The organism is Mycolicibacterium parafortuitum, assembly GCF_002086815.1.
GTDB lineage: Bacteria > Actinomycetota > Actinomycetes > Mycobacteriales > Mycobacteriaceae > Mycobacterium > Mycobacterium parafortuitum.
On record NZ_MVID01000033.1, the window covers coordinates 1 to 55,019 of the forward strand.

General features: G+C 68.4%; 58 protein-coding genes, 5 tRNA genes, 1 pseudogene and 1 riboswitch (1 of these 65 running past the window's edge). Of the genes and pseudogenes, 24 read left to right on the plus strand and 40 right to left on the minus strand.

What is annotated here, in order from left to right; all coding sequences use genetic code 11:
- Nucleotides 1–183: 183 nt before the first annotated feature.
- From BST38_RS29915 to BST38_RS25430, 3 genes and pseudogenes are all read left to right on the plus strand, one after another.
- Nucleotides 184–399 carry a zinc finger domain-containing protein gene (locus tag BST38_RS29915; protein ID WP_420872536.1) on the plus strand — a complete coding sequence of 72 codons (216 nt, stop codon included), beginning with the start codon at nt 184–186 and terminating at the stop codon, nt 397–399.
- A pseudogene (locus BST38_RS29920) lies at nt 396–530 on the plus strand (zinc finger domain-containing protein); the annotation flags it as partial. The gene BST38_RS29915 and the pseudogene BST38_RS29920, both read left to right, overlap by 4 nt.
- 15 nt (nt 531–545) lie before the next feature.
- Nucleotides 546–1,292, plus strand: coding sequence for a hypothetical protein (locus tag BST38_RS25430; protein ID WP_083146279.1), 747 nt, complete (start codon nt 546–548; stop codon nt 1,290–1,292).
- Nucleotides 1,293–1,378: 86 nt separating this feature from the next.
- On the opposite strand, the gene BST38_RS29280 is transcribed toward BST38_RS25430, so the two are convergent.
- Complete coding sequence (locus BST38_RS29280) at nt 1,379–1,846, minus strand: hypothetical protein (protein WP_133057265.1); 468 nt, start codon at nt 1,844–1,846, stop codon at nt 1,379–1,381.
- 357 nt (nt 1,847–2,203) lie between these two features.
- Here BST38_RS29280 and BST38_RS25435 point away from each other — a divergent pair, with 357 nt between their 5' ends.
- Both BST38_RS25435 and BST38_RS25440 read left to right on the plus strand, forming a co-directional pair.
- Nucleotides 2,204–2,602, plus strand: coding sequence for a type II toxin-antitoxin system RelB family anti-toxin (locus BST38_RS25435; RefSeq protein WP_165761658.1), 399 nt, complete (start codon nt 2,204–2,206; stop codon nt 2,600–2,602).
- A 234-nt stretch (nt 2,603–2,836) separates the two neighbouring features.
- Nucleotides 2,837–3,106 (plus strand): hypothetical protein, encoded by a 270-nt coding sequence (locus BST38_RS25440; RefSeq protein ID WP_083146281.1) that lies wholly within the window; start codon nt 2,837–2,839, stop codon nt 3,104–3,106.
- Nucleotides 3,107–3,297: 191 nt separating this feature from the next.
- Here the strand turns inward: BST38_RS25440 and BST38_RS25445 are convergent, their stop codons facing one another.
- From BST38_RS25445 to ppgK, 11 genes are all read right to left on the minus strand, one after another.
- Nucleotides 3,298–3,606 (minus strand): hypothetical protein, encoded by a 309-nt coding sequence (locus tag BST38_RS25445; RefSeq protein ID WP_083146282.1) that lies wholly within the window; start codon nt 3,604–3,606, stop codon nt 3,298–3,300.
- Nucleotides 3,603–7,295 (minus strand): phage tail tape measure protein, encoded by a 3,693-nt coding sequence (locus tag BST38_RS25450; protein ID WP_113971644.1) that lies wholly within the window; start codon nt 7,293–7,295, stop codon nt 3,603–3,605. The genes BST38_RS25445 and BST38_RS25450 overlap by 4 nt, the downstream gene beginning before the upstream one ends.
- Nucleotides 7,296–7,355: 60 nt before the next feature.
- Entirely contained in the window at nt 7,356–8,834 is a 1,479-nt protein-coding gene (locus tag BST38_RS25455) for a phage major capsid protein (RefSeq protein ID WP_083146284.1), read from the minus strand.
- A 321-nt stretch (nt 8,835–9,155) separates the two neighbouring features.
- Nucleotides 9,156–9,389 carry a hypothetical protein gene (locus BST38_RS25460; RefSeq protein ID WP_133057266.1) on the minus strand — a complete coding sequence of 78 codons (234 nt, stop codon included), beginning with the start codon at nt 9,387–9,389 and terminating at the stop codon, nt 9,156–9,158.
- A 551-nt stretch (nt 9,390–9,940) separates the two neighbouring features.
- Entirely contained in the window at nt 9,941–10,339 is a 399-nt protein-coding gene (locus BST38_RS25470) for a hypothetical protein (RefSeq protein WP_083146287.1), read from the minus strand.
- A gap of 91 nt (nt 10,340–10,430) precedes the next feature.
- Entirely contained in the window at nt 10,431–12,545 is a 2,115-nt protein-coding gene (locus tag BST38_RS25475) for a DUF3854 domain-containing protein (protein WP_083146288.1), read from the minus strand.
- Nucleotides 12,546–12,810: 265 nt separating this feature from the next.
- Nucleotides 12,811–13,119: a hypothetical protein gene (locus BST38_RS25480; protein WP_237160914.1), complete on the minus strand. Its 309-nt coding sequence runs from the start codon at nt 13,117–13,119 to the stop codon at nt 12,811–12,813.
- A gap of 98 nt (nt 13,120–13,217) precedes the next feature.
- Nucleotides 13,218–13,748 (minus strand): hypothetical protein, encoded by a 531-nt coding sequence (locus tag BST38_RS25485; protein ID WP_083146289.1) that lies wholly within the window; start codon nt 13,746–13,748, stop codon nt 13,218–13,220.
- Nucleotides 13,745–14,653, minus strand: a complete 909-nt coding sequence (locus BST38_RS25490) for a tyrosine-type recombinase/integrase (protein WP_083146290.1) — start codon at nt 14,651–14,653, stop codon at nt 13,745–13,747. The genes BST38_RS25485 and BST38_RS25490 overlap by 4 nt, the downstream gene beginning before the upstream one ends.
- 91 nt (nt 14,654–14,744) lie before the next feature.
- Nucleotides 14,745–16,154 carry an RNA polymerase sigma factor gene (locus BST38_RS25495; RefSeq protein WP_237160915.1) on the minus strand — a complete coding sequence of 470 codons (1,410 nt, stop codon included), beginning with the start codon at nt 16,152–16,154 and terminating at the stop codon, nt 14,745–14,747.
- Nucleotides 16,155–16,375: 221 nt separating this feature from the next.
- Complete coding sequence (gene ppgK, locus BST38_RS25500; RefSeq protein WP_083146292.1) at nt 16,376–17,191, minus strand: polyphosphate--glucose phosphotransferase; 816 nt, start codon at nt 17,189–17,191, stop codon at nt 16,376–16,378.
- Nucleotides 17,192–17,299: 108 nt separating this feature from the next.
- Between ppgK and BST38_RS25505 the strand changes: the two genes are divergently transcribed.
- Nucleotides 17,300–18,178: an inositol monophosphatase family protein gene (locus BST38_RS25505; protein ID WP_083146293.1), complete on the plus strand. Its 879-nt coding sequence runs from the start codon at nt 17,300–17,302 to the stop codon at nt 18,176–18,178.
- Nucleotides 18,179–18,194: 16 nt separating this feature from the next.
- Here BST38_RS25505 and cei read toward each other — a convergent pair whose 3' ends face one another.
- On the minus strand, nt 18,195–18,851 hold the full coding sequence (gene cei / locus BST38_RS25510; protein ID WP_083146341.1) for an envelope integrity protein Cei: 657 nt from the start codon (nt 18,849–18,851) through the stop codon (nt 18,195–18,197).
- Nucleotides 18,852–19,026: 175 nt separating this feature from the next.
- On the opposite strand from cei, the gene BST38_RS25515 reads away from it, so the two are divergent.
- Nucleotides 19,027–19,329, plus strand: coding sequence for a DUF4193 domain-containing protein (locus BST38_RS25515; protein WP_083146294.1), 303 nt, complete (start codon nt 19,027–19,029; stop codon nt 19,327–19,329).
- Nucleotides 19,330–19,357: 28 nt separating this feature from the next.
- Here the strand turns inward: BST38_RS25515 and BST38_RS25520 are convergent, their stop codons facing one another.
- Nucleotides 19,358–19,840 (minus strand): DUF3093 domain-containing protein, encoded by a 483-nt coding sequence (locus BST38_RS25520; RefSeq protein WP_083146295.1) that lies wholly within the window; start codon nt 19,838–19,840, stop codon nt 19,358–19,360.
- A gap of 25 nt (nt 19,841–19,865) precedes the next feature.
- Here BST38_RS25520 and dut point away from each other — a divergent pair, with 25 nt between their 5' ends.
- On the plus strand, nt 19,866–20,330 hold the full coding sequence (gene dut, locus BST38_RS25525; RefSeq protein ID WP_083146296.1) for a dUTP diphosphatase: 465 nt from the start codon (nt 19,866–19,868) through the stop codon (nt 20,328–20,330).
- 29 nt (nt 20,331–20,359) lie between these two features.
- Nucleotides 20,360–21,121, plus strand: coding sequence for a DUF3710 domain-containing protein (locus BST38_RS25530; protein ID WP_083146297.1), 762 nt, complete (start codon nt 20,360–20,362; stop codon nt 21,119–21,121).
- A 63-nt stretch (nt 21,122–21,184) separates the two neighbouring features.
- Here BST38_RS25530 and BST38_RS25535 read toward each other — a convergent pair whose 3' ends face one another.
- A complete protein-coding gene (locus BST38_RS25535) occupies nt 21,185–21,904 on the minus strand; it encodes an alpha/beta fold hydrolase (RefSeq protein WP_083146298.1) in 720 nt (239 codons plus the stop codon).
- Nucleotides 21,905–22,047: 143 nt separating this feature from the next.
- Here BST38_RS25535 and BST38_RS25540 point away from each other — a divergent pair, with 143 nt between their 5' ends.
- A complete protein-coding gene (locus tag BST38_RS25540) occupies nt 22,048–22,419 on the plus strand; it encodes an OB-fold nucleic acid binding domain-containing protein (protein WP_083146299.1) in 372 nt (123 codons plus the stop codon).
- Entirely contained in the window at nt 22,416–23,156 is a 741-nt protein-coding gene (locus BST38_RS25545) for a DUF3159 domain-containing protein (protein ID WP_237160916.1), read from the plus strand. Before BST38_RS25540 ends, BST38_RS25545 begins: the two co-directional genes overlap by 4 nt.
- Here the strand turns inward: BST38_RS25545 and BST38_RS25550 are convergent.
- The gene (locus BST38_RS25550) at nt 23,153–23,821 is read right to left on the minus strand and encodes a potassium channel family protein (protein WP_083146300.1); all 669 of its coding nucleotides are present in this window, start codon (nt 23,819–23,821) and stop codon (nt 23,153–23,155) included. The genes BST38_RS25545 and BST38_RS25550 overlap by 4 nt on opposite strands.
- Before the next feature lie 19 nt (nt 23,822–23,840).
- Nucleotides 23,841–24,515, minus strand: coding sequence for a potassium channel family protein (locus BST38_RS25555; protein ID WP_083146301.1), 675 nt, complete (start codon nt 24,513–24,515; stop codon nt 23,841–23,843).
- Between the two features lie 98 nt (nt 24,516–24,613).
- Between BST38_RS25555 and BST38_RS25560 the strand changes: the two genes are divergently transcribed.
- The 6 genes from BST38_RS25560 to BST38_RS25585 all read left to right on the plus strand — a co-directional run bounded on the left by BST38_RS25560 (nt 24,614) and on the right by BST38_RS25585 (nt 33,281).
- Nucleotides 24,614–26,608 carry an APC family permease gene (locus tag BST38_RS25560; protein ID WP_083146302.1) on the plus strand — a complete coding sequence of 665 codons (1,995 nt, stop codon included), beginning with the start codon at nt 24,614–24,616 and terminating at the stop codon, nt 26,606–26,608.
- Nucleotides 26,605–27,825 carry a class I SAM-dependent RNA methyltransferase gene (locus BST38_RS25565; protein WP_083146303.1) on the plus strand — a complete coding sequence of 407 codons (1,221 nt, stop codon included), beginning with the start codon at nt 26,605–26,607 and terminating at the stop codon, nt 27,823–27,825. The genes BST38_RS25560 and BST38_RS25565 overlap by 4 nt, the downstream gene beginning before the upstream one ends.
- A 66-nt stretch (nt 27,826–27,891) precedes the next feature.
- A complete protein-coding gene (nhaA, locus tag BST38_RS25570; RefSeq protein WP_083146304.1) occupies nt 27,892–29,238 on the plus strand; it encodes a Na+/H+ antiporter NhaA in 1,347 nt (448 codons plus the stop codon).
- Nucleotides 29,239–29,257: 19 nt separating this feature from the next.
- Nucleotides 29,258–31,171: a 1-deoxy-D-xylulose-5-phosphate synthase gene (gene dxs / locus BST38_RS25575; protein WP_083146305.1), complete on the plus strand. Its 1,914-nt coding sequence runs from the start codon at nt 29,258–29,260 to the stop codon at nt 31,169–31,171.
- Between the two features lie 40 nt (nt 31,172–31,211).
- The gene (locus tag BST38_RS25580; protein WP_083146343.1) at nt 31,212–32,360 is read left to right on the plus strand and encodes an alpha/beta hydrolase family protein; all 1,149 of its coding nucleotides are present in this window, start codon (nt 31,212–31,214) and stop codon (nt 32,358–32,360) included.
- An 18-nt stretch (nt 32,361–32,378) separates the two neighbouring features.
- Nucleotides 32,379–33,281 carry an alpha/beta fold hydrolase gene (locus tag BST38_RS25585; RefSeq protein WP_083146306.1) on the plus strand — a complete coding sequence of 301 codons (903 nt, stop codon included), beginning with the start codon at nt 32,379–32,381 and terminating at the stop codon, nt 33,279–33,281.
- Here BST38_RS25585 and BST38_RS25590 read toward each other — a convergent pair.
- Together BST38_RS25590 and BST38_RS25595 are read right to left on the minus strand one after the other, a co-directional pair.
- Nucleotides 33,265–34,560: an HRDC domain-containing protein gene (locus tag BST38_RS25590; RefSeq protein ID WP_083146307.1), complete on the minus strand. Its 1,296-nt coding sequence runs from the start codon at nt 34,558–34,560 to the stop codon at nt 33,265–33,267. The two genes, BST38_RS25585 and BST38_RS25590, sit on opposite strands and share 17 nt — an antisense overlap.
- A gap of 5 nt (nt 34,561–34,565) precedes the next feature.
- On the minus strand, nt 34,566–35,102 hold the full coding sequence (locus tag BST38_RS25595) for a DUF3000 domain-containing protein (protein ID WP_237160922.1): 537 nt from the start codon (nt 35,100–35,102) through the stop codon (nt 34,566–34,568).
- A 119-nt stretch (nt 35,103–35,221) separates the two neighbouring features.
- Between BST38_RS25595 and hemE the strand changes: the two genes are divergently transcribed.
- From hemE to hemQ, 3 genes are read left to right on the plus strand one after another with little or no spacing between them, the layout of a single operon-like run.
- Entirely contained in the window at nt 35,222–36,286 is a 1,065-nt protein-coding gene (gene hemE / locus BST38_RS25600; protein WP_083146309.1) for a uroporphyrinogen decarboxylase, read from the plus strand.
- Complete coding sequence (locus BST38_RS25605; RefSeq protein ID WP_083146310.1) at nt 36,283–37,638, plus strand: protoporphyrinogen oxidase; 1,356 nt, start codon at nt 36,283–36,285, stop codon at nt 37,636–37,638. Before hemE ends, BST38_RS25605 begins: the two co-directional genes overlap by 4 nt.
- A gap of 4 nt (nt 37,639–37,642) precedes the next feature.
- Nucleotides 37,643–38,347, plus strand: a complete 705-nt coding sequence (gene hemQ, locus BST38_RS25610; protein ID WP_083146311.1) for a hydrogen peroxide-dependent heme synthase — start codon at nt 37,643–37,645, stop codon at nt 38,345–38,347.
- A gap of 7 nt (nt 38,348–38,354) precedes the next feature.
- Here the strand turns inward: hemQ and msrB are convergent, their stop codons facing one another.
- The 4 genes from msrB to BST38_RS25630 are packed head-to-tail and all read right to left on the minus strand — an operon-like array spanning nt 38,355 to nt 42,445.
- Nucleotides 38,355–38,762 carry a peptide-methionine (R)-S-oxide reductase MsrB gene (gene msrB, locus BST38_RS25615; protein ID WP_083146312.1) on the minus strand — a complete coding sequence of 136 codons (408 nt, stop codon included), beginning with the start codon at nt 38,760–38,762 and terminating at the stop codon, nt 38,355–38,357.
- A gap of 10 nt (nt 38,763–38,772) precedes the next feature.
- Nucleotides 38,773–40,038: an arabinofuranan 3-O-arabinosyltransferase gene (gene aftC / locus BST38_RS25620; protein WP_181792043.1), complete on the minus strand. Its 1,266-nt coding sequence runs from the start codon at nt 40,036–40,038 to the stop codon at nt 38,773–38,775.
- Between the two features lie 35 nt (nt 40,039–40,073).
- Nucleotides 40,074–41,633: an alpha/beta fold hydrolase gene (locus BST38_RS25625; protein ID WP_083146345.1), complete on the minus strand. Its 1,560-nt coding sequence runs from the start codon at nt 41,631–41,633 to the stop codon at nt 40,074–40,076.
- A 23-nt stretch (nt 41,634–41,656) separates the two neighbouring features.
- Complete coding sequence (locus BST38_RS25630; protein ID WP_083146313.1) at nt 41,657–42,445, minus strand: pyrimidine reductase family protein; 789 nt, start codon at nt 42,443–42,445, stop codon at nt 41,657–41,659.
- A gap of 34 nt (nt 42,446–42,479) precedes the next feature.
- On the opposite strand from BST38_RS25630, the gene zapE reads away from it, so the two are divergent.
- On the plus strand, nt 42,480–43,529 hold the full coding sequence (zapE, locus tag BST38_RS25635) for a cell division protein ZapE (RefSeq protein WP_083146314.1): 1,050 nt from the start codon (nt 42,480–42,482) through the stop codon (nt 43,527–43,529).
- On the opposite strand, the gene BST38_RS25640 is transcribed toward zapE, so the two are convergent.
- The 7 genes from BST38_RS25640 to BST38_RS25670 are packed head-to-tail and all read right to left on the minus strand — an operon-like array spanning nt 43,505 to nt 47,379.
- Nucleotides 43,505–44,041: a GNAT family N-acetyltransferase gene (locus BST38_RS25640; RefSeq protein ID WP_083146315.1), complete on the minus strand. Its 537-nt coding sequence runs from the start codon at nt 44,039–44,041 to the stop codon at nt 43,505–43,507. The two genes, zapE and BST38_RS25640, sit on opposite strands and share 25 nt — an antisense overlap.
- Nucleotides 44,026–44,520: a hypothetical protein gene (locus BST38_RS25645; protein WP_181792044.1), complete on the minus strand. Its 495-nt coding sequence runs from the start codon at nt 44,518–44,520 to the stop codon at nt 44,026–44,028. Before BST38_RS25645 ends, BST38_RS25640 begins: the two co-directional genes overlap by 16 nt.
- A 48-nt stretch (nt 44,521–44,568) precedes the next feature.
- The gene (locus BST38_RS25650; RefSeq protein ID WP_083146317.1) at nt 44,569–44,994 is read right to left on the minus strand and encodes a PPOX class F420-dependent oxidoreductase; all 426 of its coding nucleotides are present in this window, start codon (nt 44,992–44,994) and stop codon (nt 44,569–44,571) included.
- 28 nt (nt 44,995–45,022) lie between these two features.
- Complete coding sequence (locus BST38_RS25655; protein ID WP_083146318.1) at nt 45,023–45,619, minus strand: methylated-DNA--[protein]-cysteine S-methyltransferase; 597 nt, start codon at nt 45,617–45,619, stop codon at nt 45,023–45,025.
- Nucleotides 45,616–46,092 carry an RNA polymerase sigma factor gene (locus BST38_RS25660; protein ID WP_083146346.1) on the minus strand — a complete coding sequence of 159 codons (477 nt, stop codon included), beginning with the start codon at nt 46,090–46,092 and terminating at the stop codon, nt 45,616–45,618. The genes BST38_RS25655 and BST38_RS25660 overlap by 4 nt, the downstream gene beginning before the upstream one ends.
- Before the next feature lie 41 nt (nt 46,093–46,133).
- Complete coding sequence (locus BST38_RS25665) at nt 46,134–46,856, minus strand: Clp protease N-terminal domain-containing protein (protein ID WP_083146319.1); 723 nt, start codon at nt 46,854–46,856, stop codon at nt 46,134–46,136.
- 31 nt (nt 46,857–46,887) lie between these two features.
- Nucleotides 46,888–47,379 (minus strand): SRPBCC family protein, encoded by a 492-nt coding sequence (locus tag BST38_RS25670; protein WP_083146320.1) that lies wholly within the window; start codon nt 47,377–47,379, stop codon nt 46,888–46,890.
- Nucleotides 47,380–47,453: 74 nt separating this feature from the next.
- Between BST38_RS25670 and BST38_RS25675 the strand changes: the two genes are divergently transcribed.
- On the plus strand, nt 47,454–47,813 hold the full coding sequence (locus BST38_RS25675; RefSeq protein ID WP_083146347.1) for a helix-turn-helix domain-containing protein: 360 nt from the start codon (nt 47,454–47,456) through the stop codon (nt 47,811–47,813).
- A gap of 28 nt (nt 47,814–47,841) precedes the next feature.
- Here BST38_RS25675 and BST38_RS25680 read toward each other — a convergent pair whose 3' ends face one another.
- From BST38_RS25680 to BST38_RS25700, 5 genes are all read right to left on the minus strand, one after another.
- Nucleotides 47,842–48,261: a hypothetical protein gene (locus BST38_RS25680; protein WP_083146321.1), complete on the minus strand. Its 420-nt coding sequence runs from the start codon at nt 48,259–48,261 to the stop codon at nt 47,842–47,844.
- A gap of 274 nt (nt 48,262–48,535) precedes the next feature.
- Nucleotides 48,536–48,835, minus strand: a complete 300-nt coding sequence (locus BST38_RS25685; RefSeq protein ID WP_083146348.1) for a hypothetical protein — start codon at nt 48,833–48,835, stop codon at nt 48,536–48,538.
- A gap of 99 nt (nt 48,836–48,934) precedes the next feature.
- A tRNA-Val gene (locus tag BST38_RS25690) sits at nt 48,935–49,009 on the minus strand.
- 14 nt (nt 49,010–49,023) lie between these two features.
- Nucleotides 49,024–49,094, minus strand: a tRNA-Cys gene (locus BST38_RS25695).
- Nucleotides 49,095–49,120: 26 nt separating this feature from the next.
- A tRNA-Gly gene (locus BST38_RS25700) sits at nt 49,121–49,193 on the minus strand.
- A 357-nt stretch (nt 49,194–49,550) separates the two neighbouring features.
- On the opposite strand from BST38_RS25700, the gene BST38_RS25710 reads away from it, so the two are divergent.
- Nucleotides 49,551–49,625, plus strand: a tRNA-Val gene (locus BST38_RS25710).
- Nucleotides 49,626–49,764: 139 nt separating this feature from the next.
- Here the strand turns inward: BST38_RS25710 and BST38_RS25715 are convergent.
- The gene (locus tag BST38_RS25715; protein WP_083146322.1) at nt 49,765–51,228 is read right to left on the minus strand and encodes a GGDEF domain-containing protein; all 1,464 of its coding nucleotides are present in this window, start codon (nt 51,226–51,228) and stop codon (nt 49,765–49,767) included.
- Between the two features lie 83 nt (nt 51,229–51,311).
- Between BST38_RS25715 and BST38_RS29490 the strand changes: the two genes are divergently transcribed.
- Nucleotides 51,312–51,400, plus strand: a tRNA-Ser gene (locus tag BST38_RS29490).
- Nucleotides 51,401–51,418: 18 nt separating this feature from the next.
- On the opposite strand, the gene BST38_RS25720 is transcribed toward BST38_RS29490, so the two are convergent.
- The 4 genes from BST38_RS25720 to BST38_RS25735 are packed head-to-tail and all read right to left on the minus strand — an operon-like array spanning nt 51,419 to nt 54,943.
- Nucleotides 51,419–52,210 carry an ABC transporter ATP-binding protein gene (locus BST38_RS25720; RefSeq protein WP_083146323.1) on the minus strand — a complete coding sequence of 264 codons (792 nt, stop codon included), beginning with the start codon at nt 52,208–52,210 and terminating at the stop codon, nt 51,419–51,421.
- Complete coding sequence (locus BST38_RS25725; protein WP_237160918.1) at nt 52,207–53,262, minus strand: FecCD family ABC transporter permease; 1,056 nt, start codon at nt 53,260–53,262, stop codon at nt 52,207–52,209. Before BST38_RS25725 ends, BST38_RS25720 begins: the two co-directional genes overlap by 4 nt.
- Complete coding sequence (locus tag BST38_RS25730; protein ID WP_083146324.1) at nt 53,253–53,975, minus strand: (2Fe-2S)-binding protein; 723 nt, start codon at nt 53,973–53,975, stop codon at nt 53,253–53,255. Before BST38_RS25730 ends, BST38_RS25725 begins: the two co-directional genes overlap by 10 nt.
- Nucleotides 53,972–54,943: an ABC transporter substrate-binding protein gene (locus BST38_RS25735; RefSeq protein ID WP_237160919.1), complete on the minus strand. Its 972-nt coding sequence runs from the start codon at nt 54,941–54,943 to the stop codon at nt 53,972–53,974. Before BST38_RS25735 ends, BST38_RS25730 begins: the two co-directional genes overlap by 4 nt.
- 52 nt (nt 54,944–54,995) lie before the next feature.
- Nucleotides 54,996–55,019, minus strand: a riboswitch (cobalamin riboswitch); it runs 96 nt beyond the window's last position.

Below are 55,019 nucleotides of genomic sequence, written 5' to 3' on the forward strand. Positions count from 1 at the left end.
AGCCGTCCTACGCGCCATCACCCTCTGGCTGCCGCATTTGTCAGACACGCCCTAGTCGAGGTAGTCGCGCACTAGGGCTCGATATGCGGTGTGCGCGAGGGGTATCAACCACGCTCGCGCATGAGCGCTAAAGCCCCGAATATCTTGGACTGACGGATACTCCCTCTCCGAAGGGACAACGCCATGCCGAACACTCACCGCCGGGCGCGCCTCGGTGACACCACCACGGACCCGGCGTCGCCTGCGGCGCTTACCGTCACCTGCCCACTCTGTGACGCGCGACCGGGACAGCCGTGCCTGGACGCTATTCGCGGATGGGTTCGTGAGGCCGGCCCACACCTGACGCGGGTCGCTGCCGCCGTTGATCCCGCCGGCGTGCGTCGGGGTGACGCCCGATGAGCGCCCCGACAGGCCCGCACCCCGCCCTGGTCCACCGCTGCCCGTTCTGTGGCGCCGAGCCTGGCCAGCCGTGCCGCACGCACCGAGGCCGGGGCCGAGAACTCGACTGTCCGCATTCGCGACGCATCGTCGCAGCGACCCCCGAGTTGCAGGCCATCAAGAAACTGGCTGGGTCGCGTGCGGACGCTCTGTGCTGCGAGTGCGGCAACCTGCGCACGGTCAGCACCGACTACCGCCGGGTGAGCGACCCGAATTACAGCTACAACGCCGTTGGCGGCCGAGCCACGAACGGCTGGCGCCACACCCAGACCCTCAAGTGCGATGCCTGCGGCGAGCGGACGCGCCACGCGCTAATCAAGCCAAGCGGCGGCCCAAGCGACCCAGACTGGGACGAGCGCTGCCAACGCTATGTACTCGGCGGCGAGTGGGAGGGCAAGTATCCGCCCGACCGCGAACGACTTCGCGCCGAGTACTTCGCCCAATTCCCCCGCAACCCTGAGTTGCGTCACCGCTACTGGATCAACGAGGCCCAGACGGCGTGGGATGCCGGGCATCGTGCGGTGACCGCGGTATGCGGCGCCACCATGCCCTTGCAACGCGATCCGCGCAGCATTTGCGACCAGGAATCGTCGCCGACCGAGCTGGAACGTCCGGCGGAGATCGACTGGGAGACAGAGTTCGAGGACCCCGAAACGGATATGTGGTGGATCGACATGCAGTGCGTGGACTGCCTACGTGTCGCCAATGAGTGCCGGCAAGCCAACCGTCGGCGTCTGCTGGAGGCGTTATTGGCCTGGTTCGCCCAGCATCCCGAAACAATCTCTGATGCTGACGCCGATGCCCTGATGCTCGTGTTTGGCCCGCTGGCGGCGACACTGCGTGAGGAGAAGTAGAGCGGCGCCTTCTGTGGCCGGTGGAGTTTGGCATTCGTAGAGTACGCGGTTGGGCTTCGCAGTCAATTCCGCCGTAAGCGAGCGGCTCACTGACACGCACCGTACGCGGCGTACTGCAGGCGAACTTTCAGGTAAAGAAGGTTGGCTGTGAGGCCTTGTCGCGAGCGCGCAAATTTCCCGCATAGCCCTAGACTCGTTGATTGCCCAACAGCCGACCAGTGCGGGATGTCATGGAAGTCGGGCAGCACCTGTTCCTTGGGGAGGAACAGTCGACGAAACAGGGGGGCGCGAGCCAAGTGAGTAACTACCCGCCGGCAGTACTTGCTTCTCGGATCCACCAACCGGGGTGCCCATGGGTATGGACAAGCGAATGCACCGAAGGCCTTGCCGCCACCCGGTTCGTTGACGAAGAGGCGGTCGAGATCCTGATTGCGAAGGCCAATCGTGCGCATCGGCTCGGCCTTCCCCCTGTCGAGAACAGCAACCGTGACGACCGTCGACAGGTCACCCACCGCTGCCCGGTGGGTGACCAGGTACTCCGTAGGGAAGACCATGGGTTCAACAAAGAACGTCCGATGCCGTGGACCGGCGAGCTCTACGCGGCTTCGGAAGATGAGCGCACTCTGTTTCGCCTGTACTTCGCTGAGCGCCGCAGCACATGGACTGGGCCAACGACGGACATCATTGGGTGTGGTATCGGAATAAAGCCCGTCGCGGAAGACACGGCCTGGACAAGCGCCGACCAAACATCTGACATCAAGGACGCCATGGACTCGGCGGTCACATACTGTGTCAATACGCAGCGAGTTTGGCGCAGATGGAACACAGCCTGATACCGTTTGCGTTATAAGTCAGGCCAGACCAGGGGGCGTGGTGAAGGCTTTCATCACACAGAGTGCGCGGAGGCCATGATGGGGATCGACCTTTTTCCGGGGATCGACAAGCCGACGTCGAGGGATCGTCTCGGTATGGAGCTGGCGGACGAGCAGCTCGGCATGATTTTTGGATTGCGGCGAGTAAGAGTCGAGCGTGGCCTATCGATTACCGAAGTCGCGGAGGCGATGGGCGTCGATCCGGCGCAGGTCTCTCGGTTCGAAAGTGGCTCCACGAATCCGACAATGACGACCATTAGACGCTATGCCAAAGCTGTCGGCGCCGTGTTTCGCGTTGAAACACGCAGCTGGCAGGACGAGCAAACACTCATGGTCCAGCGTTCTGTTGAGGCATGGCACAGCGCGGACGACACTCAACCAGCTGATGCCTGCGATGCAACGGAATTCCAGGTCCTCACATCGATCGGCGGTCGCTAGTTGACCTCTCCGCAGACGCCTCGCCCAGTCGGCGCCACGCTGCGCTGGTATAGGCGCTCCATAGAGCGACGCTATGACGAGGAAGTCGATGCATGGCGCCATGACCCGCCGGAGACGAGTGGAATTACGGTCCAGATGGGAGCACGGGTCGCCCAGTTGACCCCTCACAAGGACACCGGGGTCACAAGTCCTGCTGTGCGGATTCGGCTTGTCCTTTGTTTGGAGCAAGCAGAAGTGTCTGCCGAACTGGACGGCGGCGTTGAGTTTCCTTTCCCGGCGGGAACTGAGATGACGCGGGAACTGGCAACGCACTTTGTCCGAGACCACGGCCTGGCTTACCTTCTCGGCATGCAGCGCGGCGTCCTAGCCGACATGACGCGTGAAGTTGGCCTGCCGGCAGTGCTCGTGCCATTCCTACTTCCCGACGGGCTGCTTGATGACGTCGAGAGGTTGCTTGTAGTGGATGATGAGCTCGTCCAACAAGACGGGGCCGTGGGTAGCTAAACCGGCCGGGGCTAACCGAACCCCCTATGACCGTAAGCAGCCGCCTGGTGCGAGTCTTGGGCCGGAATCCCCCGGGGAGGGATGTCGGCCATCGGGATCGCGTTCTCGTTGGGCGTTGAGGCCAGCACGTCGGCCATCCCGGGACAGACTCGATGAGTGAGATCCAGTGCTTGCGGCACGGGAGGGGTTCGCTAACCTTCGGGCGGATTGTCCATGATGTCCGGTGCGTTGAGCATTGAGTCGAGCTGTTCTTGCGCCCATGCCAGCGCTCCCAGTGTCCCGCCGAAGACGGTTTCGGCGAGTCCTGTGGTCAAGCCGACGACGGATCGCATCCAGTGGTAGCTGCACTGCGGGCATGCGGCCACCTCCTGCTCGATCTTCTGTTGCGCAACTTGATCGAGGTTCAACGCCGCGATCAGCGTTCGCAAAGCTTGGGTCTCCGCGTACTTCGTCTCCTGGCCGAGATCACCGTGCCGGTCGCAGTTCGTTAGCTCGGTCATCGGGGCTGCACCGAGGCTTGGCCGGCGTTGAGGTGTGCCTGGATCATCTGGCCTGTCCCATCTTCACGAGCTCGATTGTTCGTCACGTTGATGTTGTTCGTGGTGTTGTTCGTCGTCCCCGACGCGCCTGCCTTGCCAGCGGAGGCCAGCGCCTTCTGCTGCAGCGCGGCCTGTTCCGGGGTGAGAGGCCCGTTGGCTTGCTTGGGCTTTCCCCCCTCAGCCATGTTGGGGTTCTCTTCGCCGCCGAGGGCGCCCGCTGTGTTGGGAAGCGCCGGCCGCGCGCCGGCGATGCCGCCGAGGATGCGGCCGATCCACGATGAGCTGGGGTCGCCGAGCGCGGAGCCGTTGAGGGCGAACGTCTCCAGTCCCGCGCCGACAAGGTTGCCCGCGTACTGGCCGACCGCCCCGGCCGCCCGGCCGAGCAGCTGCATGCCAAGATCTGCTGCTGCCGAGGCTGCCCCGCCGCCAGCACCAAAGCTGCCCGCACCGCCCGCGGCGCCTGCGGCCGTGGAGAGCGCGGCGCCAAGGATGCCGCCGTTGAAGCTGATACCGCCCGACGGTGGGAGCGATGCGCCGTACGGTCGGCCGCCGCTAACTGACGACGGGGGCGCGGCCCGACCGCTGGCTGTGAACGCGCCGAGACCGGTACCGAGGCCGCGGGTCGGGGTCGCGCCGAGTACAGGACTCTCGCCGCCACCGCCCCAGAGACCAGACGGGAGGCCTTGTGGGCCGATCCAGCCGCCTGGCGTCGCACCCGTGCCGCTCCCCGCGGCGGGTGCCGCGGGTGTGCGCGAGGCCTGCGGGACGCCGCCGAGTGGGAAGTAGTACTGGTTTTCGAACTGCGGGTCGCGTGCTCCGGCTGCAGGGCCGCCGTAGGCGATCCCGCCGTGCGCACCACCCGCCTCGAAGTTCACGCCGTTCGGCAGCGTCGCAGCCATATGTGAGCTGCGGCCACCACCGCCGTTGTGCACGCCGATATTGAGCGCACCCGGCATGAATCCGCGCTGGAATCCAAGGGCCTGGAAGTCTGATTCGGTGGTGAAGGCACGACCCGAGTTCGCCATGCCGGTGGTCAGCACCTCGTACAGGTCTGAGATGGCACCCGAGCAATCGGCGAGCCCGTTGGCGAGGTCAGATGCGCCGTAGCTGTAGCTGCCGCCGTTGGCGCCTTGGGCGAGGGCAATCATCGCGTCGGCGCTGGTCCCGTAGCCGCCAGGGACGTATCCATAACTGGCGCCTCGGTACCCGCCGGTCTGCGGCATGAACTGTCGGCCGAACATCCCAGAAGAGGCGGCCATGCCGAACAGGCCCGAACCGGCCTGTCCTGGGGCGAAGCCGTTGGCGGCCTGGACCGCGCCGAGTGCGCCCATCGCGGGGGCGATCGCGAGGTTCATCAGGAACTTCGTGATGTTCTCGGCGATGCCGGGTAGGCCCTCGGATACGCCGAAGTCCTGATCGATAGACGCGAAGAAGCTGGTGAGGTCGCTGCTGGTCTTGCTGAGCCGCGCCGACTGCCCCTCGTAGGCCTTCACCTGAGCATCCTGGAGCTTGCGTGTCGCCTCCAGCTCGTCCTGCCTGGCCTTGGCGACGTCGTTCTCGGCCTTCTGGATGTCCTCGTCAGTCGCCACATTCGACTGTTCGAGCTGGTTTAGCCGTGCCTCTTTCTCGGCCAGCGTGTGCTTGATCTCGTCGAGACGTGTGGTGGCCGAGGCGATTTGGTCCGGCATGCCCGCGGTGTTGGTGTACTGAATCGGCAATACCGGTGCCGGCGGGAGTGATTCGCGGCCGCCGCCACCGCCAGACTCCTCCAGCGCTTCCTTCTGCGTCTCGGTGAGCATCGGGGTCCGGTTGCCCGGCGCCGGCGGGGGCGGCACCCCCGGGGCACCGGGCGCGCCGGGGGTGCCGGGAGGTTTCAGGCCGAAGATGTCCTCCAGGGGGCTGCGTGCCGGCCCGCCGGGCGGGCGGCCACCCCATCCAGGCTCACGCCCTCCTGTCGGCGCCGAGGGCGCCGGCGCTGACGGCGTGTAGCCGGGGATGAGCAGGTTGGTTGGATCGGATGCGTCAGGCGTGAAGGGGTTCGCGTTCCTGGGGACGGTGCTCGTAATCGGCAGGCCTGTGTCGTCGACTGGCGGCGGCGGCTGCTGGAACGGCAGGTTGAGGAACCCCGGCAGCGTGCCGTTGAGGAACCGCGCGATGTCGGTGTCCGCCAGCCATTCCTTGAAGCGCGTGAACGTCTGGTCGATGTTGCGGCTCAGCACATCCCACTGATCGGTGTGCTCGGACAGCTGGGTGGTCATGCTGTCGATCGCGCCCTCGGTGCTGCCGAACTCGGTGCGCGCCTTGGACAGGTCCATGTTGTTGATGGCGTCGCCCATGTCTTCCCACTGGGTGCCAAACAGCGACTGCCACACCAACGCTTGCTCGACCGGATCGCTCAAGCTCTGGACCGCTCGCAGCGTCACGTCGAACGCCTGCCGCGCTGAATCCCCTCCCTTGAGGAACCGGGCGGCCATGTCGTCGGCGCTCAACCCCAGCGCGGCGAACCCTTCGGCGGTCAGTTTCGACCCGTCGACGGCGCGAATGCTGAACTCCTTCAGCGAGTCCGCGACCTTGTCGCTGTCGCGCGCGCCGCCCTCAAGGCCCTGTCGGATCAGGCCGATCGCATCCCCGCCATCAAGACCCAGCTTGCGGAACTGCGTTGTGTACTCAGTGATCGTGTCGAGCCAGTCACCCGCGATGTCAAGGCCGTCCTGGAAGCCGGACGCGATAATGTCGGCCGCCTGCTGCCCATCGGTGGCGAACCCGCCGCGGATGAGTTGGCCGGTGGCGCGCGCTGCCTCCTGGACATCGACGCCCATCACCGTCGCGAGGGTCTGCATGTGCGCGATGGTCTGCTGGATCTCCTCGTCGGATGCGCTCGCGTTGATCACGCCGCCCTGGACCGCGAATTGCGCGGCGCGCAGGTTGTCCTCGACGCTGGCGCCCCACATGTCGGCGTAGGCACTGCCCGCCGCCTGGCCGTAGCGGGCCATCGTCGCTTCGTCGAGACCGAGGCGGGCCTGGAACACGTCTTTCATCTGCAGGGATTCCAGGCCTTGTGAGACCCCCTGGGCGAGAAGCGCACCGGCACTTACACCCGCGGCCACCCAGCCCACACCGGGAACGGCGAACCCGGCGAGGCGAGACAGCGCACCAGCGCCGGCGAACCCGCTCGCCAGACCGCCTGCGAACTCCTCACCGAGACCAGCGGCCTGACCCAGACTGCCGCGGATACCGCCGAGGAACGAGCGGCCGCCTTCTTCGCCGGCCTGTTGCGCGGCCTGCTCGTACTCCTGATACGCCCGCGTCGCCCGTTCGATCGCCTCGATCTCAGACAGCCGCGCACGTTCGACACGGCGCGCCATACCCTCGATGTTCGCCGACCCCCGCTCGCGCGCCGCTTCCAGCTTCCGCTCGGCCGCCGCGACCTTCTCGCCGGCATCCTGCATCGACAGGTACGCCTTGCGTGCCTTGGTCTCCAACTCGTCGAACCCGCGCCCGGCCGCCTGCGTGCCCTCGGTGAGCTGCTGACGCATCACACGCGAGATGTCACGCGCACCCTCCTCATACACACGCTGAGCGCGGCTCATCGTGGCAGCGGCGGCACGCTCATCAAGATCGGGCTCAATGAGAAGAATCAGCGGATCCACGCGCGCTCACCACCTTTCGTTGGCCCAGGGGCGGCGCAGAACACCGCCCCTGGTGAATGACTACGAAGCCGACACAATGTCGAGCATTCGGAAGGCGTCATCGTTGATCGAATCGGAGCCGACCCGGTACCAGGCGTACCAACCACGCTGGCCGGTAGGACGCCGGTTTGCTCCGAACAAGTGCGGGATGAGCTCCACGGTCATGCCGAGCCTTCGCGCGACCACGAAGTTCGAGAAGTCGCCGAAGATTGCGGCGTAGTTGTGACCCGCACCCGCAGTGGTGATCGTCCCGTCCATCGCCTCGGCCTCCAGCACACGGCGGCCGAGCAGCGCTTGGGCGCGATCCTCTCCGAGGGTGCTCCACAACCCCGCGCCGCCATTGGTGTCGAACTGCCGGACACGGTTGTAGATCAGGTTGTTCGCCAGCCAGGACGCGTTGCGGCGATGCCGCGCCGGCAGCGCACCCTGCAGCGCGTACACATCAGCCAGGGCGAACGTGTCGTCGGTCGCCGCATTCACGACACTCGACGTGCCCGAGAGTGCGGTAACGATGCCCGTGGGCTGCCCGGAACCCGAACCGGTGATCAGCGCCGTCCCTTCGAGATCGCGCTGACCTTCGGCGAACAACTTGCCGACCTCTTCAGTCACGTTGGCCATGTCCTGAATGCCTTCGATCGAGATCGGAACGAACCCGGCGGCCTTGTAAACGGGAATGCTGGGTTGACCAAAGGTCGGCGAGTCGTCGGACACCTCGGCCGCTTCTGCGTCCCACGACCACTGCACTGCCGCCGCGGAGACGCCGTGCCATACATCGCCGGTGGCGACAACCTGACGGGCCGCTTCCGTGATCTCGCTGTACACCCCGGAACTCGTCACGATGACTGTCGGGTCGAGCTGGAACGGCACCAGGAAACCCCCAGCGCTGTCCGTGAGTGACATGGCGCGGAACTGCTCGGCCTCTCGCATTGCCTGCTGCTCGTCGGGCGACAGCATCGGGTTCTGCGGGTTCTTCGCAGTCTTCGACCACGCACGCAGATACGCGGGATCGGACGTCACCAGGCAATGGCGCGCGATCTTGGAGTCGACCGTGTCGTGGCGCTCCAGGATCTCGGTGGCCGCTGCACGCACCGCGTCACTGGCACCCGGCATGTACTCGATCGCCGACAGCGCCCGGGCTCGCAGTTCGGAGGCGACCTCTTCAGAGTCTCGGCCGAAGGTTTCCACGCCCCTGAGGTCCCAGGGGTTCCGGCCACGGAACCTGCCGTTCGCATCGCGCGCGTCCCGCAGGGGGTCGCGGTCGTAGTCGCCGGCGCTGCCGCGCTCACGCCGAAGCCCGCTGCCCGCGCCAGACGCCAACTGGCTGGCACGGTCCAAACGGTCGCAATGCTCTGAGAGCTCAACGAACTCCGCGTTCAGGTCATCGAACCGCTGCTCATCTGAGGCGGAAAGCCGCTCCTGCCTGGCGAGCTGGGATGTATCGGCGTGAATCTGACGCATGCGTGCACATGCCTGGTCGTAGGTGAGGTTACGAATGGTCATAGGAATCCCTCGAATTCGAGTTGGGAATGTGGTGGGGTTACCGGAGGCACCCACGGCTGCGTCCGTAGGAGGAGACGCAGCCGTGGGAAGCCACGGATTACTCACTTCAGGAGAACGGAATTCGTCGGGTGCTTGGCGGCCAGTTCGATACGGTGCCTCGCTGCGCAACGTTGCTGGATGGGTAACTACCCGGATTGCGGCGGCTGGTGCCTTGCTGCGCGTCTTAGACGGGCGCTTGGCTACGAGCTCTGCCCTCGTGTCGGGGTAGCGGTTACATCCTGCATACGCAGAATACCACCAGCGCACGACATTTCGACGAAACTAATCGCCGTTTAGCCATGCAATCAGATCCTCCTCCGTCGCGCGCCCCTCCGCGGTCAGCGGGTCCGCGCTGTAGAAGTTCGACAGTTGACAGGACAGCTGCGCGACCAAAGCCAGAAGCTGCTGACGATTCAAGTCATGAGTCCACAACTGCACAGCCGCAACGAAATCCTCAGCTGTGGTGTAGTTCCGTGCTGCGCGGGTCATTCCCTTCGCCGCCTCGTCGACGGCCACATGCTGCCTTTCATCCATGGTCAGAAGGCCCTCTCACGAAGGGGGGCTATTGCAGGGTGACGCTGACGAGTCCTTGCACAGGTCGTATGTGTGTCTCCGCAGGTCAGCGGCGAATCTGTTGCTAACTGTGCAACACACTTCAGGGGAGGGAGGTGAAAGATCATTGGCGGTCCCACCTGGGGTTTTGCAGTTTGCGACGCTGACCCACCCCCCGGTGGTGTGCCAGTCATGCTGACCGCCTTGGTTGACCACGCACCGCTGTCCTGTTCACGGTGCCGGCGACGACGCCGGGTGGACGCTTGGACTTGGGCAGCGACTCCAGCCAGGTGCGGCAGCGAACCAGTGACGGGCACAGTGAGCACAAGCGCAGCGCCGTCTCCTCGGCGTGCCGTGCTTCTGCGGTGTCGATGTCCGGCTCGGGCAGGTCGAACAAGCGGTGCCGGCCACGGCATCGGGCACCAGGAAGACTTGGAGCGAGGCCGACAGCATCGAACAGACTCGCGGCGCTCACTGGTACACCACTTCCAGTGTGATCGTGTAGGTCTGCGAGCTCATGCCAGCCTCACCGTCCGCACGTGGATCTCCTGGGTCTCGGGGGTGGTGGTGACCTCGAAGACGCCCGGGCATTGTTCGTCGGGGTCGTGCCGCAGCGAGCCCCGCCACGAGCGCGGTTGCTCGGCACTGGGATCGGGATGCCACACATGGACGGTGTAGACGCCGGGCTCGATCTCGCGGGTGGTCTGCACCTGACGGCCGTCGGAATACGTGCGGGGGTCGCCCAGTTTCTCAGCCATCGCTCGGATCTCGCAGGCTGCATCCGTGATGGCATCGAGTTCGATGTCGTGGTCGTCGTCGCAGCATGAGCCTGCGATCGCGTCGGTTGTCCACTCGGCGCGCTGCCAGAGGATCGCGGCGGCGTACTTCAGTTGGTCGCTTGGGGTCGTGGCCATCAGTTGGTCTCCTCGTCATGGGCGGGTTGTGGTTCGGGCGTGTTGTGGTCGTCGAGGTGGTCGCGGTCGGCCTGCTCGACGTGAGGTCGGGTCATGCGGCGATCTCCGAGCAATCAGGCTTATGCCCTTGTAGCTCGACATGACAGCCACACTCGGAGCACCGGCCGGGGCCGGTGACAATCGGCGGTTTCGGCGCCGATGGACCAGTGCCAGATTTAGCGGGGGGTGCGCGTAGTGCCTCCCCGTTCTGCCCCTCTCTTTCATGGGGTCTAGGGGTAGGTACCGCTAAATCTGGCACTGATTTGGGGTCGAGGGCGGTTGGCTCGATACCGTCCGCGAGCCGGTAATACCACCGCGTGACATCCTTGCCGCCCCACACAGTCTCTTGCTCGTCGCAGTCGAGCACCTCCAACATGTGCAGTGCCTGCAACTGCCGATCCACCGTCGCCCGCGGCTTCCCAAGGCGCTTGCGGATCTCGGCGGTCGATGACTCCGGATGCTTGGCGACGTCGTCGATGATCGCCAGCCGCAACGGCGGCATTGAGTCGCGCGCGCAGCGGATCGCTAACCGAAGCGCGCGGTTTCTATCGACGCCGATAGAAACTGCTCCGCGAACCACCTGCGCCAGTTGCTTTGCGAATCGCGTCGGCATCTCGGGTGCGTGTGCGTCGATGACGTCGCCGCGGTAGTCGTACTCAACTCCAGTGCGCGCCAGGGTGACCAGATCCGCAGCAGCGAGAAGAACGTTCGTCTCGACCTCGGTCAACACAGTCGCTGTGGTGTTCATACCGGCGAGCACCCCGGCCGCGGCCGCAGCCAATTCCCGGCGCATCAGCTCCTCGAAGCCCGTATTGCCGATCGCCTTCCGGCCTGCGGCTTGGCGGCCGGTGGTGGAGTCCATGCGCACAAGCACGAAGCGATCGCCCATCGACGCGATGGCTGCGTGCGCTTTGTCCCATGCAGTGGTGACTGCGCCGACGACCGCGATACGACCGACCCACTCCAGGGTGAGCCCGCCGTCTGTGCCGACGTTGCGGCTCCATCTGCCGTCGTAGACCTCACGGAATGCTCCGAGCACTTCAGCGCGTGCATCGCCGGACATGGACAGGATGCTGGTGACATCCTTGACGACCAGGACGCCGCGAGGCTCGAGTTTTCGTAGTAGCCCGCCGGTCGCCTCCTTGGAGCGTTCCTTTTTCGCTGTCGCCGACAGCAGGGCGCCACACGACGAGATTGTGCTGGTGATGATCGCGCCGGCCCCGTCGAGTGCTTGCACCGTCTCGGTCTTGGCGTTGCCGCTACCGGAGATGAGCAGCAACCACAGCGGGTCACCGTCGAGGCGTTCCACGGCCACAGTCGCGAGCACCGCGTCGAGTGCGTCGGTATCGTAGTCCTTCCCGAGCCAGCGACGGAACACCGCATGCGCCTCGTCGAGGGTCATCGGCGTGACCGGGGGTGTTGCTTCAAGTGCTCCACCCGCGGTGGGGGTCGCATTTGAAATCGCACCCTGTGAGATCGCCGGTGGTGGTGAGGGCTTGACCAACTGCCACAGTTGCTCAACAGAGTGCTCGATCAGGTAGTCGTCGAGGCCGGTTTTGTTGTCGGTGTCGGGCAGATGCAGGTACTCGATGTGTGCGCCCTTGCTGCGCAGGTAGTCGGCCAGCGCCGAGAGTGCCTGCCGCACGGACTCTTTGCGCGCCACGTCGCCGTCGAACGCCAGGATCACGCGGCGGTCGTTGAGGGCGATGTCATGCCAGTCGCCGACGGCGGTCTTTCCGCCTGCTTCATTCTTCCCACGCCAGGACCACACACCCGGCAGTGCCACACAGCACAACCCATGTTCGGCGGCGCAGTCGGCCTTCTTTACGCCCTCGGTGATGAGTAGCGGTACCGCAGGGTCGCCGACCCTGTCGCCGACGCCGGGAGGTATGTCGATCCCGTTGTGTTGGCCGACGGGGGTTTCGTACTTGATCTCGCGGCCGTCTTTGTTGGTGCGTGGCACGTCGGGCCGGTACTGATAACCCCACGTCGACCTGTCCGCGCGCAGCTGCGGCACCAGCAGGCCGGGCACACGCCGACCTGCCTGGGCGATACCGACATCGATCAGGCGGCCCTTGTCGTTGACTGTCTCGTACCCGCGCGCTTTAGCTCGATCGTCCGAGATGCCTGACGCAGCAAGCATTTTGCGGTGGTGCGCGGCGATCACCCGCCCACCGCCTTAGAGCGGCACACGGGGCCCATGTGCGCAGCCACAGACGCCGCAGCGACTACCCACTGCCCGCACCGGGTGCACCGCACCGCGATGGAGAAGCCGCGCGCCTTGGCCGCTTCAATAACCTGGGCATCGAGACGATCCTCGGGCGTTGGTGCGGCGTACCCATCCTCCCTCCGGGAGAGGCTAGAATTTGTCACGTTGGTGGTTACGTGGGAGCCGGTCTCTGTGGCGGGGGCCGGCCTTCTGCTTTCTGGCATTAGGCCGCACCACCGTCCAGTTCGGCGATGCGCTCGGCAACGGCAGATCGACGCCGTCGGGCCTGAGCGGATTTCAGGGCGAGCCGCTTGAAGTACGCCTTCCGGGCGTGTTCTGCCCGTTTCGCCCGTTCGGCGGGCGGCAGCGTGCCGTCGGGATCGACCTGCTTCTCGAACTTGTCGAGTAGCGCCCTGCGCGCGTTGGCGGTTCGTGCAGCGCGGTTTTCTGTCTGCGCCCACGATTCGTGGGCTGCGATCTGAGAGCGGATCGACCGCTCGGTCGGAGAGAGTGGCATTCTGACCTCTGGCATCGCGAGGTGAGCAATCCTTGTTCAGGACCGCTCTGAATGCCGCCACCGCAGTCGGTGTGCGCCCCCGGTACTTAACCGCCGCCCGGGGCCGGGGTCAGCTATTTTGCCTGACGAAACGAACGTAGCACAGCGCGCCAGATTTCCTCATCAATCGCGCGTTGGGCATGTTCGCGTTGCTCGGTGGGAAGCTCCCGCAGCTGAGCGATGCGCAGGCCATGTTGTGACACAACGTGTTTGATGTCGTCAACGTTAACCACGTGCTCGCCTTTAGCTCTGAGCACGTCGAACACGGCGGTGAGAATTGGCATCGGAATGTCGGCGCGCTCGCTCAGCCGCACACCGCCACCCTTGGACTCAGCTACTGCGCTTGTTTCACGTCGCATATCCCGCATGAGCTCGTCGAGCATCCGGCCCGCCATCGCCCCCATTTTCGTGTTGGCAGAATCTGGCCCGGTAGCAGCGGGGTCAGTGATCGCGCGCGCGGCGCGGTGAAAGTCGGGCTTCATCGACGGTGCAGACACCACCCTCCACGGACCGCCGATTTCGGACTGACAGAAGGTCTCCAACTTCCGCCAGCCGTGGCGCGACGTCGGCGCCACGACGAGCACGTGGTAATCGTCCTGGCTCACAACTCTCCCAGATTCAATCCGCGTGCCTCGGCGGCGGCGCGCTCGGCGGCCGTGGATCTGGTGTAGCGGTCGATCATGTCGCGCGTCGACCAGCCCGCGACGGCCATCAGGCCGCCTTCGGACCCGCCGGCGGCCAGCCACCGGGACGCCGCGGTATGTCTGAGCAAGTGGGGGTGGAAGTTCTTCAACCCGGCCAGCTCGGCGCGCCACTTCAGCGTCTTGTGCAACCCGTAGTACTCGAGTCCCTTACCTCGATCGCCGAGCCACAGCGCCGAGGTATCGGCGAGCAGGTGCGCGCGCCGCATACGCAGGTAGCGGTCGATCGCCACCCCGGTCTGCGGGCCGAACGGCGCGATCCGTCCCTTGCCGCCCTTGCCGCGCCGCACAGTCACCAGGCCGCGGGTCACGTCGACATCATCGAGGGTCAGGCCGCACACTTCGCCGGCCCGCATCCCGGTTTCGGCCATCAGTCGCACGATCGCCTCATCGCGGCGGTCGCGGAACTCCTTCCCGCCGCAGGCTTTGATGAGCTTGCGCAACTCGTCTTCGGACAACGACTCGGTGACCTTGCTGTCGAGCTTCGGTGCCTTGAGTCCGAGTAGCGGATCCTCGTCGATCTCGCCCTCTTCTTCGAGCCACGCCGAAAAGCGGCGCATCGCCAGCTGACGTGAGCGCGCGGTCGACGGCTCGGCTCCGGCGTCGAGCAGATCAGCGACGAACGCCTTCATCAGGTCGCGGTCCAGGGCAGGGGAGTGGTTGTGCTCGTCGCACCAGCGCAGGAACGTCCGAACGCCGTCGCCGTAGACCTTGATCGTGGCCGCAGACTTGCGCTCGGCGCGCAACGACAGCTCCCACGACGGCAGCAGCGCTGCCAGATCCAGGGGTATCGGTTTGCGACTCGCCATACCGATATCTTGACTAGCAGCGCTGTGCTTGTCTACTATTTCTGAACTGACCCGCAAATCCGCTGGTCAGGACACTAGATCGGAGTGTCGCTCAGTCCAGGTAGTCGCGCAGCACCTGAGAACGGCTGGGGTGGCGCAACTTCGACATCGTCTTGCTCTCGATCTGGCGGATGCGCTCGCGCGTCACCCCGTAGACCTGGCCGATCTCGTCGAGGGTGCGCGGCTGGCCGTCGGTGAGGCCGAACCGCAGCCGGACCACGCCGGCCTCGCGCTCGGACAGTGTCTCCAGCACCGACTGCAGCTGGTCCTGCAGCAGGGTGAACGACACCGCGTCGACGGCCACGACCGCCTCGGAGTCCTCGATGAAATCGCCGAGCTGCGAATCGCCCTCGTCGCCGATGGTCTGGTCCAGCGAGATCGGCTCACGCGCGTACTGCTGGATCTCCAGCACCTTCTCCGGCGTGATGTCCATCTCCTTGGCCAGCTCTTCGGGAGTGGGCTCGCGGCCCAGGTCCTGAAGCAGCTCGCGCTGGATGCGGCCGAGCTTGTTGATGACCTCGACCATGTGCACCGGGATGCGGATGGTGCGGGCCTGGTCGGCCATCGCGCGGGTGATGGCCTGTCGGATCCACCAGGTGGCATAGGTGGAGAACTTGTAGCCCTTGGTGTAGTCGAACTTCTCGACCGCGCGGATCAGGCCCAGGTTGCCCTCCTGGATCAGATCCAGGAACGCCATGCCGCGGCCGGTGTAGCGCTTGGCCAGCGACACCACCAGGCGCAGGTTCGCCTCCAGCAGATGGTTTTTCGCGCGGTCGCCGTCGCGGCAGATCCACATGTAGTCGCGGCGCTGGGCGGTGGTGAGCTTCTCGCCGCGCTCGGCCATCTCGGCCATCAGCTGCGTGCAGTACAGGCCGGCTTCGATGCGCTTGGCGAGCTCGACCTCTTCCTCGGCGTTGAGCAGCGCGACCTTGCCGATCTGCTTGAGGTAGGCGCGCACCGAGTCCGCCGAGGCGGTGAGCTCGGCGTCCTTGCGGGCCTGCCGCAGCGCCTCGGACTCCTCTTCGTCCCAGACGAAGTCGCCGGAGGCCTTGTCCTTCTCGGACGGCTCGGGAAGCGAGTCGTCCTCGTCGGTCGCCTTGGCGGCCTTGGCGACCTTCGGTGCCGCCTCGCCCTCGGTGGTCTCGTCGTCGGCGTCGTCGGACTCCTCGGCGGCGTCCTCCTCGACCTCGATGTCGTCGAGTTCCAGGTCGCCGTCGTCGACCAGGTCGCCGGGGTCGATGTCCTCGGTGGCCTCGACGTCCTCGGTGGCGAGATCGTCGTCGGCGGCACCGGGCTCGGCGGAGGTCGCCTTCTTGGCGCGAGGCTTGGTGGCCTTGGTAGGCGCACCCTTGGCGGCCTTCTTCGCAGGCGCCTTCTTGGCGGCTGCCTTCTTGACGGGGGCTTTGGCGGCGGTGCGCTTCACCGGCTCGTCGGTTGCCGGGCTTGCCTTGGTCGCTGCCACGTACACCCTTTCGGTCGTGCGGGTCTCGGCGCGCACGCATGCGCCACCGAAGGTTTCGGCTATGTCGATTGTCGGCGTCGATCTCAAAGCGTCATGTCGGGGTCGGCTGAATCTCCCCGTCGCTGTTTGGTCGTTGGCCGCCGTCGACCATTGTAACGACAGTCTGGGTTGCGGCTGACCACAGCGGTAAATTTGGCCGCTGGGCGAGCACGCCTGAACGGCTACTTACCGGTTGCTGTGACGTCGAACTCCGCCGCCATCGCCGCACCGACGATGCCCGCGGTGTTCTGCAGCGTGGCCGCGACGACGGGCACCCGGTTCTGCAGCAGCGGAATCCATTTGTCGGCCTTGCGGCTGATACCGCCACCGGCGATGAACAGGTCCGGCCAGATCGCGTTCTCGATGGCGACCAGCACTTTTGTGACCTCACGGGTCCACCGCTCGTACGTCCACTCCTTGCGTTCCTTCACCGAGCTCGCGGCGCGATGCTCGGCTTCCTTACCGTCGACCTCCAGGTGACCGAACTCGGTGTTGGGCAACAGCACCCCGTTGTGGATCACCGCCGAACCGATCCCGGTGCCGAAGGTCAGCAACACGATCACGCCGGTGTTGTCGCGTCCGGCACCGAATTTCTCTTCGGCGAGTCCCGCCGCGTCGGCGTCGTTGAGCACGGTGACCGGCTGGCCGCCGAGCTCGGCGGAGATGACGTCCCTGGCGCTGCGCCCGATCCAGGCCTTGTCGACGTTCGCGGCGGTGCGCACGATCCCGTCGGAGACCACCCCGGGGTAGGTGACCCCGAGCGGGCCGGTCCAGCCGAAGTGCCTGACGACCTCGGCGATGGTCTTCGCGACGGCCTCCGGTGTGGCCGGCTGCGGGGTCAGCAGTTTGAACCGCTCGCCGATCAGCGCCCCGGTGTCGAGGTCGACGATCCCGCCCTTGACGCCGCTGCCACCGACGTCGACCCCGAATCCTCGGCGGTGACCGGTGGACCCTGGTTGCGTGGCCGCAGCTGCGGTCGATGACTCGTCGGCGGTCATACGGGCTCCTCTGCGCAGGTGGGCGATGAACGCGATGCCAACCCTATCGGCTGACCAATTGTCATGGGGGCTGGTCGCGCATCCCCTGCGGCGCCCGCCGGTCCCCGGATGTGCTGCGATGGACCGGTGAGCGATACGAACCCCGGCACAGATCCCGCGCTGCTCCGTGAGGTGGCCGAGCAACTCGCGACCGAGGCCGCCGAATTCGTGCGCCGCCGCCGCGCGGAGGTGTTCGGTCAGGGGCCGTCCGGCACGGACGGTCTCGGCGGGGCGGTGCGGGTCAAGAGCAGCTCGACCGATCCGGTGACCGTCGTCGACACCGAGACCGAGCGGCTGCTGCGAGATCGGCTGGCGGCGCTGCGCCCCGGTGACGCGATCCTCGGCGAGGAGGAGGGCGGCGCCGTCGGCGTCGCGCCCGGACAGCTCACCTGGGTCCTCGACCCGATCGACGGCACGGTGAACTTTCTCTACGGGATCCCCGCGTACGCGGTGTCGGTCGGGGTGCGGCGCGACGGCGCCTCGGTCGCGGGCGCGGTCGCCGACGTCGCGGCGGGGGAGGTGTACTCCGCCGCGCTCGGCGGCGGGGCCCGGGTCCGGCGCGGCGATGTGGTCACCGAGCTGCGGTGCTCGTCGGCGGCCGACCTGTCGACCGCATTGGTCGGTACCGGGTTCTCCTACGACCGCGCGCACCGCCGCCGTCAGGGCGAGATCATCGCGGAGCTGCTGCCGCAGGTCCGGGATCTGCGCCGGATCGGTTCGTGCGCACTGGATCTGTGCTCGGTGGCCGCGGGCCGGCTGGACGCGTACTTCGAGGACGACGTCCACGTCTGGGATTGGGCCGCCGCGGCGCTGATCGCCGCCGAGGCGGGTGCCCACGTGCGCCCCCCGGAATCGACGCAGGGCGGCGGCCGGATGGTCGCGGCCGCGCCGGGGATCCGCGAGCAGCTCGAGGCCGCGCTGGCGCGTGCCGGGGCGCTGGACGCCTAAGCGGCGCCCGTCGAGCTCAGCAGGTGCCGGTGTGGGCCTTGACCAGCAGATCGGGATCGGCGGGCTGGGTCGCCTCCGGCATCAGGCTCGACAGCACCGCGTCGATGTCGTCGCTGTGGGTCAGCTCGGTGAAGTCGGTGCCGATGGCCAGATCGACGGTGTCGTCGGTACGGCCGTCCTGGAACAGCTCCGTGCACGGTGCGACGAGCCACAGCGAGGCCGCTGCCGCGCGCCCGGCCGGACCGAACCGGATCTGGCCCTGGCACTGCAGCCGCGCGGAGGCGTAGATCGGGTCGTTGGCCGCCTCGGGGTCGGTGAACCCGAGATCGCGCAGCTCACCGGCCACGGCGCCGGCCTGTCCGCCCTGGCCGCTGGCGTTGAGCACGCGGATCCTGGCGTCGGCGAGTTTGGCCGGCGTCACGTCGAGCATCGTCGACCGGGAGACCTGTTCGCCGAGGTCGGGCACCGGGGCGTTGGGCTCGGTGGGGGCCGGCGGCGGGTTGCAGACCGCCGCCTGGGGCACCTCGGGTGGCCGCGACAGCGCGATCATCCACACCATCAGGGCGGCGACCGCCAGGCACCCGAACATCACGATGCCGGGGATGAAATTGCGACGGCGGAACGGACGTCCGTGTTTGTCGAACGCCGTGCCCTCCGTGATTTGCGCGACCACGTCCAGCACTCTAGAGCCCGCCCCACCAGGGCACCGACCGGCTCTACAACCACAGAGATCTGTACTGTGATGTAAATCACAGTAGAACCGGTGTCATTCCGGGCACGAATCATTTGGCGGCAGCGTTCGACGCTGGTACAAAGCACTGCTGCAACGCTTCATGGAGGGGACAGGTATGGCCACCGACTACGACGCCCCAAGGCGCACTGAGACTGATGACGTCTCTGAGGATTCCCTAGAGGAACTGAAGGCACGGCGCAATGAAGCGCAATCAGCTGTCGTCGACGTCGACGAATCAGAATCCGCGGAAAATTTCGAGCTTCCGGGAGCCGATCTCTCCGGTGAGGAGCTGTCGGTCCGGGTGATCCCGAAGCAGGCCGACGAATTCACCTGCTCGAGCTGCTTCCTGGTGCACCATCGCAGCCGTCTCGCGAGCGAGAAGAACGGCATGTTGATCTGCACCGACTGCGCCGCCTGACGGCGGCTTCCGCCGGGTTCTCGCTGCGCTAGCTGATGAGCGCGGCGAGAACCTTGTCCGGATGCCTCGCGCTGATCAGCCAGTACGGCGTGGGGTCATCCGGATCATCGAGAACCAGCAGAACCATCGGCCCGATCCAGCTTTTGTGCACCACGTAAGCGGCCGGATCCAGCTGGCGACCCAGCGCCGCCGATTTCGCCGATTTGGGCACCACCGCCGACCGGGACACCACCGAGGCGGGCAGATGGGCGTTGCCCACCCACAGTTCAGTTTCGGCACCGTCGCCGCCGGACACCACCCGCACCTCGGTCCTGCCCAGCGCGACCAGCACGACCGCGGCCACAGGCAGCAGCACCGCATACGGCAGCCAGTCGGGCAGGGCGCTGACACCCTGGTCGACCTCGAGCGCGATCAGCGCGGCCATGCCCAGCCCGGGCAGCCACCACCACAGCGGCACCCACAATCGCTCGCGGTAGCGGACGGATTGGGCGGTGGCGCGCGTCTCGGACACGCGGTTCAGAGTAATCTCTGACGTCGTGTCCACCTCTCTGGCGGTCGTGCGTCTCGACCGCGACCTTCCGTTGCCCAGCCGGGCGCACGATGGCGACGCGGGCGTCGATCTCTACAGCGCCCAGGACGTCGAACTGGCCCCGGGGCAGCGGGCACTGGTACCCACCGGGGTTGCGGTGGCGATTCCGCACGGCATGGTGGGACTCATTCATCCGCGCTCAGGACTGGCTGCGCGCGTTGGGCTTTCGATCGTCAACAGCCCGGGCACCGTCGACGCGGGCTATCGCGGCGAACTCAAGGTGTGCCTGATCAACCTCGACCCCGCCGCCCCGATCCACATCAGCCGCGGCGACCGGATCGCGCAGTTGGTGGTGCAGCGCGTCGAACTGCCGGAGTTGGTCGAGGTCACATCGTTCGACGAGGCGGGGCTGGCCGATACGACTCGCGGCGACGGTGGCTACGGGTCCTCGGGTGGACATGCCAGTCTGTAGGTAGTGGTGCCACGGCGCCAGGAAGAACGATGGGTAGACACCGGAGCGAGAGCGAGAGGGCGGACATGCCCGAGGAGGTGACGTCGGTGGACACCGATGAGGTGCTGGAAGGCCCGTTCGACATCGAGGATTTCGACGACCCGGCGGACGCCGCGGTCGCGCGGCTCGACCTGGGCTCGGTGCTGATTCCGATGCCCGAGGGCGGCCAGGTTCAGGTCGAACTCAACGAGGCGGGCACACCGAGTGCGGTGTGGGTGGTGACGCCGCAAGGGCGCTTCACGATCGCCGCGTACGCCGCGCCGAAGTCGGCCGGTCTGTGGCGCGAGGTCGCCGGGGAGCTGGCCGACTCGCTGCGCCGCGACGCACCGAAGGTCAGCATCGAGGACGGGCCGTGGGGCCGCGAGGTCGTCGGCTCGGCCGGTGAGGGATCCGCCGTCGTGCGGTTCATCGGGGTCGACGGCTACCGCTGGATGGTCCGCTGCGTGGTCAACGGCGCGTTCGAGCAGATCGACGCGTTGTCCGAGCAGGCGCGAGATGCGCTGGCCGACACGGTGGTACGCCGTGGCGATACGCCGCTGCCGGTGCGTACACCGCTGCCGGTGCAGCTTCCGGAGCCGATGGCCGCCCAGCTGGCCGCGGCGCAGCAGCAGGCCGCGGCCGCGCAACAGCAGCAGGTGGCCGCGCAGCAGCAGCCCGCTCCGGCGCAGCAGCAGGAGCCGCCGCAGCCGAACGCCCGCCGCACCACGTCGGGATCGGCGATGCAGCAGCTGAGGACCATCACCGGCGGCTGACGATCAGGCCCGGCGGCTGACGATCAAGCGGTGAGGGACGAGCCGCGTTGAGGAAGCCGCCAATCAGCCCCGGCTCTCGGCGTCCCGCAGCGCGGCCAGGCTCATCGCCCCGAGGATGCCCGGGTCCGCGCCGATCTCGTCGAGCGTGACGGTGCGCAGGGCCGCGCACGGCGCCGCGGACGCCCACTCGACGCCGATCTCCAGCGGGTGCACCGCGTCGTCGGTCGCCGACACCACGCCCAGCGGCGCGGTCAGCGTCTCCAGTTGCACGCTGGTCGGTGCCGTGTAGCCGGCCGCCTCGTCCATCGCATCCGGCAGCGACGGCCACTGCCCGAGCCACGACCGGGACAGCTCGTCGGCCAGCCAGCGCGGGCTGCCCGCCCGCATCTGCGCGGTCGCCGACACCAGGCCGTCGCGCCGCAGCAACTCCGCCGAGTACCGGGCGGCGTGCGCCGCGGGCGCGGTGTCGGGTTCACCGGTCCAGGCGGGTAGCGCCACCAACACAGCGAGCGCGTGGCCGGGGTGGCGCAACGCCCACTCCACCGCCACCGCGGCGCCGATCGACACCCCGCCGACGGCGATCGGCCGGCGATCACCGGCCAGCCACGCGTCGGTCAACTCGTCCCGGTAGCCGTCGAGCAACCGGTCGGGCTGCGGCCGCGGCGCCACCACCACCGCCCCTTCCTGGTGCAACGCTGTGGAAAACGCCCGGTAGACGAAGTCGTCGTCGGATCCGGTGCCGGGCAGCAGCACCGTGGTGACACCGCGAAGATTGACCGCCATGTTTTGATCGTGCCTGGTCGGGGAAGCCCGCTCGCCGAGACCCACGCAACACGCCTGACGTAGTTAGCACTTCGGAACCAACAGGTCTACCGTGGCGTTGGTCAAAGGGAAGCCACAGAGGCTTGGCAGAAGGTGGAGAGGCCATGGCTACGGCCGAGGGATATCTTCGACGGCTCACCCGCCGGCTGACGGAAGATCCGGAACAACTCGACGTCGCGGAACTCAGCGACGAGGCGGCCAGCACGGGCGCCCAGAAGGCGATCGACTGCCAACGCGGGCAGGAAGTCACCATGATCGGCACCCTGCGCAGCGTCGAGTGCAACGGCAAGAGCTGCGCGGGCGGGGTGAAGGCCGAACTGTTCGACGGCACCGACTCGGTGATGCTGGTGTGGCTCGGCCAGCGCCGCATCCCCGGTATCGAGTCGGGGCGCACCCTGAAGGTGCACGGCCGGGTCGGCAAGCTCGACAACGGCTCGAAGGCGATCTACAACCCCCACTACGAGATTCAGAAGTGAGCGACCCCGGCACCGAACCGGGCACCCAGACCCCACCGCCGCGAGGCGCGGCCGTCCTGGAACAGATGGGCGGCATCAGCGGCCTGATCTATTCGTCCCTGCCGGTTCTGGTGTTCGTTCCCGTCTCCTCGGCATTCGGCCTGATGCCCGCGATCGGCGCGGCGCTCGGCGTGGCCACCCTGATCCTGATCTGGCGGCTCTACCGCCGCGACACCGTCCAGCCCGCCGTGTCCGGATTCTTCGGTGTCGGCATCAGCGCGCTCATCGCCTACCTCGTCGGCGCCTCGAAAGGCTACTTCCTGCTGGGCATCTGGACGTCGCTGTTCTGGGCGGTGGTGTTCGCGCTGTCCGTCGTGATCCGCAGGCCGGTGGTCGGCTACATCTGGGGCTGGGTGGCCACCCACGACCGCCGCTGGCGTGAGGTCCGCAGTGCGGTGCTCGCGTTCGACGCGGCGACGCTGGTGTGGGTGGCGGTGTTTGCGTCCCGCTTCGTCGTGCAGCACCACCTGTACGACGCGGACCAGACGGGCTGGCTCGGCGTCGCCCGCATCGCGATGGGATGGCCGCTGACCGCGGTCGCCGCGCTGGTGACCTACCTGGCCATCCGGCGGGCCCAGCGGGCCGTCCGCGAAGCCGGCGTCGACAAGAGTGCCGACGCTGAAGATGTCGCTCCTGAAGTCGCCGATCCCGAGGTCGTCGACCCTGACGCCGACGACGCGGCGCGCAGAACGAGCTAGGAACGCGGCTGCGGGTTCAGCAGCAGCGCGCGCAGGTCGTCCTCGGCCTCGGCGGCGGTCACGAACAGCAGTTCGTCACCGCCCTCCAGCGGCTCGTCGCGCTCCGGCACGATGACGCGCGGACCCCGCAGGATCGTGACCAGCGTCGCGTCGCGCGGCAGTTCCAGGCGTTTGACGGGCTTACCGCCCCACGGGGTGTCGTCGGGCAGCGTGATCTCGACCAGGTTGGCCTGCCCCTTGCGGAATTCCATCAGCCGCACCAGGTCTCCGACCGAGACAGCTTCCTCGACCAGCGACGCCAGCATCCGGGGCGTGGACACCGCGACGTCGACACCCCAGGCCTCGTCGAAGAGCCACTCGTTGCGCGGGTCGTTGACCCGCGCGACCACCCGCGGCACCGCGAACTCCGTCTTCGACAGCAGGCTGAGCACGACGTTGGCCTTGTCGTCGCCCGTCGCGGCGATCACCACGTCGAAGTCCTGCAGGCTCACCGACTCCAGCAGGCTGAGCTCGCACGCATCCCCGAGGCGCCAGTGCGCGGCCGGGATCGCGTCGACGTCGATGTGGTCGGGATCGCGCTCCAGCAGCGTCACCTCGTGGGCATCGACGAGCTCGCGGGCGATGGAGCGTCCGACAGCACCCGCGCCGGCGATGGCGACCTTCATGCGACCGTCACCTCCTGTGTCATCGGTCCTCCGCGTCCTCGCTCGGCGGCAGCGCCGCGATGGCCAGCGCCTCGGCGATGTGGCCGGAGATCGCGGCGAGGTAAACCTGGTCGCCGGCCTGGATGACGGTCTTGGCGTCGGGCAGCAGGCCCGCGCCGAACCGGATCATGAACGCGACCCGCCCGGCGGTCGCGGCCTCCAGTTCGGGGATGCGTCTGCCGACCCAGTCCTCGTGCAGCGCCAGCTCGGTCACCCCGACATTGCCGGTGGGGTCGCGCCATTTGGTGGTCTCGGTCTCGCGGGTCAGCACGTTGAGCAGTCGGTCGGTGGTCCACGGCACCGTCGCCACGGTCGGGATGCCGAGCCGTTCGTAGACCGCGGCGCGCTTGGCGTCGTAGATGCGGGCCACCACCCGTTGCACGCCGAACGTCTCCCGCGCCACCCGCGCCGAGATGATGTTGGAGTTGTCGCCGGAGGACACCGCCGCGAACGCGGCCGCATCCTCGATGCCGGCCCGGATCAGTACATCGCGGTCGAAGCCCATACCGAGCACGCGTTCGCCTGAGAAGTCGGGGGAGAGCCGGTGAAACGCGGTGCCGTCGCGGTCGATCACCGCGACGTCGTGGCCGATCCTGGCCAGGCTGTCCGACAGGGACGCACCCACGCGGCCGCACCCCATCACCACTACGCGCACTCTGTGGGTCCTTTCCGGCCGGGCCTGCTGCAAACCAGCGCCCCCGAACGCTACCGCTTTCCGACGGCCGGTGGCCGTCAGGCTTACTCTTGGCAGTCGTGTCCAAGCTTTCGACCGTCACCCGGCGGTTGCTGTTGGGCCGGCCGTTCCGCAGCGACAGGTTGTCGCACACGCTGCTCCCGAAGCGGATAGCGCTGCCGGTCTTCGCCTCTGATGCCCTCTCCTCGGTCGCCTACGCACCCGAGGAGATCTTCCTGGTGCTGTCGGTGGCCGGCCTGGCCGCCTACTCGATGGCGCCGTGGATCGGGCTGGCCGTCGCCGGGGTGATGCTGGTCGTGATCGCCAGCTACCGGCAGAACGTGCACGCCTATCCGTCCGGCGGCGGCGACTACGAGGTGGTGACCACCAACCTCGGTCCCACCGCGGGGCTGACGGTGGCCAGCGCGCTGCTCGTCGACTACGTCCTGACGGTCGCGGTGTCGATGTCGTCGGCGATGTCGAACATCGGGTCGGCGGTACCGTTCGTCAACGAGCACAAGGTGTGGTTCGCGATCGCCGCGATCCTGCTGCTGGCGTCGCTGAACATGCGCGGTATCCGGGAATCCGGAACCGCTTTCGCGATCCCGACGTATGCGTTCATGATCGGCATGTTCATCATGCTGGGCTGGGGGTTCTTCCAGATCTACGCACTCGGCACCCCGCTGCGCGCCGAGTCCGCCGATTTCGAGATGCACTCCGAGCACGGCGACATCCTCGGGTTCGCGCTGGTGTTCCTGGTCGCGCGGGCGTTCTCGTCGGGCAGCGCTGCGCTCACGGGTGTCGAGGCGATCAGCAACGGCGTTCCGGCGTTCCGGAAACCCAAGTCCCGCAACGCCGCCACCACGCTGCTGATGCTCGGCGCGATCTCGATCACGCTGTTCATGGGCATCATCATGCTGGCCAAGGCGACCGGGGTGCAGATCGCCGAACGCCCGCTCGAGCAGCTCGGCGGTGCGCCGGCCGACTACCACCAGCGCACGCTGATCGCCCAGCTGGCCGATGCGGTGTTCCACGACTTCCCGGTCGGGCTCTATCTGATCGCCGGTGTCACCGCGCTGATCCTGGTGCTGGCCGCCAACACCGCCTTCAACGGCTTCCCGGTGCTGGGATCGATTCTCGCTCAAGACCGTTACCTGCCGCGCCAGCTGCACACCCGCGGGGACCGGCTCGCGTTCTCCAACGGGATCCTGTTCCTGGCGTTCGGTGCGATCGCGTTCGTGGTGGCGTTCCAGGCCGAGGTGACCGCACTCATCCAGCTCTACATCGTCGGGGTGTTCGTGTCGTTCACGCTGAGCCAGATCGGCATGGTGCGGCACTGGACCAGGCTGCTGCGCACCGAGACCGATCCGGGCGCGCGCCGGCGGATGGTGCGGGCCAGGGTGACCAACACCATCGGATTCCTCTGCACCGGAACCGTTCTGGTGATCGTCGTGGTGACCAAGTTCGTCGTCGGCGCGTGGATCGCGATCCTGGCGATGGCCGCGCTGTTCGGGATCATGAAGCTGATCCACCGCCACTACGCATCGGTCAGCGCCGAACTGGAGGCGCGTGCGGAGGAGATCGACGATCTCGTCCTGCCCAGTCGCAACCACGCGATCGTGTTGGTCTCCAACGTCCACATGCCGACGTTGCGTGCGCTGGCCTACGCCCGGGCCACCCGGCCCGACGTGCTGGAGGCGATCACGGTCAGCGTCGACGATGCGGAGACCCGGCAACTGGTGCACAAATGGGAGCACAGCGACATCAGCGTGCCGTTGAAGGTGATCGCCTCGCCGTACCGCGAGATCACCCGTCCGGTGCTCGGCTACGTCAAGCGGCTGATCAAGGACTCCCCGCGCACCGTGGTGACCGTGTTCATCCCGGAGTACGTGGTGGGTCACTGGTGGGAACAGCTGCTGCACAATCAGAGCGCGCTGCGGCTCAAGGGCCGGTTGCTGTTCGAGCCCAATGTGATGGTGACCTCCGTTCCGTGGCAGCTGTCGTCCTCGGAACGGCTCAAGAAACTGGCGCCGCAGTCCGCGCCGGGTGACGCACGCAGAGGATTTCTCGAATGAGCGGCGACGAACCGACCGACGAACTGACGCTGACGACGGTGGCCCCGGCCAACGGGGGCAGCTGCATCGCCCGCCACGACGGGCGGGTGGTGTTCGTCCGCTACGCCCTGCCCGGGGAGACGGTGCGGGCTCGGCTGGTCGGCGACCGGGGCTCCTACTGGAACGCCGATGCCGTCGAGATCCTCGAGCCGTCCCCGGACCGTATCGATTCGCTGTGCCCGATCGCGGGTGTCGACGGCGCGGGCTGCTGCGATCTGGCCTTCGCCGATCCCGCCGCGGTGCGCCGGATCAAGGGTGCTGTCGTGGCCAATCAGCTTGCCCGCCTGGGCGGTTACCGCTGGCGCGAGGAAGCCGACGCCGCCGCGGAGCCGGTCGGTGATCAGGGTGCGACCGGGTGGCGTACCCGGGTGCGGCTGGACACCGCCGCCGACGGCCGGGCCGGCTTCCACCGCTACCACAGTGCCGAACTGGTGCACCGGCTCGACTGCGCCCAGCTTCCGCCCGGGATGGTCGACGGGCTGGCCGAGCGGCGCTGGCCCCCGCAGTCCGCGGTGCACGTCGTGCTCGACGACGACGGCCACCGGCACGTCGTGGTCGCCGGCGCGCAGGGCAGCGGGCAACGCACGACCGCCGTCGAGGGCGACTACGAGGCGGTGCAGCGCGTCGGGGACCGCACCTGGCGGGTGCCGGCGACGGCGTTCTGGCAGGCGCACCGCGACGCCCCCGCGCTCTACAGCGCGTTGATCACCCAATGGGCGCACCTGCAGCCCGGGATGACGGCATGGGATCTCTACGGCGGCGCAGGGGTTTTCGCGGCCGCCCTGGCCCGCGGCGTCGGCTCCGGCGGGCGGGTGCTGACCGTGGACACGTCCCGGGGCGCGTCGCGCGCGGCGCGCGCCGCGCTGGCCGATCTGGACAACGTGTCCGTGCGCACCGATTCGGTGCGCCGGGCGCTGGCGGCCCAGCCCGCCCGCGCCGACGTCGCGGTGCTCGATCCGCCCCGCACCGGGGCGGGCCGCGAGGTGATCGATCTGCTGGCCGCCGCCGGTGTCCCGCGCATCATCCACATCGGTTGTGAGGCGGCCTCATTCGCGCGCGACGTGGGTCTGTACCGCAAACACGGGTATGACGTCGAGGAGCTGCGGGTATATGACTCGTTCCCGCTGACCCACCACGTCGAATGCGTCGCCGTGCTGCAGCGGCCCGCGGAAGCCTAGGATGACCACAGGTGTGCCGGGAAGTCTGGTCGGCGGTGAATCGTCGACCCCGACCCGAGGCAGGATATGACCCCCACTCCGCCGTCCGACTCTCCTGGAGGCCTGCGGCGCGCGCTGTTCTCCCGGGGCTCCTGGTCCGAGACCAGCAGGATCAGCGAAATCCTGCGCAAGGAGACCGTCGGCGGGGTGATCCTGCTGATCGCCGCGACCGCCGCGCTGGTGTGGGCGAACTCGCCGTGGTCGCAGGCCTACTTCGCGCTGCGGGACACCGAGATCGGCGGCAGTCCGTTCGGGCTGCACCTGTCACTGTCGATCGGGCACTGGGCGGCTGACGGGCTGCTGGCCATTTTCTTCCTGGTCGTCGGGCTGGAGCTGAAACGGGAGTTCGTCGCCGGCGATCTGCGTGATCCGCGCCAGGCCGCGCTGCCGATCGCCGCCGCCGTCGGCGGCATGGTGGTGCCCGCGGTGATCTTCGTCGCGGTCGCCGCACGGGCCGGTGACGGTGCGTTGCACGGGTGGGCGATCCCGACCGCGACCGACATCGCGTTCGCGGTCGCGGTGCTCGCGGTCATCTCCACCCACCTGCCCTCGGCGTTGCGCACCTTTCTGCTGACGCTGGCCGTCGTCGACGACCTGCTGGCGGTGCTGGTGATCGCGGTGTTCTACACCGACGAGATCAACCTCGCGGCGCTGGGCGGGGCGCTGGCGGTGCTGGCGGTGTTCACCGTGGCCGTGCAGCGCGGCGTGCAGGCGTGGTGGGTGCTGATCCCGCTCGGTCTGCTGACCTGGGTGCTGATGCACGAGTCCGGGGTGCACGCGACGGTGGCCGGTGTGCTGCTCGGTTTCGCGGTCCCGGTGCGACGGTCGGCGACACGCGGGGGAGTCGAGGTCGATGCGGGAATGGCCGAACATTTCGAGCACCGCACCCGTCCGCTGTCGACCGGGATCGCGATCCCGGTCTTCGCATTCTTCGCTGCCGGAGTGAGTTTCGGCGGCCTCGACGGGCTCGGGCGCGCGCTGAGCGATCCGATCACGCTCGGCATCGTGCTGGGCCTGGTGCTCGGCAAGCCGATCGGAATCTTCGTGACCACCAGGTTGCTTGCCGCGTTCACGCGCGCGGACCTCGATTCGTCGCTGCGCTGGGTCGACGTGCTCGGTGTCGCGATGCTGGCGGGTATCGGATTCACCGTCTCTTTGCTGATCGGGGATCTGTCGTACGGCCCCGATTCGGCACGTCACGAATTCGTCAAGGTCGGCGTGTTGTGCGGATCACTGTTGGCGGCGGCGCTCGCGTCGGTGCTGCTGCTCACCAGAAATGCCGCCTACCGGCGCATTCACCTCGAAGAGACGGTGGATGAGGACCGCGATGGAGTGCCCGACGTGTACCAGACTCGACAGGACCGATCGCAATAGCGGTGCGTAGACTGGCCTGATGCTTGAACAGATCCGCGGTCCCGCTGATCTGGCACACCTGTCCCGTGCGCAGCTCGACGAGCTCGCCGCGGAGATCCGCGATTTCCTGATCCACAAGGTCGCGGCGACGGGTGGACATCTGGGACCCAACCTCGGCGTCGTCGAGTTGACGCTTGCGCTGCACCGCGTCTTCGACTCCCCGCATGATCCGATCCTGTTCGACACCGGTCATCAGGCCTACGTGCACAAGATGCTCACCGGCCGTTGCCAGGACTTCGACACGTTGCGTAAGAAGGACGGCCTGTCGGGCTATCCGTCTCGCACCGAGAGCGAGCACGACTGGGTCGAGTCCAGCCATGCCAGCTCGGCGCTGTCCTACGCCGACGGTCTGGCGAAGGCGTTCGAGCTGTCCGGGCACCGCAACCGCCACGTGGTGGCCGTCGTCGGTGACGGCGCGCTGACCGGCGGCATGTGCTGGGAGGCGCTGAACAACATCGCCGCGTCGAAGCGGCCGGTGGTGATCATCGTCAACGACAACGGGCGCAGCTACGCCCCGACGATCGGCGGTTTCGCCGAGCACCTGGCGGCGCTGCGGCTGCAGCCCGGCTACGAGCGCGTCCTCGAAGAGGGCCGCAAGGCGGTGCGCGGTGTCCCGGTGATCGGCGAGTTCTGCTACCAGTGCATGCATTCGATCAAGGCGGGCATCAAGGATGCGCTGTCGCCTCAGGTGATGTTCACCGATCTGGGCCTGAAGTACGTCGGCCCGATCGACGGGCACGACGAGTCCGCCGTGGAGGGCGCGCTGCGGCATGCCCGCGCATACAACGCACCGGTCGTCGTGCACGTCGTGACCCGCAAGGGCATGGGATACGCACCCGCGGAGAACGACGTCGACGATCAGATGCACGCCTGCGGCGTCATCGACCCCGAAACCGGGCTGGCCACTTCGGTTCCCGGCCCGGGCTGGACGTCGGCGTTCTCCGAGACGCTGATCGAACTGGCCGGCAAGCACCGCGACGTCGTCGCGATCACCGCCGCGATGCCGGGTCCGACCGGGCTCTCGGCGTTCCGTAAGCGGTTCCCGGACCGGTTCTTCGACGTCGGCATCGCCGAACAGCACGCGATGACGTCGGCGGCCGGACTCGCGATGGGCGGGATGCACCCGGTCGTCGCGATCTACTCGACGTTCCTGAACCGGGCGTTCGACCAGATGCTGATGGACGTTGCGCTGCACAACCTTCCGGTGACGGTGGTGCTGGACCGCTCGGGTGTCACCGGCCCCGACGGTGCGAGCCACAACGGGATGTGGGACCTGTCCATCCTGGGCATCGTGCCCGGCATGCGGGTGGCCGCACCCCGCGACGGCGCGCGGCTTCGCGAGGAGCTCGCCGAGGCGATCGAGATCAAGGACGGGCCGACGGCCATCCGGTTCCCGAAGGGCGATGTGGGCGCCGACATTTCGGCGCTGGAACGGCGTGACGGGGTCGACGTGCTCGCAGTCCCGGCCGACGGGCTCTCCGAGGACGTCCTGATCGTGTCGGTCGGTGCGTTCGCACCGATGGCGATCGCGGTCGCCGAACGCCTGCGCAATCAGGGCATCGGGGTGACGGTGGTGGACCCGCGCTGGGTGCTGCCGGTTCCGGCGCAGATCGGCGAGCTGGCCACCGCGCACAAGCTCGTCGTCACGCTTGAGGACAACGGCGGGCACGGCGGGATCGGTTCCGCGGTGTCGGCGGCGTTGCGCGGCGCCGAGATCGACGTGCCGTGCCGCGACGCCGCGCTGCCGCAGGAGTTCTTCGCACACGCCTCGCGTGGTGAGGTGCTCGCCGAGGTCGGGCTGACCGAGCAGAACCTGGCCCGCCGGATCACCGGCTGGATCGCCGCGCTCGGCGCCTCCGCCGGTGAGCGCGAGGTCAGTGAGCGCGTCGACTGACACCATGAGACGTATCGGCGGACTTCTGGTCGCCCTCGTGATGGTGCTGGCTGCCCTGGTGGGCGTCGCACCGGCCGCGACGGCGAGTGTCCCGGTCTGGTCGGGCCTGGACGCGCGTACCTTCGGCGGACCCGTTCCGGCGCCGGGCACGCTGATCGACACGGTGGCGCTGGATCCGGCGCTGTCGGTGACGTCGGCGGGCCGGGCCTATCGCATCCTGTACTCGACGGTCGACCAGCACGACCGGCCCGCGGTCAGCACCGCGGCCGTGTTCGTCCCGAAAACGCCTGCGCCACCGGGCGGTTGGCCGGTGGTGGCGTGGGCGCACGGCACCGTCGGGCTCGGTGACGATTGCACTCCGTCGGCACAGAGCCGCACCGACCGCGACGACGAATACCTCTCGCACTGGCTGGACCAGGGTTATGTGGTGGTCGGCACCGACTACGCGGGCCTCGGTACCCCCGGCTTGATGAGCTACCTGAACAGCGTCACCACCGCGCGCGGGGTGGTGGACTCCGTGGTCGCCGCCCACGAGATGGACCTGGATCTGTCCCCGAAGTGGGCGGTGGTCGGTCAGTCCCAGGGCGGGGGAGCGGCCGTCGCGACCGCACGGTGGGCCACCGAGTTCTCCGCCGGGTCCGGCCTCGACTACCGCGGGGTGGTCGCCACCGGCACGCCCGCCGGGGTCGAGTCCATCGTCAAGCAGGCCGGCCCGCAGATGGTGGTGCCACCCGAACTCGGACCGATGGGCAGTGCCTACACCGCCTACATCGTCGCCGCGCTGCGGGAGGCCCGCCCGGATCTCGACCTCGACCAGGTGCTGACGCCCGCGGGTCGCGCCGCCGCCGATCAGGCCGAAACCCTGTGTGCCGCAGACCTGGCCGGCGCACTGACCGGTCTGCGGGTGCCGGAGTTCTTCACCGCGTCGGTCGCGTCGATCCCGGGTGCCGCCGAGGCGATCGACGCGTACATGGGAATCCCGCCGTCGGGGTACGACCGGCCGGTGTTCCTCGGCGTCGGGATGGCCGATCGCGACGTGCCGCCGAGTCTGACGCTGCGCTTCGCCGACCAGCTGACCGCGAACGGCCAGGCGGTGACGTTGAAGGTGTACCCGGAGGCCGACCACAGCGGCACCGTGCTGGTGTCGATGCCGGATTCCACCGAGTTCCTGACGCGCGCCTTCAGCTGACCGCCTAGGGTCGGCGGCGTGGATGCCGAACTTCAGCGCTGGCGCGACGCCGGGCAGTATTTCGACTACCTGGGCTTCGACATCTTCTACCGCTGTGAGGGGCAGGGCCCGCACCTGCTGCTGATCCACGGCTATCCGTTCAACACCTTCGACTGGCAGCCGCTGTGGAGCCGGCTCACCGCGCGGTTCACCGTGATCGCGCCCGACATGATCGGGATGGGTTTCTCGGCGAAGCCGAAAGCGTACGGCTACAGCGTGCACGACCACGCGGATGTGCACGAGGCGTTGCTCGCGCACCTCGGCGTGCAGACCGTGCACGTCCTCGCCCACGATCTGGGGGACTCGGTCGGCCAGGAACTGCTGGCCCGGCAGGTGTGGTCCGAGCACGCCTACGGCGCGCCGCGGATCGAATCGGTGACCTGGCTCAACGGCGGGATGTTCAACGAGTCCTACACGCCGCGGCTGCTGCAGAAGCTGATGTCGGCGACGCCGCTGGGTGACATCCTCGGTCCGCTGCAGGGCAGCCGCGTCTCCCGACGGCTCCTGGAACCGACCATCAGGGAGATGTTCGGCCCCGACACCCAGCCGACGCCGCACATGATGGAGCTGTTCCACCAGATCCTGGAGTGCAACGACGGAAAAGCGGTGCTGCACAAGGTCGGCCGGTTCATCGAGGATCGATACCGGCATCGCAACCGGTGGGTGCGGGCAATGAGGGAGGCGCGGGTACCGATGCGGTTGATCGACGGCGCGCTCGACCCCAACTCGGGTGCGCACATGGCGCGCCGCTACAGCGAGGTCATCCCGGACGCCGACGTGGTCATGCTCGACCGCATCGGGCACTGGCCGCAACTGGAGGATCCCGACGCGGTGTGGCGGCATTTCACCGACCACATCGACCGGGTCACCGCGCCGGAGTAGCCAATGCCCGGGCCAGTGCCGGCACGGTGAGATCGCGCTGCCACTGCCGGGCGGTGGTGGCGCGCAGGAACGCGTCGACGGCGGCTGCGGTCGCCTCCCCGCCCTCGACGGGCTGCCAGTCCCAGCACAGCCTGCGGACGGTGTCTGGCGACAGCAGGTTCTCCATCGGCACCGAAACCTGTTGGGCCAGCGCGCTCAACTCGGTGCGGGCGGCCTCAAGTCGCACCGCGGCCTCGGGTTTGCGCCGGGACCACCGCGACGCCGGCGGCGGCCCGTTCGAGGGCTCCTGCGCGTCGGGTGGCTCACTGGTGCGGGCCCGGGCCAGCGCGTCCAACCACACCTGCGCGCTGCGGCGCTGCTTCGAACCGCTGAAAACCGGTAGCGCGGTGAGCTTTTCGAGTGTGTCGGGGTTGGCGGTGGCGGCACTGATGATGGCGCTGTCGGGCAGGATGCGCCCGGGTGCGATGTCTCGGCGGCGGGCGATCTGGTCCCGGGTGACCCACAGCTCCCGCACCGCGGCCAGCGCTCGCGGGTCCCGCACCTTGTGGATGCCGGAGGTGCGCCGCCAGCGGTCCCGCCGGGTCGGCGGCGCCTCGTAAGTGCGCAGATACTCGAACTCCTGGCGGGCCCACTCGGACTTGCCCTGTTCCTCGAGCACCGCGGCGACGGCGTCGCGCAGCTCCAGCAGCACCTCGACGTCGAGCGCCGCGTAGTTGAGCCAGTCGTGCGGCAGCGGGCGTTTCGACCAGTCGGCGGCGCCGTGCCCCTTGGTCAGCTGCAGCCCGAGCAACCGCTGCACCATCGCGGCCAGGTTGACCCGGTCGTAGTTGGCCAGCCGGCCCGCCAACTCGGTGTCGTACAGCGCGGGGGGCCGCATGCCGATCTCGGCCAGGCAGGGCAGGTCCTGGTCCGCGGCGTGCAGCACCCATTCGTCGGTGGCCAGCACCTCGGCGACCGGAGCCAGCACCTGCAGCGGGTCGCCGCCGTGGCTGACCGGGTCGATCAGCACGGTGCCCGCGCCCGCGCGCCTGATCTGCACCAGATAGGCTCGGTTGGAGTAACGGAACCCCGACGCCCGCTCGGCGTCCACCGCGAACGGCCCGGCCCCGGACGCCAACAGTTCTGCGGCCCTGGCGATCTCGGTGCGGCTGGACGCCACCTCCGGCACCCCGTCGCGCGGTGTCAGCAGCGGCTCGGCTTCGGGCGGCCCTGCCTCGGGCAGCTCGGCTTCGGCTAGCTCGGCGTCGACGGGGGAGCCGGTGTTTTCAGCTTCAGACATCGGCCTCAGGCGCGGGTGCGCGAATTCAGGTCGGTCACACCGGCCGGCGGCAGGCCGGCGGCGTGCTCGAGCACCTCACAGAACGCCTGCACGTGCGGACCGAGGTCCAGCGATGTCGCGGTCCACGATGCGCGCAGTTCCAGCTGGTGGGCGCGCGGTGGACCGGAGATGTCGCCGTAGCGCACCGATGTGGTCGCGGTGACGGTGCCGCCCAGGGCGGTCACCTGCTCGGCACGCTGCTCCAGCGCGTCGACGAGCCAGCTCCACGCCACCTCGGGCAGCAGCGGGTCGACGGCCTCGGTGGAATCGAGATCGGCCTGGATGTAGGCGACGAGGCGCATGGTGCCGTCCCACGCCTCGGCGCCCTCGGGGTCGTGCAGCAGGATGAGCCGGCCGAACGCATCGCCTTCGGAGCGCTCGGGCACGATCGCGGCCTCGGCGTGCTTGACCTCGGCGCCGAGCGCATAGCTGTAGGGCGCCAGACGCTGCGGCGGCCGGATGGGCCCGAGCTCGATCTCGGGTCGGACGGTGGTGGCATTCATCGCCGCCACCGCTTCACGGAACGGAGCCGGTTCGGCGGTGGTCACGCCGTTTGACGGTAGTCCATTCGGGCAGGTCTGTCGGCAGGCGCGCCGATAGCGGCATGGCAGCATAGGGAGCGATGAACACGCGCCGCGAGCTGCCCGAATCTCCGTACCTGGCTGCCGCCGCCGGTCGCAAACCCCACCGGATACCGGTGTGGATGATGCGCCAGGCCGGTCGGTCCCTGCCGGAGTACCGCGAACTGCGGGCCAAGAACACCATGATGCAGGCCTGCTTCGACGCCGACCTGATCACCGAGATCACGCTGCAGCCGGTGCGCAGGCACGATGTGGACGCGGCGATCCTGTTCTCCGACATCGTGGTGCCGCTGCGCGCCGCCGGTATCGACCTCGACATCGTCCCCGACGTCGGCCCGGTGATCGCGCACCCGATCCGCACCGCCGACGACGTCCGCGCGGTCGCCCCTCTGCAACAGGATCAGGTCGGCGCGGTGGCCACCGCGATCGGCCAGCTGACCGCCGCGCTCGGCGACGTCCCGCTGATCGGCTTCGCCGGGGCGCCGTTCACGCTGGCGTCCTACCTGGTCGAGGGCGGACCGAGCCGCCACCACGAACGCACCAAGGCGATGATGCTCGGCGACACCGAGACCTGGCACGCGTTGATGACGGCGCTGACCGACGTCACGATCGAGTTCCTGCGGGTGCAGCTCGAGGCCGGGGTCGACGCGATCCAGGTGTTCGACTCCTGGGCCGGGACGTTGTCGCTGGCCGACTACCGCGCCTACGTGCTGCCGCACAGCGCCCGGGTGTTCGCGTCGCTGGCCGGCTACGGCGTGCCGATGACGCACTTCGGTGTCGGCACCGCCGAACTGCTCGGCGCGATGTCGGAGGCGGTCACCGGCCACGGCGTGCCGGCCGTCGTCGGTGTCGACTGGCGTACGTCGCTGACCGACGCCGCCGCGCGGGTGCGGCGCGGCAGCGCGCTGCAGGGCAACCTCGACCCGGTGGTGCTGCTGGCCGGCTGGCCGGTGGTGGACCGGGCGGTGCGCGCGGTCGTCGAGGACGGTCGCCGCGCGGTCGCCGCGGGCGCCGTCGGGCACATCTTCAACCTGGGCCACGGCGTGCTTCCCGCCACCGACCCGGCCATCATCACCGACGCGGTGGCGCTGGTGCACGAGCTGTGAGCGGCGCGGCCCGGTACTGCGTCGTCGGAGGCGGCATCTCCGGTCTGGTGGCCGCCTACCGGTTGCGTGTCGCGGCGGGCCCGGACGCATCGATCACCGTGCTCGATCCCGCCGACCGGCTCGGCGGGATCCTGCGCACCGAGCGGCTCGGCGGGCAGTTGATCGACGTCGGGGCCGAGGCGTTCGTCGCGCGCCGCCCCGAGGTGCCGGCGCTGCTGGGCGAGCTCGGCCTGTCGGGCAAGCAGATCACCACCACCGGCGCACGTCCGCTGATCTACAGCGAGGGCCGCCTGCACCAGTTGCCGAAGGACACCGTCAACGGCATCCCGTCGCGGCCTTCGGAGCTGGCCGGCCTGGTCGACGACGCGACCGTGCGCCGCATGCTCGACGAGCCGCGGCATCCGCTGAGCTGGCGCCGTGGCGCGGACCCGACAGTGGCCGAGCTGGTCGGCGACCGGTTCGGCGAGCAGGTCGTGGTCCGCTCCGTCGACCCGCTGCTGGCCGGCGTGTACGCCGGTTCGGCCGCGACCATCGGCCTGCGGGCCGCCGCGCCGACGGTGGCCGCGGCGCTCGACGACGGTGCTCCGAGCCTGACCGCCGCGGTGGCCGCGGCGCTGCCGCCGCCGCGCGCCGGTTCGGTCTTCGGCGCGATCGACGGCGGCTACCAGGTGCTGCTCGACGAGCTGGTCCGCCGCTCCGGTCTGCGGTGGGCGCAGGTGTCCGTGCGCGGCGTGCACCAGGTGGCCGGCGGCTGGGAGGTCGTCGACGACGAGGACGGTCGCTGGCCCGCCGACGCGGTGGTGCTGGCCGTCCCGGCGCCGCGGCTGCCCGCGCTGGTCGAGCCGCTGGCTCCGCGCACCGCGGCCGCCGCGCGCCGGATCCAGGTGGCCTCGGCCGCGGTGGTGGCGCTGGCGCTGCCGGGCGGGACACCGCTGCCCGAGCAGTCCGGGGTGCTGGTCGCGGGCCGTGGCCGGCTGCACACCAAGGCGGTGACGTTGTCCTCGCGCAAGTGGGGACGGCGTGGCAGCGTCGAGCTGGTCCGGTTGTCGTACGGGCGCTTCGGTGACGAGCTGGCGCGCAGTACCGGCGACGAGGATCTGCTCAGCTGGGCGGCCGAGGATCTGCAGACCCTGTTCGGCGTCTCCGAGGAGCCGGTCGACAGCCTGGTGGTCCGCTGGATCGACGCGATGCCGCAGTACGGCCCCGGTCATGCCGCGCTGGTCGCGGAGTTGCGCGACGGGCTTCCGCGCGGGCTCGCGGTGGCGGGCGCGTACCTCGACGGCATCGGTGTGCCCGCGTGTGTGGCGTCGGCGACCAGGGCGGTGGCCGCTCTGCTCACGGTGGGAAGATGAAGGTATGGCCAAGCTCGATTACGACGAACTGAACTCCACGATCCGCTACCTGATGTTCTCGGTCTTCGCGGTGACGCCGGGGGCGCTCGGTGCCGACGACGACGCACGCGCGGCACTCGCCGACGAGACCGCGACGTTCCTCAAACAGCAGGAGGACAAGGGCGTCGTCGTGCGCGGTCTCTACGACGTCGCCGGGATGCGCGCGGACGCGGACTTCATGATCTGGACGCACGCCGAGACGGTCGAGGCGCTTCAGGCCACCTACAAGGACTTCCGCCGCACCACGGCGCTGGGCCGGGCGTCCACCCCGGTGTGGAGCAACGTCGCGTTGCACCGTCCGGCCGAGTTCAACAAGAGCCACATTCCCGCGTTCCTGGCGGGAGAGGAGCCCGGCGCCTACATCTGCGTGTATCCGTTCGTGCGGTCCCTGGACTGGTACCTGCTGCCCGACGAGGAACGCCGCCGGATGCTGTCCGAGCACGGGATGGCCGCCCGCGGCTACAAGGACGTGCGGGCCAACACGGTGCCGTCGTTCGCGCTGGGCGACTACGAGTGGCTGCTGGCCTTCGAGGCGCCGGAGCTGTACCGCATCGTCGACCTGATGCGCGATCTGCGCGCCACCGACGCGCGCAGGCACGTGCGTGAGGAGACGCCGTTCTTCACCGGCCCGCGGGTGTCGGTGGAACAGCTGCTGACCACGCTGCCGTAGCTGCCGGTCAGTCCGACGGCACCAGCCGCAGCGAGATCGAGTTGATGCAGTAGCGCTGGTCCGTCGGGGTCGGATAGCCCTCGCCCTCGAACACGTGGCCCAGATGGCTGTGGCAGTTCGCGCACAGCACCTCGACGCGCCGCATGCCCAGCGAGTCGTCGGACCGCAGGATCACCGCGTCGGAGTCGGCGGGGTCGAAGAACGACGGCCACCCGCAGTGCGATTCGAACTTCTCGGTGCTGCGGAACAATTCGGCGCCGCAGGCGCGGCACTGGTAGATCCCCGGGGTCTTGGTGTCGGTGTACTCACCGGTGAACGGACGTTCGGTGCCGGCCTGGCGCAGCACCGCGAACTCCTGCGGGGTCAACCGCTTGCGCCACTCGTCGTCGCTGAGCATCAGCTTCGGAGTTGTCATGCCTGCCAGGCTACTCGGGGCGCCTTCCGGGGGTGGCGAGCTCTTTCATCCATACGGGGTCGATGCCGTCGTCGAGGCGGCCGTCCCGCTTGGCGTCGAGGTAGCGGAACAGCAGCACCGCGAACACCACCACCATCATCAGCGACCAGCCGTAGGTGATCTTGAGGTATTCCAGCGCGCGGCCGGTGCTGGGCAGCTGCCACAGCAGCCACCGGTCCATCGTCAGGAAGCCGTAGGCGGCCAGCCAGGCCACCCAGCTGCGGATCACCGAATTGGGCAGCACCACGGTCATCAGGAACGGGAACAGCGCGATCGAGTAGTAGCCCTGCCCGAGTGAGAGCGCCAGCCACGACGTGGTCAGCACCACACCCGAGGACGTCAGCATCCAGAAGAACGGGTCGCGCTCGCGGTAGTAGCGGTAGAGCAGCCACAGCGACACCGCACCGAGCACGATGAAACCGATTCGCAGCGCCATGATCAGCCACATCGGCAGCCCGTAGTACAGGCCGTTGCCCAGGATCGAGCTGTTGAAATAGTCGCGGGTGGAGAAGATGTAGGGCACCGTGCGGGTGACGAAGTTCATCGGGTCGGCGATCAGCGGCCACGCGGCGGCGTTGAACACGACCGGCACCACGAACGCGGCCACCAGCGCGCGCCACTGGCGGTTGAGCAGCGGCAGCAGCAGCAGCGGCGCCAACAGAGGTTTGACCACCAGGGTGAGCCCGATGCTGATGCCGGCCCACCACTCGTGACTGCGGTTGCCGTCGAGCAGCCACCGGAAGAACAGCACCTCCAGCAGCAGCATGACGCCGTTGATGTTGCCGAACACCAGTGTGTTGGTGACGCTCTCGGTGCAGAACATCGCCAGCAGCAGCGCCGGTGCGGCCACCGAGGACAGTGTGTAGCCGAACAGTCGCAGCAGGAAGTAGCCGGCGAGGATGATCGCGACGGTGTTGAAGAAGATGAACCAGTTGCGCGACGCGACCTCGGGCAGGTAGCCGAACGGCGCGATGATCAGGGTGCCGCCCGGCGGGTACAGGTAGTGCGGGTCGACGTGGTCGAAGTGCTCGTTGTAGATGTCCCAGCCGAACTTGAAGTTGATCACCGCGCGGTAGACGGGCGCGAAATCGTCGGTGATGTAGCGGTTGAACACCAGCACGTAGCTGCGGTGGATCACCGCCATGATCGCCAGCGGCCACAGGATCGACCGCAGCACGGACGCCGTCGTCGGGGGGGAGGTGCGAGGCCGGAACGCGCTCAGCACAAGATCACGCACGCCAGGCACCGTACCTCAGCCGCACCCGGAAACCGTCAGGCCGGGCAGTACGTGTCGGTGGCCGGCAGCTCACCGGTCTTGACGTACTCGATCACCGGGGGCAGCGCGCACGGCGAGTAGATGGTCGCGCCGTGCCCGATGCCCTGCCACATCACCCGCCGGTTGGTCGAACCGGCGTTGATCGCGGTGGCGGCGACCGCGGCCACCCCTTCGTTGCCGACGATCGGGTTGTTGGCGACACCGAGCAGCAGGGTCGGGATCTCCAACCCGCTGGGCTCCTTCGGTGCGCTGCCGCTGGGCCAGTTCAGGCACTTCACCATGTCCAGCGCGCCGACCGCGCCGAACTGCGGGTAGAGCTTGCCCCAGGCGACGACGAGCTCGCGGACCCGGTCCGGGGTCGGGCGGTTGAGCGCGTCGCTGCAGCTGTTGACGAACTGGCCGTCGGTCTGGCGCAGCGTCTCGGCCTGGTTGATCAGGTTGTTGAGCCGGTTGGTGTTGCCGGAGCGGGCGTCGGCGACCGCGAGCGCCAGCTCGTTGCCCGAGTCGACCCGGCCGCCGCGCGGATAGCCCAGCGCGGTCGAGATCGCGTCGGCCACCGCGGCCACCGACGCACCGCCGGGTCCGCGCCCGGCCCGCGCGGCGGACAGCAGCTCGTCGACCGCGGCCTTGGGGTCGGGGCCGAGCGGGCAGCCTGTGGCCGCGCACTGGGTGGCCCACGCGTCGAGGGCCGCCTGCTCGCCCTTGACGCGCTGCTCGGTGGCCGCTTCGGCGGAGATGCCGAGCGGCAGAGGCGAATCGAGCACCAGCCGGGCCACCTTGTTCGGGTGTGACCCGGCATACGCCAGTGCCACCTGGGCGCCGTTGCCGATGCCGAGCAGCGCCAGCGCGGGCACGTCCCACGTGGTGCGGAGCCGTTCGATGTCCTCGGCGGCGTGGGCGTTGTCGTAGGCCGAGTCGCCGGGGGCGATGGTGTCGGTGCAGCTGGTGGTCGCCGTCATCGTGATCGCGCCGAGGTTGGCGACGGGGTCGTCGCCGGCCTGGAACTGCGCCTGCTCGAACATCTCCTGTCGGTCGAACAGGTCGCGGCAGTCCAGCGCGCCCGACATGCCGATGCCGCGCCGGTCCACCGTCACGATCGGGTTGCTCTTGAGCACGTCGGCGCCGGCGCGTGAGAGCCAGACGGGCAACTGCACCGAGGAGGGCAGGTCGGATCCGGTGGTCATCACCAGCGGGCCGGCGTCGGCGGGGGTCTGCTGGGAGGTGGCCCGGACGACGCCGATGCTGACGGTGCCGTTGGCGCCGTTGATCGGGTCCAGGTCGGCGTCGTAGCTGGCGCAGTCGAGTTTCACGCCGGGGATGGCCTGCACGGCCGCCGAGGCGAACACCCGCGAGGTGCAGTCGCGCCAGGACAGATCGTTCTTCGGGACCTCGACGGCGGGCGGGCCCGGGGTCTGGTCGGTGCTCGGCGGTTCACCCTGGGGGCCGGCGCCGGAGTCGGTGGCATAGCGCGGGTTGGCGGCCAGCCCCGGCGAGCACGCCGACACCGGGAGCACGACGGCCAGCGACAGAACGACAGCCTGCACCACACGACGCATGGGCACCACAGTACTGATGGCGGTCACCCGGCCCCGCCGCCCCGCCGACGGACATAACGCAGGTACAGGTAGCCGTGATCGTCGCGCAGGGCCTGCTCGAGGGTCATCGCCGTGTGCGCCTCGCCGGCCCCGGCGACGATGCGCCCGCCCACCCCGCCGAGCAGCAGCGGCGCGACCGTCAGGCACAACTCGTCGAGCAGCCCGGCGGCGGTGAGCAGGCCCAGGATTGCCGGCCCGCCCTCGGTCAGCACCCGGGTCAGCCCGCGCTCGGCCAGCCGGGCGAGCGCGGTGTGCGGATCCACCGAATCGGACTGTGCGCCGGAGCAGTCGATCACCTCGGCCGCGGATCCCAGCCGGGTGCGGGTGTCCTCGACGGCCTGCGACGAGGTCAGGATCAGCGGCGGCACCTCGGTGGCGGCGAACAGTTTCGCGTCGTGGTCGAGATGCCCGGTGCGGGTGAGCACCGCGATCGGTGGCACCTCGGCCTGGCCGCGGCGCTGCCGCGCCTGCCGTTCGGCGGCACCGAAGTGCACACCGGAGTAGTTCTCCGCCCGCACGGTCTGCGCGCCGACGACGACCACGTCGCACAGCGCCCGCAGGGTCGCGAACACCGCGCGGTCCCCGTCGCCGCCCAGCGCGCCGGAGGTGCCCGCGCTGGTCGCGCCGCCGTCGGCCGAGGCGATCATGTTCGCGCGCACCCAGCACGCACCCAGGTCATCCGGATACCGGTAGTGGTCGGCGAGTTCGGCGATACCGAGCACGCCGGCCGATCCCAGAAGTGTGAAGTGCGTCCCGTCACCGTCGCCGGACATAGGGGAAATCACAGCACGCCGTTATGGTGCCTGCATGCACGGGTCCAGCGATGTCGGGCATCTGGTCGATCGACATCCCAGCGTCACACCGGAACGGCTGATCGCCCAGCTGGTTCCGCCGCCGACGTTCGCCGACGTCAGCTTCGACACCTACCGCCCCGACCCGGGGGAGCCGTCGCAAGCCGCGGCCGTGCAGACGTGCCGTCAGTTCACCGAGCAGGCCGTGGCGCGTCGCGCCGGCAAGAAGAAGATGTTCGGCAAACGGGAGGTGCTGCCCGGGGTCGGGGTGTACCTCGACGGCGGGTTCGGGGTCGGCAAGACCCATCTGCTGGCGTCGTCGTACTACGCGGTCGGTGAGTCGTCGGACTACAAGCGGGCCTTCGCGACGTTCGGCGAGCTCACCCAGCTCGCCGGTGTGTTCGGGTTCATGGAGTGCATCGACCTGCTCTCGGACTATGTGCTGCTGTGCATCGACGAGTTCGAGCTCGACGATCCGGGCAACACCACGCTGATCTCGCGGTTGCTGTCGGCGCTGGTCGAGCGCGGGGTATCGGTGGCGGCGACGTCGAACACGCTGCCCGAGCAGCTCGGTGAGGGGCGCTTCGCCGCCCAGGACTTCCTGCGCGAGATCAACACGCTGGCATCGATGTTCACCACGGTGCGCATCGAGGGCCCGGACTACCGGCACCGTGACCTGCCGCCCGCGCCGGAGCCGCCCGGCGACGACGAGGTGGCCCGCTGGGCGTCCGAGGTCGACGGCGCGACGCTGGACGACTTCGACGCGCTGTGCGCGCATCTGGCCACCATGCACCCGTCGCGGTATCTGACGTTGATCGAGGGCATCTCGGAGGTGTTCATCACCGGGGTGCACCCGATCGACGACCAGAACGTCGCGCTGCGGCTGGTGTCGCTGACCGACCGGCTCTACGACGCGGGCATCCCGGTGATCGCGTCGGGCGCCAAGCTGGACACCATCTTCAGCGAGGAGATGCTGGCCGGCGGGTTCCGCAAGAAGTATCTGCGGGCCACCTCGCGGCTGCTGGCGCTGACCGCCGCCGGTCAGGCCGGGCGCACCATCACGTAGTCCTGCTCCCAGTGGCCGCCGAGGCGGAACCGTTTGGTGCCAGCCACGGCGAAACCGTGCTTGCCGTAGAAGCGCTGGGCCCGTTCGTTGCGCTGGTTGACGCCCAGCCACACCGACGCGACACCGAGGGTCTGTGCGTGTTGCAGCGCCGCGGTCATCAGCGCCGCGGCGGCGCCGCTGCCGTGGGATTCGGGCAGCACGTACATCTTCGACACCTCGACGGTGGGCAGCTCGGTGACGGCCGCGGCGACGTCGGGGTCGTCGGGAACACCGCGAATCATCATGGCGTAACCGAGGATTCGGCCGTCCTCGACGGCCACCAGGACGGTGCGGTCGGGGTCGGCGAGGTAGTCGGCGAAGCGTTCGCGGGACAGGTTCTCGGCGATGAACGCCGCGACGTCGTCGGGCCCGACCGCGGGCGGGCAGGCCAGCGGGAAGGTGCGGGCGGCGACGTCGGCGAGTTCGGCCAGCTGATCCGGTGCGGCGGGCTGGATTTCTAGGCGACGTTCCACTGGGCCAGGCGAATTCCGGAGATCTTGTCGAGCAGCACCACGTTGGAGACCAGATCGCGGTAGCAGTCCCACCACACGCCGCCGGTGAATGTCTGTCCGGGCTGGGCGGTGAACATCATGGTCTGCAGCGCGTCGGGGGCGTCGCTGTTGCGGGGTTCGTAGGCGTCACCGGTCGGTGTGACGCCGCGGAACGCGAACGTGATGCCCATCGCGTACGGGGTCGGGACCTGCACCGGGGTGATCGTCACGTCGGCCCGGTACACCTGGTAGCGCGGCGCGCGCGGGGGATAACCGAACCCGGGCGGCGGGGGCGTCGGGACGATGTTGTTGACCGACACGTCGGCCACCAGCCCTTCGAACTCGACGCGCAGCACATCGCCGAGGCGGCCGATCGGGATGCCCGCCGCCGACGCCGGAGACGCGGCGACCCCGGCGAGGGTGGCCAGGGTGACGGTCAGGAGCACAAGCCAGCGACGCATGCTTGGCATGATCGCACACCGCCGGTGGCCCCTGGATGGTCTTGGGGGTCAGCCCTGCCAGGGCCCGACGCCGCCGACCTTGTCGATCCGGATCCGGGTCAGGTAGCCGGGGGGCGCGTCGGGCGGCGGGAAGCCGGAGTCCGGCGCGGCCAGCGTCTGGGCCAGTTGGGCGAGCAGTTCCGGCGCGCCGCCTTCGACGATCCGCGCGGTCCCGGTGATCGCCAGGTACGGCCGCATCACCTTGCCGACTCCGCCGGGCGACAGGATCGTCAGCGCCACCCGTGGGTCGCGGCGCACGTTGCGGACCTTCTGGTGCTCGCTCAGGTGCGCGGTGACCAGCTCGTCGCCGTCGGGGGTGGACTGCAACGCCACCCAGACGAGCGTGACCTGGGGACTGCCATCGGGATTGAGCGTCACGAGCGTGGCGTCTGCGCCGTTGCCGATGAGGTCACGGGCGGCGTCGTTGAGTTTCATGCCAGGTTCTACGGCTGGGTGGGGACTTTCATTCCCGGCCGGCTTCCAGCTCCAGCAGCGCGGTCTTGGCTCGTGGGCCGCCGACGTACTGCCCGCTGGTGCCGTCCGAGCGCACCACCCGGTGGCACGGGATGACCACCGGCAGCGGATTGCGGGCGCACGCGGAGCCGACGGCGCGCACGGCGCGCGGGCTCCCGACGGCGGTGGCCACCTCGGCGTAGCTCAGGCGCCGCCCGTAATCGATCCGCCGCAGGGCTTCGACGACGCTGCGGCCGAAGCCGCGGGTCAGGCTCAGGTCGACCGTCACGTCAAAGCTGGTGCGGCGCTTGGCGAAATACTCGTCGATCTGTCGTGCGACGGTGTCGAGGCGGGCCGGTGCGTGCAGGATGCGCGGGCTCAGTGACTCGGCGAGGCGGGTCAGCACGATGTCGTGGCCCTCGATGTCGTAGGCCACCCGGACCAGGCCGGCCGGGGTGGCGGCGAGCAGCAGTACGCCCACCGGGGTGTCGACGGTGCGGTACGCGACGTCGAGGAGTCCCGACGGCTCCGCCGATGCGGCCAGCCGGTCGTGCAGCCGCCGCAGGGTGGCGTCCTCGTCCGGGACGTCGAAAGCGATGTCGGTCATGAGGCTTCGTCCTTGCAGTAGTGCGTGCGCAGCGCCTTGATGCCGTCGGCGGCGGCACGGCGGGCGGCGTCGGGGGAGTTGCCGAGGATGATGGCGATCTCGGCGAACGGTAGGCCCGCGATGTGGTGGTAGGCCACCGCATGGCGCTGTTTGAGCGGCAACCGCTGCAGCGCGGCCCACAGGTCGGGGTCGCGCGCGGCGGGGTCGGCGCGTTCGTCGTGGCGGTCGGGCACCGTCGCGGTCGGTACCGCGCGCCGGGATCTGGCCCGTCCGACGTCCAGTGCCCGCCGGTGGGCGATCGTCACCAGCCAGGCCTCGACGTTGGCGTCCTCGGGTAGGGCGGGATAGGCGCGTAGCGCCGACAGGAACGTCTCCGACCACGCGTCCTCGGCGTCGGACGCGCCGACCACGGCGCGGCACACCCGCAGCACCGTGGCGCCGTGGCTGGCGACGACTTCTTCGAACGGGCGCACCTTCACATCATGAAGACGTCACCGCGCGCCCGGTTGTGAGATCACATTCCGGCGAGCGCGTCGAGGGCTTCGCGCAGTTCCCGCTCGAAGCGGTCGATGTCGATGCCCAGGGTGTGCAGCACCCCGTCACCGTCCTCTTCCTCGTACAGCGCCAGCAGCAAATGCTCGGTGCCGATGTAGTTGTGCCCCAAGCGAAGTGCCTGCCGGAAGGTCAGCTCGAGCGCCTTCTTCGCGCGCGCGTCGAACGGGATCAGTGCGGGCACCTGCTCGGCCCGCGGCGGCAGCGTGATGCGGTCGGCGACCGTGGTGACGTCGATGCCCTGCCCGGCGATCAGTCGGGCGGCCAGCCCCGTCGGGTCGGCGAAGAGCCCGACGATCAGGTGCGCGGGCCGGATCTCGGTGTTGCCCGCCTCGTGCGCGACGTTCTGCGCCTGCACGACGGCGCTGCGTGCCCGGTCGGTGAACCGGCTGAACCCGGCGTTCGGGTCCAATGCCCCGGTGTCGCTGGGCGTCTTGGGCACGAAGCGCTTCTGCGCGGCCTGTTTGGTGACGCCCATGCATTTGCCGATCTCGGTCCAGGACGCGCCGGAGCGGCGTGCCTGGTCGACGAAGTGGCCGATCAGGTGGTCGGCGACCTCGCCGAGGGCTTCGGCGGCCAGCACGGCGTCGGTCAACTGGTCGAGGGGTTCGTCGTGCACCTGGGTGATGACGTCGATGAGGTCGTCGAGCCGGACCGGATGGCGGATCTTCTGCGTATCGCCCATGCGTCAACCGTAGGTTGACGAATTCGATGCGTCAACCCTGAGTTGACGCTTGGGGGTAGCCGCGGCGCACCGTCCGGTCGAGGATGCCGAGGGTGCCGCGCAGCGCAAGCTCGGAGACGACCGGGAAGATGCCGAGCGAGCGCCAGTGCTCGTCGATGCCGGACCAGTCATAGAACGAGGTCACCAGCGTGCCCGTGTCGGCCGGTTCGAGCCGGTAGCCGTAGACGTGCCCGATCTGCGGGCGGAGCTGCCCGAGGATCGTCCACGCGATCAGGCGGTCCTGCTCGTAGTCGGTGATCCGCACCGTCACGTCGTAACGGCCCAGTTCGGGGAAGTCGTTGAGGGCCTCACGGTCCATGTGCACGACGAACGAGTCCCCGGCGCCGCGTACGGGGTCGCCGTCGGCGTCCTGCAGCATCCCGGTGGCGTCGATGGCGACGTGGCCCTGGGGATCGCACAGCACGGCGAAGATGTCGGCGGCGGGAGCGGCGACGATGCGGGACACCTCGATGCGGTCGGTCATGGGTCGATGGTGTCATGCAGTGGAATAAGTCACTGATCTGTTTTGTCGGGCAGTCGCTCAGGGAATCCGAACGCATGATGCGGGGAAACGACAAGACCACAGCGCACCAGCCGCGGATGTTGCGGCGCGCGCTGGACTTCATCCACGAGAACTCGCACTACGACATCACGATTCGCGACATCGCCTCGGCGGCCGACGTGACACCACGGGCAATCCAGTACGCATTCCGCGAGCATCTGAACACCACGCCGCTGGAGTATCTGCGCCGGATCAGGCTTGAGCGCGCCCACCGCGAGTTGTTGTCGGCCGATCCGGCGTTCGACACGGTCACCTCGATCGCGGGCCGTTGCGGGTTCAGTCACCCAGGCCGGTTCAGCAGCGCCTACAAGCAGGTGTTCGGCACCGAGCCGAGTCGCACGTTGCGAAGCTCCTAGGCAATGAAGCTCCTAGGTGCTCGGCCGATCACATCGGGGTGAAGCCGACACCGTTGTACTTGCCGGCCTGCCAGCCCTGGGCGCCCATGCAGATCAGCGGCCGCCCGTCCGGAGCCTGGGCGGCGGACTGCGGTTTGGGGCACGGGCTGCCGATGTCGCGGACGCCGACCAGTTCGTAGCTGGTCTGCCAGAAGCCGGTGTAGATCGGCGGCCACTGGTTCGGGATCCACCGGCACTGCAGCGCTTCGCCACCGGGCCCGCGCCCGAAGGTGAAGCGGTCCATGTTGGTGCACGGGCCGGTGAGGTGGGCGTCGTAGTTCATGCCGGGGACGTCGGTGGCGTAGTGCCCGGGATCGTCCCAGTACATCGGTCCGGGTTCCGCGGCCGCGGCGGGGGCGCCGCACAGAGCGACGGCGAACGAGGTCGCCAGCAGAGTCTTGCGGATCATGTTCCACCCCTACGTCGTCGACAGCCGTACCGGCGTCTTGCGACATTAGTCGCTGCAGTGGGGGAGCTGGAAGCTTTCGGGTCGGCAGCCGTGCCGGGGAAAGGTCCCGGGAAAGATCTCGGCCCGCCACCTGGGGGGGTTGGTGGCGGGCCGAGCGATCGGGGTTGGTTTCTCAGTTCGGTCTTTCAACCGGACACCACTGAAGTTAGGGGCCCAACCTGAGAGCGGCCTAATAGGCACTTAGGGCCTACCTTCGAAAAATTGCGTGCTCTTGTCAGGCCTGCTTGACCCGGAGAACGGATGCGGGCACCCAGTGCGTGACGCGGTCCTTCTCGCCGCCGTGCCGGATCGGGTAGGTCACCAGACCCCACCAGCGGCCCTGTTCGCTCAGCCCCCAGCAGGTGAGCGTGCCCTCGACGATCACATCCATCTGCAGGCCCTTGGGGTGGTAGCGGCCGTCGCAGTGCGGCTCGCGCGGGAACAGGGCGACCAGGTCGATCAACACCGTCCGGGCCGGGTGGACACGGCGGAACACCGTGCGCAGCGGCTGCCCGCCGTGCCCGATCTCCTGCATGCCCACCGTTCGATCATATGTTCGAAGCGATGGGCGGGGCGAGGGGTTCCCGGAAACGCCGAAGGCCCGGTCGAAACCGGGCCTCACGTGCGGTAATGCTGGTGCGCGATACTGGGATTGAACCAGTGACCTCTTCCGTGTCAGGGAAGCGCTCTCCCGCTGAGCTAATCGCGCCGGGACGTCTTCGGAGGTGGAGACGGGAATCGAACCCGTGTGCACGGCTTTGCAGGCCGTTGCCTCACCACTCGGCCACTCCACCGCTGGGATTGATGCCACGCATCCTCGAGCGGATGACGGGATTCGAACCCGCGACCCTCACCTTGGCAAGGTGATGCGCTACCAACTGCGCTACATCCGCGTGCTACGGGCGAGTTCGTCGTCCGTCGCGATGCACGACATTAGTCCACGCAGCTCGGCATATACAAATCCCTTGTTCGCACGGCGCGCCGCGGCGGAAAACCCCTGGTCAAAACAGCTGGTATGCCTCGTGGGCGCCGAGGAAGCCGTGCCCGTCGGAGTTCGAGCAGCGCATGCCGGCCGGTCGCGCGACGCGATGTCGCAGCGCACGAAGTCCTCGGTGAGGATGCACCCGATGTTGCGGCTCGGGGAGGTGAAGCCGACGACGTCCGCCGCGAAGCCGGTCGCACCCAGCGGATTCCCGGGTCGGAACCGCCGCGTGTTAGTCTTCTGCCTCGTTCGGCTCTGTCGAATACCCGGTCTCGTAGCTCAGTGGGAGAGCGTCCGCCTCACACGCGGAAGGTCGCTGGTTCGAACCCAGCCGGGACCACCACGCATCATCGCGGTGGCCTTCACGATGCACCGCTTGTCGCTTCAGCGGCGGTGCAGGGACGCCGATCCGCTGATCACACCCATCTCAGCGTGGCTGGTCCGTGTGCGGGGCGGCCAAATCGAAGTCGCACAGCCTGTTTTCACGGCGCTGATCTTGAGGTCGACTCAGCTCCGTCGTCCGCGGTTGCAAAAGCCTTGCTCGTTGAAGGGTCGATACTCACGCAATCCTTGCCGCTTCGTTTTGCGTGGTACATCAACCTGTCTGCCCGGCGCAGGAGAGTCTCCGCGTCGCACTGTCCGTGTCCCATCACGACGCCCACGCTGACCGAAAGCTGGTCGTAGGTATCTCCGACGCTGAGTCTGATAGGTCGGCGTAGGGCTGCTCGAAGCCGTTCGGCGACGGCCTCTACTCGCGCAATATCGACCGTGGCAGGACACAACACCGCAAACTCGTCCCCGCCCAATCGGGCCGCGGTGTCGGTCGGTTCGATCGCCGCCTCCACCCGAGATGACACTTCGAGAAGCACTTCGTCGCCTTCGGCATGTCCCCACGTGTCATTGACTGCCTTGAAGCCGTCGAGGTCGAGGAATATCAAGCCCACGCCACCCGAAACCCCTTCCCGCACTTGCGCTAGGGCGTGCTCGGTCCGCTGAGTGAAGAGTGCGCGATTGGCCAGTCCGGTCAGCGAGTCGTGGGATGCGAGGCGATCCGCCCTGTCGCGCGCCTGTTCCAGTTGCGCGATCAGTTGTGCACGCGAGTCGCGGTAGAGCGACAACGTCAATACGACCAACGTCAGACTGCAGACCATCGCTTGTGCCAGCAAAGCCCGCAGCTGAACATCGTCGGCGGTGAATCCCCTGTTCGACAGCGTCGCGTAAACGATCCACGCGCCTGCAAGCAGGAGAAACACCGTGCTGACCGGTGTGCTGTATCGCAGCGCGACCCACATGGCCGGTACCAACGATATGAAAGCTATCGGCTGGGTCGAATCCAGCCAGAACGTCCAGAAGAACACGACGGCCAGCCCACAGCTGACCAGAAGGGCCTCGCCGACCGATGCCGCACTATGGCGTCTCGGTCGTACCGGCCTGTCGCGCAGAATCAGCCAGATCGACAGTCCGAGGAGCGCAGTCGCGCCGTTGCGCACAGCAAAAAGGGCGAATGTCTCCCACAGCGGTGCATCAACGGTGACCGCGAAGTACCCCGTCGCCAGCACCGCGGCCGAACATGTACCTGCTGCTACGGCGGCGACGAGATGGGCGAAATCGGCGGGGTCGCGAAGCGCGACTTCCCCTCGGCCCGCGGCCAATATCTCCACGGTGACAACTGACAGAACAACGTTGACCAGTACGAACCACAGACTCAGGGGTGTGGAAGCTCCCGTCGCCAGGTTGGTCGCAAACGCGACGACCGCCAGTAGTGCGACGTGCCCCACCCGCTCCCATTTGCCGCACTGTCTCACCGACAGCAGCCAAATCACTCCGACCGCCGCCGCCGGCCACAACAGCGCAACCTCGCCGCCACCCAACCGGGTCGCTCGCCCGGCCGCTACAGAAAGGGCGTAGACGAGCGGAAACACGATCAAGGAGGTCGCGGAGCGCATCAATGATTCACTCCTACCTCAGTTCCGACATCAGCGGCAACCTCAGGATGCAGTCCAGGTCGATCCCGCGGAAGAGAAATGACGTTCCCGTTAGAAATGCGTGCTTTCTCCGCTAGGCGCGATCCGCCTCACACGCGGAAGGTCGCTGGTTCGAACCCAGCCGGGACCACCACGCACCATCGCGGGCGTCTCATGGCCGCACCGGGACGGCTCCCGGGTCGAAGTAGATGTGCGGCCTGCCGGTCCCGGGATGCGGGACGACGGTCGCGCTCACGTTCCAGACATCGGCGATCAGCTCACCGCTGAACACCTCCGCCGGCGGCCCGGCCGCGATCTGCTTTCCGTTGTGCAGCACGTGGATGACGTCGCAGTAGTGTGCGGCGAGGTTCAGGTCGTGCAGGGCGATGACGGCGGTGACGCCGATCGCCGCCGGCAGCGCCAGCACGTCGAAGATGTGCCTGACGTCGAGGTGGTTGGTCGGTTCGTCCATGATCAGCAGCCGCGGCTGTTGAGCGAGAGCCCGGGCCACCAGCACCCGCTGTCGTTCACCTCCCGACATCAGCGCGAACGGTCGCTCCGCGAGGTGGGTGGCGTCGACGGCGGTCAGCGCTTCGTCGACGATGCGGGCGTCAGAAGCGTTGTCGCCGTCGAACATCCGCTTGTGCGGCGCCCGTCCCATCGCGACGACGTCACGCACCCGCAGGTCGAAATCACCGGTGGAGTCCTGCAGCACGGCGGCGACGTTCTGCGCGACGCGCCGCGCGCTCATCGTCGCGATGTCGGTCCCGTCGAGGTGCACCGTCCCCGACGTCGGACGCAGGATCCGTCCCAGAGTGCGCACCAGGGTCGACTTGCCGCAGCCGTTCGGCCCGACGACACCGACCACCGCGCCGGGTGCCGCGTCCAGCGACACATCGTCGATGATGCGGCGGCCACCCAGGTCGACGCAGAGCCGGGAGGCCCGCAGAGCGGCCGGCGTCATGCCGGGACACCCGAGGCGGCGCGGCGCGCGTCGCGGCGAAGCAGCCACAGGAAGAACGGCCCACCGCACAACGCCGTCAGCACCCCGACCGGGATCTCCTGGGGCGAAGCCAGTGTGCGCGCGGCGATGTCGGCCACCACCAGAAAGCTCGCGCCGGCCAGCGCGGCCGCGGGCAGAGCACGGCGGTGGTCGCTGCCGACGAGCAGACGCACGGCGTGGGGGAGGATCAGCCCGACGAAACCGATCGGCCCGCTGGCCGCCACCAGCACACCGGTCAGCAGCGACGTCAGCACGAAGGAGCGCGCCCGAAACCGTTGGATGTCAACGCCCATCGTCGTCGCGGCGTCGTCGCCCGCCAACAGCACGTTCAGGGTACGGCCGTGCGCGAGCAGCAGCGCGAGGCCGGCACCGACGACGAGGACGGGCAGCCACAGCGTGTCCCATCGCGCCCCGCCCAGCCCGCCGAGCAGCCACGTCAGCACCTGCCGCGCCTGGTCGCCGGTGCGGGCCGTCAGGAGCAGCATGCTCGTCACGGCCGAAAGCACGTACGCGACGGCCACCCCGGCCAGCACCAACCGCGTGGTGGTGATCCGGCCCCCGGAGCGCGACAGCCCGTACACGAGCAGCAGTGCCGCCAGCGATCCCACGAACGCCGCGACGGACGTCGTCACCGTTCCGGCGAGGGCCGCCCCGAAGACGATGACGCCGACGGCGCCGACGGAGGCGCCCGACGACACGCCGAGCAGGTACGGGTCGGCGAGTGGATTGCGCACCAGCGCTTGCAACGTCATGCCGATCACCGCCAGTCCGGCGCCGACGGTCGCGCCGAGCAGCACTCGCGGCCCGCGCACCTGCACGACGACGGTCTGATAGTGCGCCGGGCCGCTCGCGTCCACGAGGGCCGGTGCGATCTGATGCGCGAGGATGCGCGCGACATCGCCGGGCGGAATCGCGATCGAGCCGACGGCCAGCCCGGCGATCATCGAGACCACGAGCAGCACAGCGAGTCCCGCGATGATGGCCGGGTACCTCACGCGGGCGCTCACCGGCACGCGCGCCTCCTGGCGGCGACGGATCCGGTGAGCGGGCAGTCCCCGCAGGTGCGGCGCGCTGCGGTGCGGTAGTACAGACAACAGGTGCGCCGCAGCAGGATTCCGCCGTCGTGCAGGTGACCCGCCATCGGCGGCGCGGCCAGCAACGCCTCCGCCACGGCACCCACCCGCCGGTCGCCGTCACGCGCCGTCAGGGTGCGGGTGGCCAGGGCGGCCCCGGTGGCCGCGTTGCCCCACAGCAGCCCGTCCGCGACGCGGGTGCCGGCACGAAGCCCGCGATGCAACGTGGTCAGGTGGGGGATCACCTGGGCGGCGATCGACGTCGCGATGCGGGCCGGTTCCGGGCCGGCCTGCTCGACGCCGTCGGGGTCGGCGATCCGGAACCTGATCCGGCCGTTGGGCGCGGCCTGACAGACCAGCGAGCGCAGATCGAGGACCACTTTGTCGAGATGCCAGCATCCAAGGGTCACCGACCACAGCCGTTCGGCGAATTCGTACTGCAGCGATGACGCGGCGACCCGGGCCTCGTCGCTGCCGATCCGGCGCGCGACGGCTGCGAGCGCAGCGTCGAGATGCCGGGCCGCGCAGAACTCGTCGACGCGCACGAAGCCGTCGCAGGCGCCCGCGCCGACACTGAAGTAGGGGCCGATCATGCCGACCGTCTTCAGCGCGCGCCGTGTCCGGTCGGCCCCGGAGCGAACGGGCGCGGTCACGCGAAGCGGTCCGGATGCAGTTGCCGGGCCAGGGTTTCGACCGCGTAGGGCGCCCGCACGCCGAGGACGGCGTCCTGCAGGGTCAGCACCGCGAAGCGGTCGTCGCGGATCGCGGCCACGTCCGCGAGTTCGGGCCGGCTGCGCAGGAATGCCTTCTTGTCCTCGATCGACGGGGTACCGAAGTAGTCGTAGATCACGATGACCTCAGGATCGCGCTGTACCACCTGTTCCCACGAGACGTCGGCGAAGGTGTCCTCGACGTCGGAGAAGACGTTGGTTCCTCCTGCGAGGCGGATGATCTGGTCGCCGATACCCTGCCGGCCCGCGGTGAACGCGGTGTCCTCGCCGCTGTCGTAGACGAACACCCGCGCCGGCTCGACACCGTCGACCGCGGCATGTCCGGCCTCGACCGCGGCGCGCATTTCCCGGATCAGTCCGTCGGCGCGTTGCGGCACGCCGAAAAGGTCTGCGATCGTGGTGATCTCGGTGTACACGTGGTCCATCGTGATGGGGCCGGTGGCGCAGTACTCCGGGTTCAGGTAGGTGGCGATCCCGGCGTCGTCGAAGGCCTGTCGTGAGCGGCCGGCGGTGTCGTCGAACGCGCTGCCGTAGCCGCCGTAGACGAAATCCGGTGCCGTCGAGAGGATCTGCTCGAAGGACGCGTCTTTATCGGAAAGTTGTGGAATCGCTTGGTAGGCCTCGGCATAGCGAGGCAGTGGCGGGTTGTCCGGGTAGACGGTCGCCACGATCGAGTCCTGCAGGCCGAGCGCGAGCATCAACTCGACGGGGTGCTGGAAATAGCCGACCGCCCGCTCGGGTGGGGCGTCGAGGTGCACCGCGCGGCCGCAGTTGTCCGCGGCGGCCGGCGGTGGGGCGTCGCCGGCGGGTGCACCGCACCCGGTCAGCGCCACGACAGCGGAGATCAGACACAGCAGGATTGTCGTCAGTCGACAGGGTCGGGCCAGCACGATATCGGCTCCATCCGGGATTTCCACGTCCCAGTAAGAGGGCCGACGAGAGCAGTATCCTGACTCCCGGATCAGC

What these genes read in the sequence shown, in the direction of transcription:
- BST38_RS29915 (WP_420872536.1), top strand. Translation starts at nt 184, where the DNA reads ATGCCGAACACTCACCGCCGGGCGCGCCTCGGTGACACCACCACGGAC.
- BST38_RS29280 (WP_133057265.1), bottom strand. Translation starts at nt 1,846, where the DNA reads ATGGTCTTCCCTACGGAGTACCTGGTCACCCACCGGGCAGCGGTGGGT.
- BST38_RS25435 (WP_165761658.1), top strand. Translation starts at nt 2,204, where the DNA reads ATGGGGATCGACCTTTTTCCGGGGATCGACAAGCCGACGTCGAGGGAT.
- BST38_RS25445 (WP_083146282.1), bottom strand. Translation starts at nt 3,606, where the DNA reads ATGACCGAGCTAACGAACTGCGACCGGCACGGTGATCTCGGCCAGGAG.
- BST38_RS25455 (WP_083146284.1), bottom strand. Translation starts at nt 8,834, where the DNA reads ATGACCATTCGTAACCTCACCTACGACCAGGCATGTGCACGCATGCGT.
- BST38_RS25470 (WP_083146287.1), bottom strand. Translation starts at nt 10,339, where the DNA reads ATGGCCACGACCCCAAGCGACCAACTGAAGTACGCCGCCGCGATCCTC.
- BST38_RS25480 (WP_237160914.1), bottom strand. Translation starts at nt 13,119, where the DNA reads ATGCCAGAGGTCAGAATGCCACTCTCTCCGACCGAGCGGTCGATCCGC.
- BST38_RS25490 (WP_083146290.1), bottom strand. Translation starts at nt 14,653, where the DNA reads ATGGCGAGTCGCAAACCGATACCCCTGGATCTGGCAGCGCTGCTGCCG.
- ppgK (WP_083146292.1), bottom strand. Translation starts at nt 17,191, where the DNA reads ATGACCGCCGACGAGTCATCGACCGCAGCTGCGGCCACGCAACCAGGG.
- BST38_RS25505 (WP_083146293.1), top strand. Translation starts at nt 17,300, where the DNA reads ATGTGCTGCGATGGACCGGTGAGCGATACGAACCCCGGCACAGATCCC.
- BST38_RS25515 (WP_083146294.1), top strand. Translation starts at nt 19,027, where the DNA reads ATGGCCACCGACTACGACGCCCCAAGGCGCACTGAGACTGATGACGTC.
- BST38_RS25530 (WP_083146297.1), top strand. Translation starts at nt 20,360, where the DNA reads ATGGGTAGACACCGGAGCGAGAGCGAGAGGGCGGACATGCCCGAGGAG.
- BST38_RS25535 (WP_083146298.1), bottom strand. Translation starts at nt 21,904, where the DNA reads ATGGCGGTCAATCTTCGCGGTGTCACCACGGTGCTGCTGCCCGGCACC.
- BST38_RS25540 (WP_083146299.1), top strand. Translation starts at nt 22,048, where the DNA reads ATGGCTACGGCCGAGGGATATCTTCGACGGCTCACCCGCCGGCTGACG.
- BST38_RS25550 (WP_083146300.1), bottom strand. Translation starts at nt 23,821, where the DNA reads ATGAAGGTCGCCATCGCCGGCGCGGGTGCTGTCGGACGCTCCATCGCC.
- BST38_RS25565 (WP_083146303.1), top strand. Translation starts at nt 26,605, where the DNA reads ATGAGCGGCGACGAACCGACCGACGAACTGACGCTGACGACGGTGGCC.
- nhaA (WP_083146304.1), top strand. Translation starts at nt 27,892, where the DNA reads ATGACCCCCACTCCGCCGTCCGACTCTCCTGGAGGCCTGCGGCGCGCG.
- dxs (WP_083146305.1), top strand. Translation starts at nt 29,258, where the DNA reads ATGCTTGAACAGATCCGCGGTCCCGCTGATCTGGCACACCTGTCCCGT.
- BST38_RS25580 (WP_083146343.1), top strand. Translation starts at nt 31,212, where the DNA reads ATGGTGCTGGCTGCCCTGGTGGGCGTCGCACCGGCCGCGACGGCGAGT.
- BST38_RS25590 (WP_083146307.1), bottom strand. Translation starts at nt 34,560, where the DNA reads ATGTCTGAAGCTGAAAACACCGGCTCCCCCGTCGACGCCGAGCTAGCC.
- BST38_RS25595 (WP_237160922.1), bottom strand. Translation starts at nt 35,102, where the DNA reads ATGAATGCCACCACCGTCCGACCCGAGATCGAGCTCGGGCCCATCCGG.
- hemE (WP_083146309.1), top strand. Translation starts at nt 35,222, where the DNA reads ATGAACACGCGCCGCGAGCTGCCCGAATCTCCGTACCTGGCTGCCGCC.
- hemQ (WP_083146311.1), top strand. Translation starts at nt 37,643, where the DNA reads ATGGCCAAGCTCGATTACGACGAACTGAACTCCACGATCCGCTACCTG.
- msrB (WP_083146312.1), bottom strand. Translation starts at nt 38,762, where the DNA reads ATGACAACTCCGAAGCTGATGCTCAGCGACGACGAGTGGCGCAAGCGG.
- BST38_RS25625 (WP_083146345.1), bottom strand. Translation starts at nt 41,633, where the DNA reads ATGCGTCGTGTGGTGCAGGCTGTCGTTCTGTCGCTGGCCGTCGTGCTC.
- BST38_RS25630 (WP_083146313.1), bottom strand. Translation starts at nt 42,445, where the DNA reads ATGTCCGGCGACGGTGACGGGACGCACTTCACACTTCTGGGATCGGCC.
- zapE (WP_083146314.1), top strand. Translation starts at nt 42,480, where the DNA reads ATGCACGGGTCCAGCGATGTCGGGCATCTGGTCGATCGACATCCCAGC.
- BST38_RS25645 (WP_181792044.1), bottom strand. Translation starts at nt 44,520, where the DNA reads ATGCGTCGCTGGCTTGTGCTCCTGACCGTCACCCTGGCCACCCTCGCC.
- BST38_RS25650 (WP_083146317.1), bottom strand. Translation starts at nt 44,994, where the DNA reads ATGAAACTCAACGACGCCGCCCGTGACCTCATCGGCAACGGCGCAGAC.
- BST38_RS25655 (WP_083146318.1), bottom strand. Translation starts at nt 45,619, where the DNA reads ATGACCGACATCGCTTTCGACGTCCCGGACGAGGACGCCACCCTGCGG.
- BST38_RS25665 (WP_083146319.1), bottom strand. Translation starts at nt 46,856, where the DNA reads ATGGGCGATACGCAGAAGATCCGCCATCCGGTCCGGCTCGACGACCTC.
- BST38_RS25670 (WP_083146320.1), bottom strand. Translation starts at nt 47,379, where the DNA reads ATGACCGACCGCATCGAGGTGTCCCGCATCGTCGCCGCTCCCGCCGCC.
- BST38_RS25675 (WP_083146347.1), top strand. Translation starts at nt 47,454, where the DNA reads ATGATGCGGGGAAACGACAAGACCACAGCGCACCAGCCGCGGATGTTG.
- BST38_RS25680 (WP_083146321.1), bottom strand. Translation starts at nt 48,261, where the DNA reads ATGATCCGCAAGACTCTGCTGGCGACCTCGTTCGCCGTCGCTCTGTGC.
- BST38_RS25685 (WP_083146348.1), bottom strand. Translation starts at nt 48,835, where the DNA reads ATGCAGGAGATCGGGCACGGCGGGCAGCCGCTGCGCACGGTGTTCCGC.
- BST38_RS25715 (WP_083146322.1), bottom strand. Translation starts at nt 51,228, where the DNA reads ATGCGCTCCGCGACCTCCTTGATCGTGTTTCCGCTCGTCTACGCCCTT.
- BST38_RS25720 (WP_083146323.1), bottom strand. Translation starts at nt 52,210, where the DNA reads ATGACGCCGGCCGCTCTGCGGGCCTCCCGGCTCTGCGTCGACCTGGGT.